We start from the raw sequence: 55573 nt of genomic DNA on the forward strand, positions 1-55573 counted from the left end.
CTTGTTGAAGAAGGTCATCTGGTGGCGGTACATCACGTCCTCGCCTCCGACCTTCAGCTGCTGGTCGCCAACTCCGACGTATACCAGGGCGACCTCGGGGGCGATGACGGCCTTCAGCTGGTCGAGCTTCTTGCCGTACTTCTTCTGGTTCTTCTCGTCTACGAGGGGCTTGCACTCCTCGATCTTCCTGGTCCTCGAGATGATTCCTGCTGCAAAGGCCATGCAGGTCTGCTCACCGCACTCGCCGCAGTTGGTCTGAGGCAGGAACTTGTAAAGGTTGAGCGGGCTACTTTCCTTCAAGGCTATCACACCTCCATTGAGATCCACTTGGTGGTGTCAGGAGTCTCCGCCTTGACGAGGCCCATCAGAGACTGGGTGATCTCCTGCAGGTAGGCTACAGCGATCGGGTTCATCATCATGAAGATGTCCACCCCGGCCATGGCCAGGGAGAACCCGGTGAGGATCTCCCAGATGGGACCCCTCAGCATCCTGTCGCCCCACGGAGAGTCGTTCTTGTTGGGGGAGTTGACCATCCAGGCCTCTCGGACGCCCCAGGCGTTGGTGGTACCGGAGGACATCGGGAAGTTCAGCTCCTCGTCGCCCTTCAGGCCGCCGAGCCTGATCCTCTCCATGTTGGTGTAGGCGAAGTCCATGCCGTAGGCGAGGGCCGCGGTCGTCGGGTCCATGACGATGGAATCCCTGGGGACGCCTGCGACCTTCATCAGCTTCCTGTTCAGTTCCTTCTGGGAGTTGATCTCGAGCTGGGTCCAGGCGAGGCAGACGTTGTTGTTGGCGACGCAGGCCTTTCCGATCGCCTCCCAGTCCAGGTTCAGGCTGGCGCTGGCGATGAGGGCGCGCTCGCCCTGGGCCACCTCGCTCGCCTTGGATAGGACCTCCACGTCCTTCTCGGGGTTGCCGCTTCCGCCGATGACGATCGGCACGTCGACGGCCTGGAGGACGTCCTCTACCACCTTCACCGCCTCCTTGGCCGGCGTGTCCTTTACCAGGGGGTCGGTGCTGATCAGGTGAGTTGTTACCAAATCAGCCTTGAACTCCTTGACCGCCTTCTTCGCCCAGTCGGCGGGGTCGTTCATGACGTCCTCGTAGTGCATCTTGACGGCCTTGGCCATCCCGATGGGCATGTCGAAGACGTCGATGGTGACGACGGGTCTGTTCGGCATCGCGGCATCGAAGAAGAAGGGCATCGCCTTCTCGCCGCCGATCTTGATGACGTGACCTCGGGATCCTCCCTCGGCCTTGGTGGCTCCGAGCTGGACCTCCTGGATCTGGGTCTTCCAGGTCTTGTCGGTGCCGACCGCGAACTTGGTGCTCTTCAGAGCGTCGGGTATCTTGAAGGCCGGAACTGCGGCCGCTGCCTTGGCCAGCTCAGCGGGGGCGGGCGATATCGCCTGAGCCACCGCCACCGGCTGAAGCAGGCTCTCTACAGGATAGCCGAAGGCCTTGGCCATATTGACCAGCTGGACCGCCACCTTTGCGACCTCTTCGCCGAAGTAGTATGCGAAGAGAGGTCCGACGCCGCCAGCACCAGCGTCGATCTCCAGTTCGATGTCTCCCTCGATGGTGATCCCCTCGAGGGACTTCACGTCCATTTCCGCCAATTTCTTATTTAAGTCGGATATGCTTAGTTTCTCTCCCATGTTGATCTCCCCTCATAGACCGATCTCTCGGATTATATGCTCCTCCACTTCCATCACGGCAGGAGAGTCGTCTGGCAGGCCGACCAGGGGGTCGCCTGCCAGATCGAGCCGGGCCACGTTCTCGTCGTAGGGAATCATGCCGATGACCTTGAGGCCTAGGCCCTCTGCAACCTTCAGGATCTGATCTTTTGACAGATCGCGAACCTTGTTCGCTATGACATAGAGGCTTTTGTACTTCAGGTCCAGCTCCTTGGCGAGCTGTCTTATCGTCTCAGCGGTCTTGAGGCCCCTCCTCGATTCGTCGGTGACCACGATCAGAGAATCCACCTCCGAGATGGTCTTCCGGCTCAGATGCTCAAGCCCCGCCGGAGAGTCGACGATGACCAGGTCGTAGTCATCGATGGTCTCGTCCATGATCCCCTTCAGCAGGGAGTTGAGATAACAGTAACACCCGGACCCTTCCGACCGGCCCATCACCAAAAGATCGTATCCGTCCTTCTCCAGAAGGGCCTCGAAGATCTTGGCCGCAAAGAGCTGCTTCTTGTCGATATCGGGCGGGAGCGAGATCCTTGAGTCCTGGATCTCCTCTCTTATGTCACCGACGGTCATCTCCACATCATCCCCCAGAACGTCTGCAAGGTTCGCATCTGGGTCGGCGTCTATCGCCAGAATGGTGGTCTTCTTCTCACGCTTGAGAAGAGACCTGATGATCATCGCGGTGACCGCGGTCTTGCCGGTGCCGCCCTTCCCGGTTATCGCTATGACTTTCCCCACGGTACTAGCCTTCTGCTTCTATTTTGAGCTCTTCGGCTTGATGATGACTTCCTTGATGGAGACGTTGGCGCCCCTCAGCTCCAGGACTATGCCGCCAGAGCCTCCCGCGGGCATTGCGAAGGCGGGGGCTGCTGCTGCCGCCGGGGCCGCCGCCGCTGCGGCGGGGGCTGCCGCTTCAGGCTCCTTCTTCTTCAGCTTGAGTGCTAACTTCTTTCCAGCCATAACAATCTCTCCCTCTCGATTTTTCCCACATCTCTCAGAATCGACCGTCGGGCTGGAAGCCTCGACGATCGAGACCATCCCTCTCCCTCAAGATATAGGAGGGAAAAGGTGGACGCTCACTTGGCGAGCGTCACCTTCTCGATGGTAACCTTGGCGTCCTTGAGGATCAGCTTGATCCCGCCCGCTCCGCCCGCCGACATGGCAAAGGCGGGGGCAGCTCCTGCCGCCGGGGCTGCTGCTGCGGCCGGAGCCGCCGCGGCAGGTGCTCCAGGTTCCTTCGACTTCAGCTTCAGTGACAGTTTCTTGGCCATTCCTATAACCTCCTACACCCTCAAATACAGAGATACTATAAATTCTTACTCCAGTATGCCCTCGTTCTGCAGGTACTCGATCACCTGCATGAACTGGCCCTCGCTCATGTTCAGCTTCGCCTTGATCGCATCGACGTCGATGTCGCCGCCCGTCTCCTCGATGAAGGCGATCACCTGCTCCTCGTACTCCGACGGGTCCTCCACCTTCCAGCCCTCGGTGACCTTCTTGCCGTCGACCTTCCGCTCGACGCCGTCGACGACGGGGTGGTCGACCTTCAGAAGGAAGGCCTTCAGAGCAGCAAGGTCTGGCGCGTCCTCTTCGGTCGCGATCTTCGGGTACATCTCGGGGTCGATACCGTCCTTCACCCGCTCCTTGAGCTGCTTCGGCATCCAGACGATACGTCTCCAGCCGCCGTCAGCCTGGAGGAACTTCGGCGAGAAGTAGTAGAGAATCCCCATGCCCAGGAACCCGACTACCTGCTTGCCGCCGCCAGCCTGGCCGGCCATCGTCGAGAACGGCAGACCGTTCGGGGTCGGGTTCCTGAAGTCACGGTCGACGACGCCGATCCCGTCCACCTCCGGCATGTAGAAGCCGATCGTCTCGAAGCAGCCGCAGGAAGTGTGGGGGGCGTCGAAGAACGTGTAAAGCGCCATCCTCGAATACTCGCCGCCGGATCTCGAACCTGCCATCTCGTTCACCGACTCGTACTCGCCGGCGATCTCGTCGATGACCCCCGTCTTGGGGATCGCGAACTGGGGTCCCTCGGGGTCGACCTTCGCTGCCGCACGGCCGTCGAACCAGGTGATGGCTCCGCAGAGCGATGGCCTGTCGGGAGTGACGCAGCAGGCGCTCGTCGGGGCGAAGGCCTGACAGAGAGTGCAGCCGTAGAAGACGTCAACCTCCTCGTCGTGGAGCCCCTTCGCCCGCTCGTCCCTCGCGTGGTAGGCGGTGTGAGCCTGCTCAAGACCCTTGGCGACCGCCGCGGGGTCCGTCAGGATCGTCACCTCCATCTTCTCGATGAAGGGCATCTCAGCCTTGTAGAGGGTCATGACGTTCTTGAAGATCTGCTCAAAGGAAGTTACTCCAGCCTTCTTCAGGTCGAGGCCGGCCCTCATCCAGATCGCGTCCCTCTGGTTTAGGTGCATCCAGCCGTGGATGTAAGAGAGGAGAGCGTGGTTACGCCGCTCGATGATCGACTCCAGATCCTTCTCGATGAGCTCGCCGGCCACCTTGAAGATCATCCCGAAGTCGATCGTCTTGCCAACTTCCAGCTCGGAGATGTCGGGGCCGATGACTGTGACCTTGCCGTCCTGGATCTCGTCCATCGTACCGGCGACGGAGAGCTCAAAGGCCTTCGCCTTCGGACCGCCCATCTCGACCCAGATCTCGTCTTTCCTGATCCGCTCCCCCTCGTACATGGGGGACATTTCCAGTTCGATTTCTTCTGCCATTTCTACAACTCCGTTTTTCTAAAAAGGAAAAAATAAAGGTTATGCCGCCAGCTTTGCGATAACCTCGTCTATCGCCTCGTGGTACTTCTCCGGGTCGAAGGCCAGGTTTCCGAAGGTCATGTCGGCGTTGACGTGGTAGTACCGGTCGATGGAGACCCGCTTGATATCCCGGTTGAAGTTCTTCAGCGTCGAGAACATGGCGCTGGCGAACTTGTAGAAGATCCCCGTGAAGATCACCACGTCGTACTGGCCCTTCCCGTCCAGCCCCTGCCAGTCCTTGAACCGGAGGTAGTTGGTCAGGGGGTGCAGGCCGATCATGGTGACGTTCTCGGTGTAGCCCCGCTCGACGAAGCCCTTGATGGAGTGGGCGGTGGCCGCAATCGGGACGCCCGTCTTCCCGATGGCGATCGCCTTATCGAACATCACGGGGTCCTCGAAGAGCTCGGCCCCCACCACGAGGAGGGGCCTCTTCGCCTTCTTGATGATGGCCCCAATCACCGCGGTGTTGTAGGCCTTCGCCATCTCAGGCCCCGGGATCTGGGCCATCTCAAAGGGTACAGCGTTCTTGGTGGTGTCGACTGCCATTTTTATCGCCTCCTCACTTCTTCACCCTGATCTTCCTCTCGATGTTCGTCGGGTCGAAGCTGACGTCGGACTTCCGGATCGGGCCGCTGACTATCGCCTTCCTCTTCCAGTCGATCTCCCAGCCGTACTTCGACTCCAGCTCCTTCAGCATATCCTCCTTCCACTTGAGGGGAAGGTCCGAGGCGTGGCGGACGTAGATCGGCCAGTCTGGAGGCATGCAGCCGAAGTACTTCATGCTGATGTCGCAGTAGTGGGTCAGCTTGATCATCCTGCCCGAGTTGTTGTCGCTCGGCCGGAAGCAGAGCTTGGCCATCATCAGCATGCACTCTTCGACGGACTCGGCGACGTAGAGCATGTGCTCCGGGGCGGGCTCGCAGTAGACCTTCGAGCCGTCACGGGCGTCGATGATCTCCCAGTCCTCCTTCTTGTCGGTCCTGCCGAGGAACGCTCTCCTGTACATGACGCTGTGGGACTGGACGACGGCCGGAACCCCGAGCCTGTTGAACCCGGTGGCGATGGAGGCCGCCTTCTGGGAATAAGCACCCCAGGCGACGCCGCAGGCTCCCACCTTGGAGAGGATGTAGTCGGCGATGTCGTCGTAGTTAGCCCGCTCGTTCCTCCCGGCGAAGATCGTCGCCACCTTAATCCCAGCGCCGTGGAGGTGGGCGTTGGCAACGCAGCTTCCGACGTTGCAGATGTTTCTGCCATCGAAGCCGCCGGGGAACTGCTCCCAGATCGTCTTCCCTTCCGCGTCGGTGTAGAGGGACATGTCCATCGCCATGCAGCCGGTGGCCGCCACGATGAAGCCTCTGTCCACGAACTCCCGGGCGATGTCGTAGCACTCCTTCGTCCCGTTCGGATAGTTGCCGCAGCCGATGATGGCGATGACCCCGGGGATCGTCCCGAGGACGAGGGGTGCGCCGACCCGGCGGATCTCCGTGTCCTTGATGGGACCCCTTCCGGCCCTCATCTTGAACTTCTGGTTTCGGATGTAATCCCGGTTGGCGTAGGCGTAGAGGCTGAGGATCGGTATCTCCTGAGGACATACCTGCTCGCACCTCCGGCAGCCGACGCAGATCTCGTAGGTGGAGCTCAGGGGCTCCAGGTTCCCCTCAGCCGCGGCCCGGACGACGTCCCCGATCTTGATGTGGGGGGGACAGACGAACTGGCAGGAGTGGCAGTAGGTACAGGACTCGGCGTACTTCTTGAACTCCTCTTCCGAGATGAAAGGATCGGCTTCGCGGATCTCGGCCCTCTTGGGCTTGACGGCGATCGCCGTCTTGATCCCCACCTCTCCGGCCTTGACCGGGTCGAGGACGACGACGCCGGGCATCCTGAAGTTCACCAGGTCGTCGACGATCTCGTCGACGGGATCGTTCGTCCTGTCGGGGAGGCCGAGCATGATCTTCTCGTTGGTGGCGATCAGGGGGATCTTGTACTTCTCGGCATCGACGATGGCGTCGGTCCAGACGCACTGCTCGTCGACCATGATGCAGTCCATGCAGTCGCCCCGGACCATCTTCCTCCACCAGCCGATGGCGCCGGCGATCTTCGCCTTAGTCCCCACCATCCTGTACTTGTCGTTGAACTCCTTGTCGGGGTGGCCGATACCCTCGCAGATCCTGGTGTTGTCGATGGCCGTGCAGCAGACGCCGCCTATGTCCACCTTGTCCCAGAGCTTGTTGTCCTCGGCGTAGAACATCGCCTCGGCGGAGCCCGCCAGGTTGTGGCCGTAGGTGATCAGGATCGCCTTATTCTTGTCGAGGGTTCCCATCCCGCACTCCACCAGGGGAGCGTCCTCGTCACCCCGGGGCATATCGTAGGCGACGATCTGGATCAGGTCAGAGACCTCTTTGCCGAGGGAGTCGAGCATCCCGGCGTGGAGGGCCTTCGACTCGAAGTCTACGTAGTTTCCTTCCTGGCCGGTGTGGGTGCAGGCGAGGAGCTGGGATACCTGCTCTTCGACGTAGCTGAGGACCGGCCCGAAGTCCTTCAGGGTCTTGGGCTTGATCCCGGCGATGGTTCTGGTCAGGGGGGCGTCCACCAGGATCTCGTCCCCCATCTTGAAGGGGAGGTCTCCGAACTTGTCCAGGCACCAGTGGTAGAGGTGTCGGCCGTGGGCGGCGTGGGCGGTGCAGCCCATGAGGACCGCGATGAGGACGATCCTCCCCTGCTGGGCCGCCTGGTCGATGCCGCAGGCGCCCCTCTTGTTTCCGGTCAGGTCGCAGGGGCCGTAGGTACAGAGGGTGCACCTATCGCAGATCGGCGAGTAGAAGACCTTGTACCTGTTCATAATCTTGAAGTCCCAGTTCCTCAGCGTGGCGATGCTCGGGTACGGGAACGGTCCCATGGGCTGGTCCCACTCCTCCACCTCCTTGACTACCGCGCCGATGTTAATCTGGACATTCTGCATGTCCTCAACGGCAAAACTGCCTTCCATCTTATCCATGCTTGACCTCCTTCTGTACTCTGGTTTGCTCGGTAGTCGCATGTAGAAGATAAAACCCTTTCGGATTGGCAACTAGTATAATGAGAATATTATTGTTTAGTTTATTGATTAGAACACATATACATTTAAGTTTGTGAAATCGTGACGGTGATTTAATGCTAAAAATTACCGATTATGTTTTGATGGGAGGATATCCAATTAAATTGATAAAAATCCATTTAGATTGAACTCAATCCGCCAGGTTGAAATGGTGAGAGGCTGGAGAGGAGGGCGGTTTATGATGAAGATCAGAGAAAGCTTCGCGGAGGCCGAGGCCTGCCACCACGGCGGGAGGATCCGGGCTAAGGCCTCCGGAAGAGACCTCGGCCAGGAGGAGCTCCTGGACTACAGCGCCAACATAAATCCCCTCGGCCACCCGCCCCTCGACGACCTGATCCTGAAGGAGATGGAGTGGATAGGCCATTATCCCGAGAACGATTACCTCGAGTTCAGGGCGGCTTCTGCGAGGTTTGTGGGGGTCGGCCCGGAGAACGTCGTTCCTGGAAACGGCTCCTCGGAGCTGATGAGGCTCTTCGCCGAGGCGCTGATCGAGGAGGGGGATAGGGTCTTGATAACGACCCCCACCTTCGGGGAGTATGAGGCCCAGTCCCGCCTCTTCGGGGCCGAGATCGTCCACGTCCCCCGGGGGGTCCGGGAGGCTAAAAGTCCGAAGGATTTTCTGGACGACGCCCTCCTCGGGGGAGCGAAGGCGGCCTTCATCTGCAACCCCAACAACCCCACGGGGATCCTCCTCCCCAGGTCCGAGATCGCAGAGCTGGCGGAGAGGTGCGAGAGGGCTGAGACCTTCCTCTTCGTTGACGAGGCGTTCATCGAGCTCTCGGACCCCGACCAGACCGTGGCGGCGATGGCACCGGAGATGGAGCACCTCTTCGTCGCCAGGTCCCTCACCAAGTCCTTCGGGTTCCGGGGATAAGGCTCGGCTTCGGGGTCGCCGGAGATCGCCTGGCAGAGGTGATGAACAAAACCCGCCTCCCCTGGAGCATCAGCTCCCTCGCCTCGGCGGCCGGGACCTACCTCCTAGCCCAGGAGGAGCACCTCGTCGAGAGCAGGCGGGTGATAAGAGAGGAGCTGGGCTGGCTCTCGGGGGAGCTGAAGCGGCTCGGCCTCGACCCGATCGAGAGCTCCGTCAACTTCATCCTGGTGGGAGTGGCAGCCGCAGGCCTGCGATCCCCGGAGCTCGTTGAGCGGATGGAAGAGGAGGAGGGGGTCCTCATCCGGGACTGCAGCTCCTTCGGCCTCGGGGAGGATTACGTCCGGGTGGCGGTGAGGAGGAGGGAGGAGAACGCGAGGCTGATCGGAGCCCTGGAGAAGGTGCTGGGATGGAGAGGGTGAGCTGTGATCGCTACCCCTGCCACTATCCCGGCCAGGACTGCACCTTCTGCTTCTGCCCCTTCTACCCCTGCGGCGACGGCAGAACGGGTGGAGGGTTAGCCGACGGCGAGTGGTCCTGCGGAGACTGCCACCTCCTCCACGACCCCGAGGTGGCGGCGATGGTGATGAAGGGGCTGATCCGGGGCGAAGCCCTGGAAGATATATGGAGAGATCTGGAGAAGAGGCTATGACCCCCCCGGAGGCGGAGATTCCCTCGAAGTCGAGACGGGGGGCGAGGCGGAGATGATCCCCCATATCTTCTCCTTCCCCCCTCCGATCCCCGAGGCCCTCGCCGTCCTCCTCCTGGCGGTCGGCATCGACCTGATCCTGGGAGAGCCGCCGGCAAGGGTCCATCCCGTGGTCCTGATGGGGAGGATGATCGGAGGCCTGAGGCGTTGGGCCCGGCCGACGAGGTGGTGGGGGGTCGCCATCGCCCTCATCGTCATCATCTCGTCGGCGGCAGCGGGGCACCTTCTGATGGGAGCCGCAGACCACATCCGCCTCTTCGGCCTCAGCCTCGGGACCCTCGTCTCGGCGTACCTCCTAAAGTCGACGATCGCGATCGACTGCCTCCTCGAGACCTCCAGGGAGATCGGAAGGCTCTTGGAGGAGGACTTCGATGAGGCAAAAAAGCTCCTTCCCGCCCTGGTCAGCCGCAACCCCCAGGACCTCACCCGGACTCAGGCGACCTCGGCGGTGATCGAGTCCCTCTCGGAGAACTACGTCGACGCCATCGTATCCCCCCTCTTCTACTACCTCCTCTTCTCTCCCCTCGGCCTGGGAGTGGAGGCGGCCCTCGCCTTCAAGGCGACGAACACCCTGGACAGCATGCTCGGGTACAGGACCGAGGAGCTGAAGGACCTGGGCTGGGCCTCGGCGAGGCTCGACGACATCGCCAACTGGGGGCCGGCGAGGCTGAGCCTCCCGATCATCGCCCTGGCCAGCCCCTCCCGGGCGGGGGAGGCGGTGAGGGTCGCCCTCCGGGACCACGGGGCGACCCCGAGCCCCAACTCCGGTTGGCCGATGGCGGCGGCGGCGGGGGCCCTGGGGACGAGGCTCGAGAAGCCGGGGGTCTACGTCGTCGGCGATGGGGGTCGGGACCCCTCCACGGAAGATGTAAAGCCCGCCCTGAGGCTTTTGGGGACGGCTATCGGGCTGACGGTGGCCGGGGCGGCGGTCATGCTGATGCTCCTCCTATGAGGATCCCGGGCCGGCCTCCAGTCCGGCCGCCTCAGCGCCTCACTCGTTGCAGGAGTCCTGGCCGCACTCCTCGCAGCTCATCAGGCCGCAGGCCTCGTTCTGGCCCTTGATGACGACGAAGCCTCGACCCCGGGAGTCGTCGACGTAGTCGATGACGGCGACCCGGAGCTCCTCGAACTCGCTGGGGTTGATGTAGACCTGGACGTCGTTAGTCTCGAAGACCAGGTCCTTATCGTCGAAGGGGCCGAGCCCCAGGGCAAACCGAGGGACCTCGCCGGGGCTGCTAGTCTTGAAGAGCTTGACGACCTTCCCCTCCACCTGGCTTTCCAGAAGCTTCTCCGCGGCAGCGTCGGTAATCTCGATCATTATTTAGCACCGAGGAGATCTAGGCGGTGGAGATATTAAAGATATGCCATTGAAGATCGGCTCGCCCTTCCGATCTGATGACCCCGTCGGCGGCTGAGGCCATGCCGGTCCGACAAAATCTTTATCAGGGCCGCCGACCACCAAAAGGTCGATGGCGAAGATGGGCGACCTTTTGGAGATGCTCCGACGCTTCAACAGCCTGGGCTCGACGAGGGAGGCGGCGACGGAGGTCTTCGGCTGGGGGGTGGAGGAGGTTCTGATCCGGGAGGAGCGGCCGGGCGTTGACCAGGTGATCATCAGGTTCTACAACGGCCTGATCATCGACGCAAGACACATCCTCAGCCAGGAGGGGGTCGTGGACTTCGGAGAGGAGTGGGAGTTCCGGCTGAAGATGAGGACGGACCTCACCTCGACCCTGCGGTACAACGCCTTCTACTCCCGGTACATCCACGGGAAGGGGTACCTCAGAATCGACATCGGATACCTCGAGAACAAGCTCCTCCGGAAGATGCTGGAGGACTTCTACATCCCCCGGATGCGGTCGATCTACAAGCCGATCATCCTCGAGTACAAGGGGCTCTTCGACTACGACTTCTTCGGGATAGAGGTGAGCTGCGACCACGCCGAGGCGTACTACTCCACCGTCCGGCAGGGGCGGGAGGAGGCGGAGTCCGGGATCGACGACGTCATCGGCCGGCTCAACTACCTCTGCGATATGATGAAGTCCGAGAAGATCCGGAAGGACCTGAAGGCTCTTGATGAGGATCTGTGCAAGGTTCTCTCGATCCTGTGTCCGACGGGATGAGCCCGACATTCTGGCTTAAGTTAATGCATCTAATTTGTGCAAACCAATCGATAGCAGGCAAATATTCTTATATGAACGTATGATTATACTAGATCATGAAAATACCACCGATCCTCATAGGAATTATCATCGTATCGTTTGCGTTGGGCACCATTACTTCAGCAAAATCCAGCGACATATTTATTGACTATCTTACTGATATGATCTATGAAGATTGTCAAGGTAACGATATTCAAATCAACCAACCGTACATCATCAACATAAAAACAAACGAGTCAGTTGACATAATAACGTGGCCTTACGGCTATCAAGATCTACGAAGAATTATTGAATTATTTGGTGAGATAGAACCGTTTGCATTTTTTCAAGGATATTGCGAAAATAAAGGTGTAAGTATTAGCGGAGCCGATGGTTGTGGAATACTCACCTGCCAGAACAATAGACTAGACATAAATCAATACACCTACTTTTGGAATGGCATCCGAGTTGCTGTTCCTAAAGAGGAGTTCAAGACTACTTTTGGCCCAAATAGCCCAATAGTTGAAACACACGGAGACAAAAGTCCTGTGACAACCGGGGATAATAGCCCAATTACTCAGAAAGAAAATAATATTTTGAATGAACTGTTTTGGTCAAAAGGAACAATCGGAGGATTAATTGTAGCAGGAGCATTAAATATAATTTATATCTTCGTTAAGAAACATCGATTTAAAAGTCCTTGAATTGCAGGCTACCTTTTAAAGACCTGCATCCTGCGCGACCTAGCCACAGCCCACTCTGCAACGATGCAGCTCCCCATCGCTGCCACTCGCCTGTTTTCGCCGCCCGTCCACCCCATCCAGCGGAAGTCCCGCGCCACCCCCCTCGCAGCGGCCGCCTCGCATCCCCGCGCCGCCGGGGGCGATCGGCGCCAGCACCTCTATCCAGCCCAGACCACCTCCCGTTCCACAAAGGGAGCGATGTAAGGGCTCAAACCCCTGGTGGTGACGAGGTCCACATCCCTTCCGAAGAGGTCTTCGAGGAAGAAGGCGAGGTCCATGAAGTTGTCGAAGGAGGGCTCCACGAACTCCACGAGGACGTCGACGTCGCTCGTCTCCTTTCCCTCGCCCCGAGCATGAGAGCCGAAGATCCCGATCCGTTTTACGCCGAACCGCCTCTTAATCTCATTCTCGTGCTCTTTCAGGAGCTTCAACGCCTCCATCCGACTGTCGCCTCCAAAAAGCTCTTTTCGGCTTATTTTTAGGGTTTGGGGTTATCTAACTTTTGACGCTCCTCGGCGCGTTCAGCCATCCCGCCTGTTCTTCGCCGCCCGCCATCTCCGCCCCGGCGGGGGTTCCGCCCCCCCCTCGGCGCGGCCGCCCCGCACCCCAGCGCCGCCGGAGGCGATCGCGTTTGGACCAAAAGCTCAGCATCTCTCAAGAGCATGAATCTGCCCCTCTTCAATAAGATCACGCGGCATCAGAATTACCCTTCTCTGAGCTGTGCCACCTCCACCCGGCGGCCGTCATTCGAAAAGGGCTTTCAGCTCATCGATTTGAAGCTCTCTTATCAAGATTGAATTGGCGCCGTACTCTCTGGCATGATGGCTCATACCATTGTCATTCTGTGAACAAGAGGGCATCCTTCATCCTGGCCAGAGCAAGGAAGTACGTATCGAACCCGGTGCTTCCCCGATCCAAAGCCACCCTCCAGGCAGATTCGAAGATGTCTGGTTCACCGACCAAATCGTAGGCCCTCATTAGGCCCCTCGAAAGCTTAGCGGCCAGGTCTCTATTGGCCAACCGCTTCAAAACGGCAGCCGTTTCGATCACACATACTTTGGGGATGAAAACCTCAACGGAGCTTTCATCCAGAATATTGAGAAGGAGGCGACACTTTTGGTGTGTCCCGAGCTCGCGAGAATAGATCTCTTCTGGAAGAGATTTGTAAGGGGTCAACGCCCCTTTCACTATTACGGTGGTATCGAGGACAGCCTTATTCATAGTAATTCCGAGCCCTCATCTCCTTGAGGACGAGGTCGACGTCTTCTTTTGCTTCCTCCTCCCCCACCTCATCCAAAAGCTTGCTGAAGCTCTCCCTTATGATTATTTTGACCTCAGCCTTATCGGGCAGGTCCAGCTTTTTTAGAGGTTTCAGAACTTCGTCCTCGTAGATGGCCCTTACTTGCATCTTGACCTCCGTATGTGGATTTGTTTTCAAAGATTTAAGAATATGCTTTGGGTCCGAATCCGGGTACCGGGGAGCTATCAACGGCATCGAACCGTTATCGTCCCCAGCTCAGAGCTCAGTCTCCCTCCGCCCCCAATTTTCGCCGCCCGTCCACCCCATCCAGCTGCCGCCCCGCACCCCAGCGCCGCCGGGGGCGAATGGCCCCACGATCCCGGCATGAGACCTGTTCGGCATCGATCTTCCTAGGCCGAAAGGTGGACATACCAAAAGAAATGGTGTATAGTTATAGATCAGGTGGTTTGGTCATGGACAAAAGCGACCTCCTCAGGAAGAAGAGGACCAAGATCCTCCAGGCGGCGGCCGAACACGGGGCTTACAACGTCAGGATCTTCGGATCGGTGGCTCGGGGCGAGGCGGACGAATCAAGCGACTTCGACTTCCTTGTCGACATGGAACCTGGTCGGAGCCTCCTCGACCTTGGCGGCCTTCTGATGGACCTTCAGGACCTCTTGGGCTGCCCCGTGGACGTCGTGACCGAGAGAGGGCTTCGAAAGCGGATCCGAGACCAAGTTTTAAAAGAAGCCGTGGCGCTATGAGGGAAGATAGGAGACGGCTTTTGGACATCGCCGAGGCGATAGAGCGGATCGAGAAGTACGCCTCGAAAGGGCGCGAGGCCTTTGAAGACGATGAGCTGATCCAGAACTGGATTCTTCATCACCTCCAGGTCATCGGAGAGGCTGCTCGTGCCATCTCGGAGGAACTCAAAGACGAGCACGACGAGATGCCATGGCAGCAGATCGTGGGGATGCGCCACATTTTGGTCCACCGCTACTTCGAGGTGGATATTGATCTTATCTGGTCCGTCGTCGAGGACGACGTGCCTGTGCTGAAGCAACAGATCGATCTGATTTTGAAAGAGCCCGAAGAGGAAATTCCCTGAAATTATCCAATATTTTTAGCCGCCTATGCCTGTTTTTCGCCCCCCCGCATCCCCGCGCCGCCCGGGCGGGCTTTGCGGGGCCTCGGCCCCGATCCCTCAAAAGACGTGAACCGCCGTGGCCTTGAAGGTCAGATAGACGGGATCGCCCACCTTCAGGTCCATCTCCTCGTAGCCGAGCCGGGTCAGCATCGTCATGAAAGGTATCCCCACGTCCACCCAGACCTTCACCATCATCCCGCCGTTGGCGATCTCCTCGACCCTGCCGGAGAAGGAATTTCTGGCGCTGGATTTGAGCGGAACCTTGGAGATCAGGATCTCCTCGGGCCGGACCGATGCGAAGAGCTCTCGGCCCTCCCAGCCGTTTATCTCATCACTTCTATCGCCATCGTTTCCTTCAGCGCCACCGCCCCCTTCTGCCGCCGCGACTATCTTCAGGCCGTCCACCACTATCTCCGTCATCCCCCGACTTTTTGATGCGAAGCCCCTGAAGATATTCTCGACCCCGACGAAGTTTGCGATCATCTCGCACTTGGGCCTTCTGAAGATCTCCTCCGGGGTTCCCACCTGAACTATCTCTCCCCTGTTCATCACCGCCACCCTGTCGGCGAGGGAGAAGACCTCCTCGAAGCTGTGGGTGACATGTATTATCGTCGTCCTGTAGACCTGGTGAATCCTCTTCAGCTCTCGCCGAAGCCTCTCCCTCGTCAGACCGTCGAGGGAGCTGAGAGGCTCGTCGAGGAGCATCACTGAGGGCTCCATGACGATCGCTCTCGCGATCGCAACCCTCTGCTTTTCACCTCCGCTCAGCGTCCCTGGCCGCCGTGGACGAAGGTGCGATATCCCCAAAAGCTCCGAGACCTCGGCCACCTTCACCTCGATCTCGCCGGCGGATACCTTCCTCGATTTCAGGCCGAAGGCGATGTTCTCCTCCACCGAAAGGTGAGGGAAGAGCATGTAATCCTGATAGACCATGCAGACCCTTCGGTTCCGAGGCGCCTCCCTTGTGATATCCCGTCCGTCGAGGAAGATCCTCCCCTCCTCGGGGGCGTAGATCCCCGCCACCGTCTCCATGAGGATCGTCTTTCCAGAGCCGGTGGGGCCGATTATGACGAGATACTCACCGTCCCCCACCTCCAGGGAGACGTCCTTCAAGACGAAGTCGCCGAGATTCTTGGAGACCTTTTCCATCCTCAGCATCCTTTGCCCCCTTCTAAAGGCGAAGACCTCCAACCCGCCGTTCGAAGACGTAAAGGCAGACCACCGAGATCAGTATCAGGATGGTCGCCACCGAGATCGCCTCGTCGAGCTTTCCACAGGACATGTTCAGAAAGAGAGAGGTGGGTAGGGTCTCGGTCCTCATCCTCGTAGCTCCTGCCATCATCAGGACGGCTCCAAACTCGCCTATCCCCTTCGACCAGGTGATCACAGACCCCGCAACCAGGCCGTTTGAGGCCATCGGCAGGGTCACCCTCCAAAGGGCCTGGCCGTCGGTGCACCCCAGGGTCTTGGCTACGTGCTCGTAGCGCGGGCTGATCCCCTCGAAGGTCGACCTCATCACCCTCAGCATGAAGGGCACGTTGACGAAGAACTGGGCGATCACGATCCCGAGGGGTGTAAATACGAAGACTAGCCCCGCATCGGCGAGCTGCCTTCCGGGAAGGCTGGTCCCGAAGAAGAGGAGAAGGCCGACCCCCGCCACCAGCGGTGGCAGGGCGAGGGGCATGTCGATAAGGGTGTTCGCAACGTTCTTTCCCGGAAAGTCGTAGCGAGCAAGGGAATACGCCGCCGGGACCGCGACCAAGAGGCAGAGGATCGTCGAGGCGACCGACGTCTTGAGGCTGAGGCCGATGGCGAACCGGATCTCCTTGGAGCTGAGAGATGCGAGGAGGGTCTCGGGAGGCGAGCGGGTCAGCACCATGAGGAGGACTATGCATATGAAGGCCGCCAGGAAGAGGCCCGTTCCGATGGTGGCGGCCTTCAGCCAGAACCGTTCAAGGATGGTCAGCCTCCTCTCCCCCCTTCAATACAAGTATCATCCCTCATACTTCGGATCTGGATAGGCGACGAACCCGTGATCAACAAAGACCGCCTTCCCCTCTTCCGAGACGACGAAGTTCATGAACCTCTCGGCGACCTCCTCATCCTCGGAGAAGATCAGAGTTCCGATCGAAACGACCTTGATCTCGTTCTTCTCCCGGGGAATCTCGATCTTCTCCATCCCATCGGGGTAGAAGAGGTCTTCCCATACTATGGCGGCGTCGGCCTGCCCCAGAGAAACGTAGATGAGAAGCTCGTTTACAGTTCCAGAGAAGACGACTACGTTCTCTTCGACCTCATCCCAGATGCCGAGACTCTCCAGGATCTTCTTCGAGACCTTTCCTATGGCGGGACCCGTCGGATCGCCGAGGGCGACCCTCACCCCCGGCTCGGCCAGGTCCTCGAGGGAATCGATCCCGGCGGGGTTACCTTTCGGGGTGACGATGCAGGGGACGTGGTATACGACGTCTCTGGTCTCGTCGACGAAGCCCTTCTCTATCGCCGACTCGATGTCAGATCGGGCGCCCGGCATGTAGAGGTCGCCGGTCTTGTATAGCTCGATCTGAGAGAGGAGCTGGGCCGACCCGCCGAAGGTGTACTGGACCTCGACCCCCTCCCTCTCCTCGAAGAGGTCCGCAATCTCCTCCATCGGCTCACTCATTCCCGCGCCACAATAAACGAGGAGCGACCCATCGGCGGCGGACCCCGAGACGACCAGGCTCGCCACCAAGATCGATCCGACTAAAAGGGATAAAGCTCTGCGGTTCATGGTGCGGCATAAATGCAAGCGTGATCATAAACATGTCGGGTGAAAGGTCAATGGTAGCGTTTAACATCTCGGCAGAAGGGCGGAAAAGAGGGGGGATCTGGAGGTCACCGCTGCCTTTGAGAGGGGGAATCGAGGGCGAGGGTTGTAGCCTCGAACCCCCCGGCCTCGAAGGACTGAGATCTACTTCAGGATCAGCCTCAGCGCCCTCTGGGGACAGGCGGTGACGCAGGTTCCGCACTGGACGCACTTTCCGGCGTCGGCGACCACCTCGGTCCCCTTGAAATGGAAGGTCCCGGTGGGGCAGATCGATATGCAGGCGCCGCAGTGGACGCACTCCTCGTCGTCCTTTATGATGGGGTTCTCCAGGAGGACGACCCTGACCCCCCGGGCTTCGAAGGCGGCCTTCACCTCACTGCACCTCTCGGGCTCGACGTCGACGACGATCTCCCCGGAGACGGCGTCCACCTTCGCCCGCTCTATGTTGATCAGCGCCTTAGTCTCCAGGATCACCGAGGAGACGATCGGCCTTCGGACGATCCCGGGGGCGACGTGGAGCATCAGCTTCAAAGCGACCCCCTCCTGCCGTAGAGCCTGCTTAAGTGGTCGCTGGTGACCATCCCCACCACCCGGTGGTCCTTGTCCACCACCGGGAGGGCCGAGATCTTGTGGTGGTGGAGCTTCCGCGCCGCAAGCTCCATCGGCTCGTCGGGGCTGGCGATGAAGACCTTCCTCGTCATCATCTCGGAGATGTGAGAGGTCTTGCCGCTGGCCACCGCCTTGGATACGTCCCAGGCGGTGACCATCCCGATCAGCCTCCCCTCCTCCGAGACTACCGGGAGGTGGTCGAAGGGCCCACCGACGATCATCGCCGACGCCTCCTGGATGCTGATCTCCTCGCGAGCCGTCGCCACCTCGGTGCTCATGACGTCCCTCACCAGGAGGAACTCCTTCGTCTGCTTCATGGGGCTGTTTCTGCCCTTCGCAGGGAGGGGCTCCACCGGAGCCGATAGGAGGAACTCGCCCCTCCGGATGGAATCTCCGAGGGCAGAAGCCACCTTCCTCGCCACGTGGCGGCTGGAGAGGGCGGAGGCCCTCACCTCAGCCCCGTCGATCTCGACGGCCCCGGAGTAGAGCTGCTCGTAGTTCACCCGCCTCACCGTCGGCCGGTCCCTCCTCGGGACGCCGTAGTCGATGATCTCGGTGACGATATCCCTGTCCCTGACGGCGGTCTTCTCGGCGATCCCTTCATTGAGGACTGGTATCGGGACCCCCAGGCCGACGTAGAGGCTGGGACCGTAGTCCTGGAAGGTGGCGGCCCTGAGAAACTCGGCGCTCATCTCCTTCAGATCCCCCTTCACCATCAGGGTGGCAAACCCGCTCTGGGGGAGGTGCTGGGTCCCCGACCCTATGATATGCCCCTGGGCCCCGCCGAGGAAGATCCTCGCCCCGACCCCTATGTACTCGAAGTCGGGGTCGTTTGGTATCGGCGAAAGGCTGCCAGCCCCGCTGTAGCTGACGTTCCCGCAGCGGGGGAGGAGGGTCCCCATGTAGGTGTGGAGCGTCCTCTCGGTGGAGTTGGTGGCTGCCGCGTACCTCTCGTAAGAGTTTCTGGGGTTTACCATGATCGCCTGGTTGAAGTCCTCGAGGCGGAGGGTCGTCTCCAGGTCGGAGCGGGGGTAGCAGTCGGTGACCGCGCCCTGGGCCCGGAGCTCCACCTCCCGTCCGGAGACGAGGTCCTCCATGACGTGGGCTCCGCCGTACTCATCTCCCCGGTCCTCGGACGGCTGGGTGGCTCCCAAAAAGAGGTCGACGGCCGCAACCCCGCCGTACGCCTCCACGTTGTTCAGCCAGGCTCTGGAGATCTTTATCGGCGGATCGCTGTGGCCGGTGTTGAGAAAGAGACCGGAGGAGCACATGGCCCCGAAGGTGCCGGTGGTGACGACGTCCACCTCGCGGACTGCACCGTCGGTGCCGAGCTCGTCCACCAGGTCCGGCATCTCCTCCGCAGTGACCACCCGAACGCTGCCGTCCCGGATGCGTTCGTTGATCTCCGACAACGATTTCTCCTGCACAAGCCCACCCTCTGAAGGCGGGAGGTATTAAAGGCTTGTGGGGTCTCCGGGCTCAACATCGTTATCTGGGATTACGGGAATGGGACACGAAGATGTTAGGCAAAAGGATAGTCCTCACCAGCGACGCCACCATGATGAGCAACTACAACGGGGGAGTAATGCTCGGTTTTGCGGCGATCCTCCCTGCGGCGATGATCCAGGAGAGGATATTTCGTTGGCTCTTCTGCCCGCCCGTCGAGGCGGCGCCCGACGGCTCCGCCCTCCTCGCCCCCTGCGGGATGAGGAAGGTGGAGGCAGCCCTCCTGGAGGCGGGCTTCTCCAGGGACGAGGTGATGGTGGCCCACCCCGACCACCTCGATAAGGCCATCGGCCCCGATACCGAGATCGTCGGGATCGGCCACGACGACCCCCTGGGGAAGATCGCCACCCGGGAGATCGAGGAGATGATAAACCGGGGCCCCCCCTTAAACAGGACGAAGTTTCTGGAGCTTCTGGACCATCCCCTCATAAGAGAGCACAGGCCGAAGGTCGTCATCGGAGGGAACGGCTCCTGGGAGCTCCGGGGCGAGGATGAACGGGTCGATCACATCTACCTAGGCGAGGGGGAGAGGACCTTCCCATCGATCTGCAGAAAGATCATCTCCGGCGAGGAGGTCCCGGAGGAGGTCGAGGGGGAGGTCGTCCCCGGCGAAGAGATCCCCGTCAACCGGGGCGCCACCGTCGGGGGGATCGTCGAGATCGGGCGGGGCTGCTGGCGGGGCTGCTCCTTCTGCTCGCCCACCATGCGCAGGCCCCGCCACCGCCCCGTCTCCAGGATAATCGAGGACGCCTCGGTCAACCTCGGGGCGGGGCAGAGGGACCTGATCCTCCACTCCGAGGACGCCTTCACCTACGGCTCCGTCGGCACGGAGCCCAACCCCGAGAAGCTCCTCGACCTCTTCCGGCAGGTGAAGGCGCTCGGCCCCCGGACCGTCGACGTCTCCCACGTCAGCCTCGCCTCGGCCTATCACAGCCAGAGCCTGCTGGCGGAGATCTCCGAGATCGTGGGGATCGGGGCCGGTCAGAGGTACATGTCTGCCTGGATCGGGATCGAGACCGGCAGCCCCCGGCTCCTCGCAAAGCACATGAAGAAGAAGACGCATCCTGCCCCCCTGGAGGCCTGGCCCGAGATGGTGAGGGATTGCTACGCCCTCTTTCAGGACCACTCCTGGCTCCCGGTGGCGAGCCTCGTCCTGGGGCTCCCCGGGGAGACGGCGTCGGATGTGGTCCTTACGACGGAGCTGGTGGAGTCGCTGAAGGACCACGTCGGCCTCATCCTCCCCCTCTTCTTCACCCCCATCGGGGAGACCCACCTCGGGAAGGCCCGGGGCTTCGGGAGGGACCGGGCCACCCCAGAGCACTGGGAGCTGGTGGGGACATGCCTGGAGTACAACCTCCGCCACCTGAAGTCGCTTCACAGCTATTACAGCGAGAGGATGACGGCGGGGTTGGGCCAGCACCTGGCCCTCCGGGGGATGAACATCCTCGCGGACTTCGCCCTCAAGAAATATCTCGGAAGGATGAAGCGGGGGGAGCCTCCCAACTGAAGAATCGATATGGATCAATAAGTTTCGAGGACCGAGCTGACGATCACCTTGTGGTCGGGCTTGAGGGAGTAGACGTTGTGGTCTCCCGAGACGTCGATGCTGAGGATCCCGAGCCTGGTGTTCATGAGGCCGACCATCGCCGATACGCCCCGATAGCTCACCTCGAACCCCTCCTGGTCGAGATAAGTGTAGACCTCCTCGGTGGTGAAAGACCTGTCATGCAAGAACAGCTTCAGGACAGCCTTCCGGATGCCCATCCCGTCGCGCTTGAGGTAGTTTTTCAGGCGCTCACGGATCTGATCTTCATGTTTTCGAACGCTAGCCTCCATCCTGTAAGCTCACCGCCTCTACGTTTACAGCTTTGGACTTATAAAGGTATTCTCTCCACCACCGGCCCGCCCTCGATCGGGTACCTCTCCTCCAGGGCGAGCTCCCACCCCATCGGCTCGAGCTCCTGGACTATATCCTCCAGGATCCATCCGGCGATCTCGATCCTCCCCTCGGAGATGGAGTACAACTCCTCCGGGACCCCCAATCCCTTCAGCCTCTCGACGGCGGAGGCGAGGCCGAGCCCAGCGATTCCGGCCCCTGCTCCGTCAGCCCCACCGGCCTCGTCGCAGGGCAGGATCACGCCGTAGATGAGAGTCCCGTCCTCGGTTGCGAGGTCGAAGGGGCGGGCCGTCCTCTCCGCCCGCCGCTTCAGCCTTTCTCGGAGCTGGACGGCGTCCTTGAAGGCTGAGGAGCAGTAGTGGACCCGAAGCCCCTCGACTCGAAAGTGCTCTGCTGCAAGCTCGCTCCCAACGGCACCGCAGCCGTAGTCCTGGGATCTGAAGCCCAGCCGTCTCAGAGCCTCTTGGTTCGTCTCGGAGAACTCCAGCTCGTTGAGGTTGAGGAAGGCATCGGCCCTCCGGACGGCCTCGACGATCGCCGGAGCCGGCCCCAAAGCCGGGATCTCGACCCCGGCGAGGAGCCCCAGGGCTTTGGCGTCGAGGAGGGTTTTGTAGAGCCATCCCGGCTCCGACCACTCGGACATTGGGGGATGGAACCTGATCTCGTCGAGGCCGGCCTCGGCCAGATCCCGAAGAGAAGAGGGGCCGGGCTTCGATCCCGTATAGAGGTGGATGTGGTGTTCCTCCCCGAACTCCCCCTTCAGGGCCCGGATCGACTTCAATACAAACTCCATCTTCAGGAGCGGCTCGCCGCCGGTGATCCCCGTCCCCAGGGCGCCGATGGCGTGGGCCTCCTCGATTATCTCGGAGTCGGACTCTGCCCGCCGCTCGTTGGCGTAGGCGATGTCAATCCCTCGCCGCTCCTCTGAAAGGGGGCAGTAGAAGCAGCCCCTATCGCAGACGCCGGTGACGAACAAGACCAGGGATGCGCCCTGGCGGCAGATCCGGCAGCCTGGGGAGAGGTAGCTACTGAAAGAGCCCGTAAACTCCGAGACCCACTCCCGATCGGTCATATCGGGGGCAGAAGCCCCCTCCTCGGTTAAATAGGTTTGGAGCCGCCGTCCCGGAGCCATTTGAAGATCAGCCGCCCCCCGAGGAAGGCGGGGCCGAGAAGCTCCGGCAGAGAGGGAGAAGAGAGGCCGGAGAGAGGGAAAAAGATGAAAGAAAGGAGAGGAGCCGCTACATCCCGCCGCCCATCATGGGGCCGAACTTCTTCATCATCCGCTTCATCCCCATCTTGTTCATCCCCCGCATCCCCTTGAGGGCCTTCTGCATCGCCTTGTGGGACTTTAAGAGCTCCCGGACCAGCTCCGGCGGAGTACCACTGCCCCGGGAGATCCGCTTGATCCGGGAGGCGGTGATGATCTTGGGGTCCTCCAATTCCGCCTCCGTCATGGAGGACATGATCACCCGGTACTTCTCGAGCCGGTCCTTGGTGACCTGGTACTCCTGGTCGGAGAGGTCGAGCCCCATCCCGCCGAGGGGGAGCATCTGCATGATCTGCTTCAGGGGGCCCATCTTGTTGATCGCCTCCATCTGCTTGCACATGTCCTTCAGGGTGAACTTGCCCCGCATCAGGGCCTCGACGTCCACCTCCTCCTCGACCTTCGTCTCCTGGGCCCGCTCGATGAGGGTCTTGATGTCCCCCATCCCCAGGAGGCGGGATATGAACCGGTCGGCCTCGAACCTTTCGAGGTCATTGGGGGTCTCGCCGACCCCGATGAAGGCGACCGAGGAGTTGGTCTCGGCGACGGCGGACATGGCGCCGCCCCCCTTGGCGGTCCCGTCGAGCTTGGTGATGATGACCCCTGTAATTCCAACGGCCTTGTTGAAGGCCTTCGCCTGCTCGCTCGCCTGCTGGCCGAGGGCTGCGTCCATGACCAGGAGCTTGTGGTCGGCGGCGACGACGGCGTCGATATCCATCATCTCCTGGATGAGATCCTTCTCCAGGGCGTGTCTTCCGGCGGTGTCGACGATCACGATGTCGTACTTCCTCGACGCCTCCAGGCCGCGCCTGGCGACGGCGGGGGCGTCGGGGTTCCCCTTCTCGCCGTAGAAGAAGACCCCCTGCTTCTCGCATAACGCCTTCAGCTGGTCGAAGGCGCCGGCCCTGAAGGTGTCAGCGCAGACGACCGCCGAGCGGAGCCCCTTCCTCTGGAAGAAGGTGGCGAGCTTCGCCGCGGTGGTGGTTTTACCACTGCCCTGAAGGCCGACGAGCATGATCGTCTGCTTCTCCAGGGTGACCGGAGAGCTTTTGCCGACGAGGTTGATCAGCTCCTGGTAGACGATGTTGATGACGTGCTCCCTCGGGTTCATCCCCGGGGCGGGCTTCTCGGAGAGGGCCCGGTCCCGGATCCGGTTGGAGAGGTTCATCACCAGCTTGACGTTGACGTCCGCCTGGAGGAGGGCCCGCTGGATCTCCCTCACCGCCTCGTCGACGACCTGCTTATCTATCCTGCTGGCGGAGGCGATCTTCTTCAGCGCCCCCCTCAGCGACCCGCCAAGGCTGTCCAGAACCATTTAGATCAAGCCATCCGGAGATTTGTCCAGAAATAACGTCCCGACCGGGATTCGAACCCGGGTCTGAGGCTCTCTGCGCTGCCCTCGGCTCCGCAGGCCTCTAGGATGTCCACTACCCTATCGGGACCCGATGCCGGGTAGGACGGTTATGGTAATTAAGCCTGTTGATTTGAGGACCCCCGCCCGCGGCAGGCCTGGAAGGTCCTCACCGCCCTCAGAAACTCGATCCTCCCGAACTCGGGCCAGTAGGGGGAGCAGAAGTGGACGGGGGACCGGGAGCCGTTCGCCTGCCAGGGGAGGAAGTTGGAGGTCCTCATCTCTCCGCCGGTCCTGATTATCAGGTCCACCCGGGGCAGGGGAGCCTCCCCCGGGGGGTAGAGGTGGGACGCCACGACGTTCTCGTCGACGTCCCGGGGGTCGAGCCCCCCCTCCCTCACCGCCCCGGCGAGGGAGCGGGCGGCGTCGGCGATCTCGCTCTTTCCGCCGTAGGCGAGGGCGAGGTTGAAGTACATACCGTCGTAGCCCCGGGTCGCCTCCTCCACCTTCCGGATCGCCTCCTGGAGGCGGCCGGGGAGGAGGGCGGTCCTCCCGATGGCCCTCACCCGGATCCGGTTCTTGTGGACCTTCTCCGATCCGGCCAGCTCCAGAAGCTTCCGCTCCACCAGGCGGAAGAGGTAATCCTTCTCCGCCTCGTCCCGGTCGAAGTTCTCGGTGGAGAAGGTGTATACGGAGAGGTGCTTTATCCCCAGCTCCAGACACCAGTCCGCCACCATCTCCGTCGTCTCGGCGCCCCTGCTATGTCCTTCGAAGTTGGGGACGCCCCGCATCCTGGCGTAGCGGCGGTTACCGTCCTGGATTATGGCCACGTGCCCGGGGACTTCGCCCCTCAGAGCCCGCCTCAAGAGGACGTCCCTGTAGAGGGGCCGGAGGAGGCGGGAGGCGAGGGGCCATCGGCAGAGATCCATCTCCATCACCTCATCGAGTTACTATTTAAAAGGTCCTCCTGAAGATAAAGGAACCTCTCCAGAACCCTTTCGCCCCGCCCTCCGGGGGATTTCGAGGAAAAATACTAATAGGCATGGAGTCGTGGGGGAGATTGAGGGCCCGTGGTCTAGGTGGTTATGACATCGCCTTCACACGGCGGGGATCACGCGTTCGAATCGCGTCGGGCCCATCAACTCTTCTGGTCACAAGCTTTAACTATCATATCCTGCCATTAGCACTGCTGAATGAACTTCAGGTTATCCGCCCCCAGATGTCGGATTTGAAGCTTGATTCGTTCCCCAGAGGTGGTATACTGGCAAATTATGCGAGCACAAAACGGAAACGGGATGCCCAAGGTCCGGAGATAGTGACCCGGGTCCGCCTCCCGCGAGCCCACGATCGAGAGGTCTTCGGCTACGTCGAGACCCTCCTAGGCTCCAACAGGCTGAGGGTGAGGTGCCTCGACGGCAAGGAGAGGATGGCGAGGATTCCCGGCAAGATGAAGAAGAGGATATGGATCCGGGAAGGCGACGTGGTCATCGTCGTCCCCTGGGACTTTCAGGACGAGAAGGCCGACGTAGTATGGAGATATACCGGACCTCAGGTTGATTACCTGGAGCGGAAGGGCTTCCTCAAAAGGTAGGCATGACCGAGGAGTCCAAGAAAATCCGCCAGTTCGAGGCGAAGATCGACCTGTTGCGGGAGCGGATCAAAGATTCTGACGACTTTAAGGTCCAGGACGAGGTCTTCGACCGCCGCGCCCTGATGGACCTCTACGCCCTCGCTAGCAGGGGGGTGATCGGCTCCCTCGGGGGGGCGGTCAGCACCGGGAAGGAGGCGAACATCTTCCGCGCCAAGGGCGAAGACGGGTCCGACCTCGCCATAAAAATTTACAGGATCAATACCAGCAACTTCAAGGCGATGCAGAACTACCTCCTGGGAGACCCCCGGTTCGGGTCGATCAAGGGGACGAAGAGGGCGGTCGTCGTCGCCTGGACGAAGAAGGAGTTTCGAAACCTGAAGCGGGCTGAGGAGGTGGGGGTGAGGGTGCCCCATCCCATCGCCATGAGGGAGAACATCCTCGTCATGGAGATGGTGGGCGACGGCGACGCCCCGGCTCCCCAGATCAAGGACGTGGCCCTGGAGCCGGAGGAGGCGAAGCTCGCCCTCGATGAGATATCCGAGTACGTCTCAGTCCTCTACAACAGGGCGAACCTCGTCCACGCCGACCTGAGCGAGTTCAACATCCTCTACCGCCGGGGAGAGCCGGTGATCATCGACATGGGCCAGTCGGTGACCCTGGATCATCCCATGGCCAGGAGCTTTCTGGATAGGGACATATCAAACCTGGCTCGCTTCTTCAAAAAGAGGTACGGGATCGGCTCGGAGGAGGAGATCCGGGAGCGGATACGGGCCGGCCGGGGCGGTTGACTCTTATATCATAAGGACGATGACGGAACGCCTTCGCGGAGGCTGATATTCTTGCACATCAAGATTCCAGCAGATAGAATAGGGGCTCTGGTGGGCCCTTCAGGATCGGTGAAGAGCATGTTCGAGGAGAAGACCGGGGCCACCATCGATATCGATAGCGAGAACGGCGCCGTGGAGATCACCCCCGGGGAGGACCCGATCATGGCGATGCGCCTCGCCGAGGTCGTCCGCGCCATCGGCCGGGGCTTCTCTCCCGAGAGGGCCCTTCCCATCCTGGAGGACGAGCTGTTGATGCTCGACGTCATCGACCTCTCCCGGGCCTTCAACACCAAAAGCGACATGGCCCGGGTAAAGGGGAGGATCATCGGCAAGGACGGGAGGACCCGGGAGATCGCCGAGAAGCTGACCGGCGCCGGGATCTCGGTCTACGGCAAGACGATCGGGATCATAGGAAACCCCGACCAGATCCGGGTGGCCCGGACCGCCATCGAGATGCTGATCGACGGCGCCCCCCACGGCGCTGTCTATGGATACCTGGAGAAGAAGAGCCAGGAGCTCGCCAGGTCCGGGATCGACGACCTCTGATCAGTCCGGGGTGACCCTATCCCGGCCGGTGTAGACGTTCATCCTACCCTGGCGGGCGAAGCCCACCAGGGTCATCCCCCAATCTTCCGCCATCTCGACGGCGAGGGTGGTGACCGCCCCCTTGGAGGCGACGATCGGGACGCCGAAGCGGGAGGCCTTCTCGACGGTCTTTCCCGTGATCCTCCCGGAGGTGACGGCGTAGCACCGCCCCAGATCGACGCCTGCGAGGATGGCCCATCCGAAGATCTTTTCGAGGGTGTTGAGCCTTCCGAAGTCCTCGGCGGTCGCCAGGATCTCCTCTCCGGAGCAGAGGGAGGAGGTGTGGGTCCCGCCCGTCTTCTCATAGAGTTGCGACGCCAGGGTGGACTCGAGGTTAGCGAGGATCCATCCGGCCCTGACGGCCCCCACCGGCCCGGCCGCCGCTCCCGGCCCCCCGGGGAGGAACCTTCGCGAAGGACGGGCGGCCGCAGCCCCCGTCGACGCCTCCGCCCTACCCCCCTCCACCGAGAGGCGCAAGATCTCAGAGCCGTCCTCTATCAGGCCCCGGTATCGGAGGTGGCCCGCCACAAACTCCTTCTCCTGGGAAGGGGTGATGGTGGCCCGGCCGATGAGGACGCCGTTCGCGAAGATCTCGAGCTCGACCTCTTTGGGCATCCGTTCCTCGACCTCGAAGGCCTCGCCTCCATCGAACCTCAGGGCCCTGAAGGGCTGGTACTTCACGGCCGAGAATCTGCCATGAGGTTATATATCTCTTGCCGGGATGAAAGGGACCACACGAAAACCGGATCTCGGAGGACGAACCCTTGGACCTGAACCTGGAGCTGAACCTTTACGACTGGCTTTTTTTGGGGATCCTCGCCCTCAACCTCCACTGGATCCTCGCCCTCAGGCTGAGCAAGCGAGAGAAGGTCTCAGGGCTGAAGATCGGCAACTGGGGCCCTGTAATCATGATCAGGACGACGAGGTGGCTCTCCCTCATCGACCGGCTGAGCAGGCCAGAGAGGCTCTGGAAGCTCTCCATAACCGCCGGGATACCCCTCGTCGTCCTGGGGATGCTCTTCTTCCTGGTCCTCTTCCTCCGGACGACCCTGACGGTGATGATGACCCCGCCGGAGCCCTCCGTCTACACCGCCCCGAGGAACGTCCTTCTGATACCGGGGATAAACCAGTTCATCCCCTGGTTTGCCTGGATCGCCCTCTTCGTCACGATGGCGGTCCACGAGTTCGCCCACGGTATCCTCTGCAGGGCGGAGGGGATCCGGGTGAAGTCGATGGGGATCGCCCTCCTCGGAGCTCCCGTCGCCGCCTTCGTCGAGCCCGACGAGGAGGAGCTCTTCGGCTCCGACGGTCGGAGGGCGAAGGCCTCCCGGGCGGCCCGGGTCAGGATCCTCTCCGCCGGGGTCGTGGCGAACTTCGTCGTGGCAGCCGTGGCTCTGGCCCTCTTCTTCGGGCCGGTGATCGGGGCGATCGCCCCCCTGGAGAGGGTGGTGGTGGTGGACGTCGTCCCCGGCTCCGACGCCGACCTCGCCGGCTTTGAGAGGCAGATGATCCTCCAGGAGGTGGAAGGGGTCCGGATCGACGACATCGGGGGGCTCGTGGCGATGGGGACCGATAAAAAGAGGATGAGCCTCCTCCGGGGGGAGGATCTGGTGGAGATGGACCTGGAGGGGCCCTTCCGGGGGGGTGTCGTCGTCTCTTACGTCTTCGAAGGCTCGGCGGCCGACGAGGCGGGGATCGCTCCGGGTTTCGCCATCTCGGAGATCGATGGCGTCTCGACCCCGGACTGGGAGGCCTTCAGGGCCGTCATGAACTCCACCCGGGAGGGGCAGACCGTCACCCTGGGGACGAACCGGGGGGAGCATTCCGTCAACCTCACGGCGAACCCCGACGGCTCGGGGACGGGGTTCATCGGGATCATCTTCTCCCCGACGAGGGCGGTCTACATCGACGGCGCCACCCTCCAGGAGTTCCCGGCGGGACCCTTCCTCGCGGAGCTGAAGAATATGCCCCGATCCGGCATCGGTGGGATGATCTCCCTCCTCGGCCTCCCCTTCTCGGGGATCCGGGGCTTCACGGAGATGGGCTTTCCCGGCTTTGTCGGATGGATCACCCACCTCTTTGAGCCGACCGGCTGGGCGGAGCCCCTCGGCGGGAAGATCTTCTGGATCGCGAACCTCCTCTTCTGGGTGGGGCTGATCAACCTCTACGCCGGCCTCTTCAACTGCCTCCCGGCGGTCCCCCTGGACGGGGGGCACATCTTTCGGGATTTGCTGCACATGGGGTTTGCGGCGGTCTTCAAGAGCGAGGCCAGGGCGGAGAGGATGACCAGAGCGGTGGTGGCGTTTATGGCCTGGCTGATCTTCTCGTCCCTCCTCTTCATCATCCTCGCCCCCTACATCGCCCACGGATTTGGGGGATGAAACGCCCCACCCCCCTCCTTGGGGTGGTGGAACGCTATCGTCCCCCTAGCTCAACCTCCAGGAGACGGGCGACGGCATAGGCGGGGAAGACCTCCGAGACCGCCGAGCCGTACCTCTCCGAGAGGCGGATCACCTCGAGGCCGAGGGACCGGGCCGCCTCCCTGATCAGCCCCTCGCCGATCCCGGCGGCGGCGACGAGATTGAGGCTGTGCTCCTCCGCCAACCGGCGGATCCCCCCCTTCAGAAGCTCGAGCTGACGGGCCCTAGCCTGGCGGGCTATCGCCTCGACCCCTTCGGGGCCGATCTCCCCGGGATCGGCGCAGACGGTCCGGGCGAGCCTCCGTTCGGCTGATTCTCGATCCTTTCCGCCGCCGTCGGGGGTCTCGACGGCGTACTCCCCCTCGGCGATATCGCCCAGGAGGAGGTGGGCGTCGGCGGCTATCGCAAAGAGCTCGGCAGAGAGGGGGACCCTCTCTCCGTCGACCTCCACCGCCCCGAGGAGGGCGGCGAGGTTCGTCCTGAGGAGCCCCATATAGATCAGCTCCCCCCGGGCGAGCCTCAAAAAGTCGGTCTTCGCCGCCCTCGGTCCCCCCTTTATGGGTATCAGGTCGGTGGTGGTCGATCCCATGTCGACGAAGAGGCAGTCTCCGACCTCCTCGGCTACGAGGGCGGCCGAGGCGGACCAGTTGGCGGCGGCTAGATCGGCCAGATCGCGCCAATTGAAGCCCGATACTCCCCAGAAGCGGACGGGGCAGGAGAAGGACCTCTCGACGGCCCCCTTTATGAAGAGGATCCCGGACCTCTTCTCCGGGAAGGAGTCGGCGAGCTCCCCCGTCATGACGACCCCGACCGCCTCCGGCCTCGCCTCCGCCGATAAGCGGCGGAGGAGGGGCTCGAGGGGTGCCCCCTTCCAGAGGGGGAGGTACTCGATTATCGTGAACGAACCGTCGGAGCTGGCGGCTTTGGTGTTCGCTCCGCCGACGTCGAGGCCGAGGATCATGACCATCGAGGGCCCGAGATACCATAAAAGCTTTAGGCTAATCGGCCGTCACCTAGCCACTGGCTTTTGGAGAGATGATCATGGCTGCCAAGGAGAAGTATCCCGAGCCCACCTATCTGGAGTACGGATTTGGGGAGCTGGAACACGACGTCATCAAGAAGGAGCTCTGCTGCTACTGCGGAAACTGCATCGCCTTCTGCCCCAAGATCGATAGAGAGGGGAACAGACCGGAGCTCGTCGATTACGACCCGCTCTGCGGCCTCTGCTACGCCTACTGTCCCCGGACGATGCTGGACATGCCGGGGATGGCGAAGAGGGTCTTCGGGAGGGAGAGGCGGGAGGACGAGCCTCTCGGTATCTACCGGAAGGCGGCCTCCGCCCGGGCGGTAAAGGCCGGGGCGAGGGCCCAGGACGGCGGGGTCGCGACCGCCCTCCTGATTGGGGCCCTGGAGGCCGGGATCATCGACTGCGCCGTCGTCACCGAGAGGGACGATAAGTGGAGGGGCCTTCCGAAGGTGGCGACGACGGCCGAGGAGATCGCCGCCGCCGCCGGGACGAAGTACACCATCACCCCCAGCGTCACCGGGGTCCAGATGGCCATGGACCAGGGCTTCAAGAAGATCGGCTTTGTCGGAACGCCGTGCCAGATCCAGGCCCTGAGGAAGGTCCAGCTCCTGGAGGAGCCCTACCAGTTCGGCCAGGAGAAGATAGCCCTCCTGGTGGGGCTCTTCTGCATGGAGAACTTCGAGCACGAGCTCCTCTTCCCCCACCTCGTCGAGGGGAAGTTCGGGTTCAAGGCCGAAGAGGTCGATAAGTTCGAGGTCCAGAAGGGGATGTTCCGGGTCCTCTCCGGCGATATGGTCAAAGAGGTCCCCCTGGAGGAGACCGACGACTACGTCTGGAAGGGGTGCGGCCCCTGCTTCGACTTCGCCGCGGAGCTCGCCGACGTCTCCGTCGGGTCCGTCGGGTCGAAGGCGGGCTGGTCGACGGTCCTCACCAGGACCGACCTAGGCGCCAAGGTCTACGAATCCGCCCTGGCGGCGGGATCAATCGAGGAGGCGGCCGCCTCCGAGAAGGGGCTCGCCCTCGCCGGAAGGCTCGCCAAGTCGAAGGAGGAGCGGTTCACCTCCAAGACGGCGGAGCTCCTCGGCCGGGGCGTTCCCGTCAACATCCGGAGATGAAGAGAGCCCGAATGACGGCGGCCGATAGATAAGCAGCAGAGAGCAGATTCGATAGCAGCAGATAACCAGGTCCGATATAACAGGAGGCGATCCGATGTTGTCAGTGGGGCTCGCGGGAAAGCCCAACGCCGGGAAGTCCACCTTCTTCAAGGCGGCGACCCTCGCCGAGGTGGAGATAGCAAACTACCCCTTCACCACCATAGATGCGAACCACGGGGTCTCGTACGTCCGGGTCCCCTGCCCCTGCCGCGAGCTCGCGACGGAGTGCGGCAGGTGCCGGGACGGGGTGAGGTACGTCCCCGTGGAGCTGATCGACGTGGCGGGGCTCGTCCCCGACGCCCATCTCGGCAAGGGCCTCGGTAACGAGTTCCTCGACAGCCTCCGGGTCGCCGAGGCGGTCATCCACGTCCTGGACGCCTCCGGCTCCGCCGACGCGGAGGGTAATCCCGTCGGCGTAGGAAACCACGACCCCCTGACGGATGTCGAGTTTCTCAAGCGCGAGATCGGGATGTGGCTCTTCGGCATCTTAAACCGCAACTGGGAAAGGCTGATGAGGCGGGTCCGGGCCGAGAACATCAAGATCGAGCCCCTGATCACCGAGCAGCTCGCCGGCGCCGGGGTCGCCGATCACCACGTCCGCTGGGCCCTCGCGACGATGAAGAGCGACCCGACGAAGTGGGGAGACGACGAGATGAAGAAGTTCGCGGGGCTGCTGCGGGACGCCTCCAAGCCCATGATCATCGCCGCGAACAAGGTGGACGTCGCCCCCCCCGAGTTCGTCGCCCGCCTGAAGGCGTTGGACGAGATCGTCGTCCCGACGAGCGCCGCCGCCGAGGTCGCCCTGCGGATGGCGGACAAAAGCGGCGCGATCCGGTACCGACCGGGGGACCCGGACTTTGAGATGGTAAAAGACCTCTCCGGACCCCAGAAGGCGGGCCTGGAGAAGATCCGGGGGATCCTCAAGGCGGCCGGCGGGACCGGGGTCCAGGAGTGCCTCGACCGGGCGGTCTTCGAGCTTCTCGAATACATACCCGTCTTCCCGGTGGAGGACGAGGGGAAGTGGACGGATCGAAACGGGGTCGTCCTCCCGGACGCCTACCTGATGAAGAAGGGCTCGACGACGAAGGACCTCGCCTACCGGATCCACACCGACATCGGGGAGAGCTTCCTCTTCGCCCTGGACGGGCGGTCAAAGAGGAGGCTCGGGGAGAAGCACGAGCTGAAGGCGGGGGACGTGATAAAGATCGTGTCGACGAAATGAAGTGTGGGGAGTGGAGGGGCCGGACCGACAGAGCTTTTCTTAAGAGATCCTGCCCATTTTCTATCTATTGGGCAGTTAAAGACTGAAGAGGTTCAGAACCTAATTTCATAATACGTTCTTTTCTCGTTAGCGGATTCTGATGGCCAAACAGCCCAACCATCCCAGGCACCGCCTTTCCGTTGCCTGCAGCGTGTATGAATCCTGATCACCCTGTGATCCCTTGATATTTCTAACAGACTGTAAAGACGGGGTGTTGATTCGGGTCGCTCACATACCGGAGCGCCAAAAGAGCCAGTACCAGAGACGTAGACTCTTTTTGGATGAAGATAATTAATTATCTCGGTTTCATCTTCGTGGACATGGCCATGAAGACAAACTCTAATTCCGTTTTCACGCAGTTGCTCCAAAAATGCATCATCCTTGATTTTGTCATTCCCTGTAACGGGATGATGCCATACAGCGATTTTCAAGACTGATTTATTGCTTGAAAAGGATCTTATCATTCTGTCGGCATTCTCCAGACCGCGAGCTAGAGTACCTTGATTAATGCTAGATCTCTTAGGGAAGTACTCATCTATTTCCCAGCATGAATTCAACGCAATGAATTGAATACCGTCGTCAAAAAAGGGGATAGAAATACACTGATCTTTGAATTCCAGTGGATACTCCTTCTGAACTAGTGGATGATAGAAGTTTTCAGAGAAGCTTCTGAAACGGGATGGGTATCTTTCTTCGTTCCTTATGAGGTAGCCATCTCCTTGTCGAATCCATCGGCCATTTGCCAATTTTTCTGTATCAATTAAACGCCTATTGATCCAATTATATACATCTTCATCCCAGTCAAGATCGTGGTTTCCAGGAACTATTATGCAACGCTCAGCTGTTAGACCGAAGCGCATAATAAGACTAGAGATGAATTGTCTAGCATTTTCAAATTCTTCTGGCTTTCCATGATTTGTTAAGTCACCTGACACGACCAGATAATCCAATTTTTCAAATCCAAGAGATTCTTTCAAGTTATTCAGATCGGTGGCTATCGGTTGAAATTGAGACATTGGATCTGTCTTGAAGTCAAAATGTAAATCGCTTAGATGCAAAAGCCACAACGATTCAAGAGAGGTTTGGGACGCATCCGTTTTTTTGAAAGTTACTTTGACTTCTTCGATAATTTTATCCTTCTTTTCTCGAATTTCAGTTTTCAACGCCCATGTCTTTCTCTCTAAGTCGGGATCAATTTCTCTCGCTTTGATCGCGCCTTCACTAATGGTAGTGCGAACATCACACTCAGGGCAACCGATATCTGTATTACCATTTGAAATTCGCCTTCTTATAGATTCTTCTGAAAAGTGATAACTGCATTTACAAGTAATCTCAATCCGTTCTTGAATTTCTATGCCGTATTGCCTTAGATGACTTTCAACAAAACTTATAAAAAGGTCTCGCATCTCTTGTGGGGTTCGATCTTCGAAATATACATCCAAATGAGCAAAGCCGCTACCGCGATCGATTTTGCGCAAACCACAAGCGCCCTTTCCAGCAATTTCAAATTCTGCACGATCTTCCCAAAAACGAGAGCGTCCAAAACGTTCGCTAATAGCCAACCATGCAACTAAAGACGAGTAGATATTATCGATCGCTCCAGAGAAATCATAATAAAGAGATATGGAGTGGGAAACAGACCCCACCCTGTCAGTTACTGTTGGTTTAAATAATGTGGGAAATATGAGAAGACCTTCATGTTGTAAACAAATTCCATGCTCAATAAGGAGCTGTACTACGCACTCTAAAATAACGCGCTCTTCAAGCCTAGGTAATCTATCCTCCTCTTTGATGCCGGGGAACGACATTCTTGGTGATACTAAAATCTGCTCTTCTATAGCTGGCACTCCGCGCGGATTATTCCTAGCTGCAATGATCAAAGATCCGGCATAACGCTCTATTTCCCCGATATGGAGAATAATCATTCGTTCTCCAATAGCAGTTTCAGTATCAGAAACAACTCCTTGCAGCGACAAATGTCTTAAAACAGTATCTAGCGCTTCGATTTCGAATTTAAGCGGGTATTTTTTGCGGATGCTTTTTGAGAGATCCGGAAATGAAATTACAGCCTTGCCCCGACCTTTCAAATTCTCTACCTCATCACGGATGATTTGGAAGAATTCAGGACGACTGCTTTCTGACGACGCGTCCCAGTTTATATTCTTAGATATTGCTGCTCGTAGCTCAGATATCCCTCGTCCAGTTCTCGAGCTTATTGGATAATATCCTTCAAAATCGCAACTCTTAATTAGTCTCTCCAATTCGACTTCATCAATGATTGTGCTCTCGTCATCTAGTTTGGTACCAACAAGGATCTTGGTGGCTTTATTACCACTTAATTGCTTATCAAGTCTCTTATTCCATTCTTCGACTTCTTTAAATGCATTTTGTCCTCTTGTTGGATCGAATAAGATTAGCGCTAATGTAACATCATGTAGAAATATTTGGTGAACAAGTCGGTATTCATTTTGTCCGCCCATATCCCAGATAACTACATCTCTCTTCTTTCCAGGCGGCGTTACGGCAACTGGATCTAATTGTTCTGGCAGTAAAGTCCAAAATCGAGTTCCATGAGTTGTTTCTAACTCTTCATAACGATCTTCTGATAACCGCAACGATAAGCACGATTTTCCAGCGTTGCTTTCACCTACAAATACGATCTTTGCACTTGAATAATGTATCGTTTTAATAGCAGAAGGTATTCTGCTAAGTTCGTCAAAATCCAAATCCCATATATTTATTACTTTGCCACCATCTACAACGGCTGCTAACATGGGAAATTTCGGGTTAAATGCGATAAGTGATCGGAACTTACCCGAAGACAACTCCCTAATAATTGCAACAGTTTCCCATTTATCGCAGCTCCACAGCCTTATCGTGTTATCGAGAGACATCGAAGCAAGAAACTTGCTATCAAAAGAAAAAGATATGCTGACGATAGCATCTGTGTGTCCTTCTAATGTACGAAAATATTTGCCAATGTATACTTCCTCAGCTTCGCGCTCATAGATAGGGCTTAAATTGTGGCGTTTGATTAGATTTGTTTTTATTTGAGTTTCGAATAGGTCTATGGTATTAGAATCAAACAGATTGGATGCGAATATACTACTATTTGAGGAATAAGCATAATTAATTATCATCGATTTTCCATGATGTCTAACAAAATTATAAAATCTTTTTAGATCTGGAATATACTTATAATTAAATTCGTATTCGTTGATTGCTTTAACTGACACCCGACCTAGGATGCCAGAAAAATCTGAATTTGAATTAACTTCACAACTAATGAAAGGCGAATCCAATAAGAATAGCGCTTCATCCACTTTACATTCGGTGTTCCAAGGAGTCCATTCATGGATCTGATCAGGAAGAGCATCCTTTGCAGAGTCAGCTACCTCGTTATCCACGTCCCAAATCTTAATTTTTCCGATATCTAATTCTGCTGCAAGTTGTGTTCCATGCGGGGACCACGAGATTCGGTCGATTTTTTTCCCGGCGGATAATTTTCTTCGTAATTTGATTCCGGCAGGGATTTTATATGTCATTATCTTAAAGTCCTCATTTGTACTTCTCTTGAGCACCGTAGTATATGATTAGGTCCGCTATAAAATTGTCGATCCTTTGCCGCCAAAAGCCAAATAAGAAATTCAGAAAAATTTTCCTTCCCTTGATCTAGAGATCACTCCTTGACCGTTGCATCCCCTCATCAGCAGAAATCTGCTGATCGGATCGACGAAGGTTACTGCCTCGATTAGCCTCAGGTCGTCCTCCCCCTAGGAGAAATTTCGATAGATCCGCCTCACTGGTCCTCTTCCTTCGCCAACGTGACAACCCCTCCGCCCTTCGCCGCCTTCACCGATCCGCCCCTTCACACCCGCCCGCACCCCCCGCGCCTCCTCCCTCGGCCACCCCTAGCGATCCCTGCCCCCCGCGATCGCGGAGGCGCACTATTTTGCCGGCCGACGCATTATTCGCTATTTTTGAGCAACAGTTATTATTAAATATCATACCGTCAAAAACTTCAGAACCGACTCTGAGCGCGATTAGATCATGGGAGGGATTAAGCCACGAAAGCTATAGGAATCGTAGGAAGTCCCCGGAAGGGCGGCAACGTCGATCGCCTCGTCCAGGAGGTCCTGGACGGGGCCGAGGAGGCGGGCTTCCAGACCGAGAAGTACATCCTCAACGAGCTGAACTACTCCGGCTGCCAGGGGTGCAACCACTGCAAGACCGCCGATGAGTGCAGGATCGATGACGACATCTCGGGGCTTCTGGAGGATATAAGGGAGGCCGACGCCGTCGTCTTCGGCTCGCCGATATACTTCTACCTATTTTCCGGGCAGTTCAAGCTGATGCAGGACCGGTTTTACTCCTTCATCGACTCGGGTTTCCGCTCTCGCCTTGCGCCGGGAAAGAAGGCGGTCATCGTCACCAGCCAGGGGCATCCGGACATCTCCGCCTTCGAGAAGGCCGCCGACGACTTCGCCGGGATCCTGAAGCTTCTGGGCTTTGAGGTCGTCGAGATCATCCGGATGGGTGGAGGCGGCGCCCCGGACGCGGTCCTTGCGAGAAGAGACCTCCTGGATAAGGCGAGGGCCGCAGGAAGGGCCCTCTGAAGGGACTGAAGAGACTGATTGGGCTGAAAAAGAAGAGGATGGATTTGCGGCCTTGAGGGCGGCGGTATGGAGGAAGCGGAGGCAGCAGGGCGCGGTCGTCGGGGTACGGCGGGCCGGGGTGGGGGGAGCGCCCCCGAAGCCATCGGACGGCGCCGCCCGCCGCAGGCCGAGATCGCGGCGGAGCTCGATTGGCCCCGGTCCTGGTCTCTGTCCTGGTTTCTGTTCAGCCGCTCCAGACCTGGGGGAGGGGGGCTGCGGCCCCCTCGCCGATCCCAGAGATCATCCCTTCACCATCTCAAAAAATACGATCATCTTTATGATTATGCAGATCCGACGGATTCAATATGTCAATTTTGAAGATAATCGGCCGCGAGGGTCGCCTGATATGGGACGATCTTCCCGTATCCCTGAAATACTGGATGATAGAGCGGGAGAGACCGGACGGCGGAGAAGAGAGCTGGCACGGCAGAGCGATCATCTCTCAGACGGACCTGCGTGCCATGATGGAGGTGCAGGCGAAGTCAAGGCCGATCCCGATAAACGAGCCGATCTTCGCAGAGTTTCGTAAGGGAAAAGAGGTCTACAGGGGAGAGATCCTGACATCCTCATCTCCCGATCCCGTCGACTCCAATCCTCTGATCGATTTTCGAGGCGTCGGCAGGCTTGAGCAGAAAGACCGGTGATCCTCAATCCTCGATCCTCGGCCTCTGTCCCGAGCCGATCTTGTCGCGGATGAGGAGAAGATGAGATGAGGAGACGATGAGAAGAGGAGGCTAACCCTCAAGATCTCTGAACTTCATCCGCATCTCATAGACCCCGTCTTCGCTCCTCTTCTCGGTATCGAACCCCATCTTTTTAAAGAGGTTCAGCATCGGCTCGTTCTCGACCAGGACCTCGGCGGTAAATCCCAGTAGCCCCCGCCCCCGGGCCAGACGGGTGAGATAAGTGAGGAGGTCGTGGCCTACGCCCATATTCTGGTACTCGTCCTTCACCACAAGGGCGACCTCGCCGTTATGCATCTTATCATTTATCTCATACTGTCCGATCGCGGCGATGGTCTCTCTGCTATCACCCTCGACCACCGCCAGGATCATCATGCGGTTGGCATAATCGACTATCCCGAACTCCTGCAGCCGCTCATGAGGCATGTCCATCCTGACGGACATGAACCTGCGGTACATGCTGTCATTGGAAAGATCATAGAAAAAATCTTTCATCAAAGGCTCATCCCCCATCTTGACGGGCCGGAGGAGGACCTTGAGCCCGGTCCTCGTCGTCCTGAACGTCTCCAGAGCCGCTGGGTATACCCCATTCACCCCGGGCACGAAGGCCTGATCTTTGTAGATGAGGAGGCGCTTCTTCGCCTCTTCGACGAGCCACGATCTGAACTTGGGATGGGCGATGGCGATCAGATCCATGGCCCGTTCCCTGATATTCTTGCCGTGAAGATATGCTATCCCGTACTCGGTCACTACATAGTGGACATCCCCGCGCGTAAGCGTCACGCCCGTCCCCTCCCGGAGAGACGGCACTATCCTGGAGATGGTGTCGTTGACGGCCGTCGATGGGAGGGCCAGGATGCTCTTGCCTCCCGGCGCAAGGGCGGCGCCCCTCATGAAATCCGCCTGCCCCCCGACGCCGAAGTAGAAGGTCCCGGCGAGGGATTCAGCGGTGACCTGGCCGGTCAGATCTATCTCTATGGCGCTGTTGATGGCGGTCATCAACTTGTTCTTCGCGATGATCAACGGGCTGTTCACATAATCGATCGTCTTGAACTCGATGGCAGGATTCTCATCCAGAAACTCGTAGCTCTCCTTCTTGCCCATGCAATAGGAGGCCACAGTCTTGCCGGTGTCGATGGACTTCAAAGTGTTATCAACGACGCCCTTCTTCATCAGATCGATGATCCCGTCGCTCAAGAGCTCGGTGTGCACACCAAGATGCTTCTTCTCATCCAGGTATGAGACGACGGCGTTGGGTATGATGCCGTATCCGACCTGTAATGTGGAACCATCTTCAACTATCCGGGCGACATACTTTCCAATCAATTTGATGATCTCCCCCGGATCTTCTACCTCGTACTCCAGCAACGGTTCATCCCGATGAATGATGAAATGCACATCTTTTATATTTATGAATCCGTCGCCCTGAGTCCGGGGCATATGAGAGTTGATCTGGGCGACGATCAATGACGCCTTCTGGGTCGCGGCCTTTACGATATCCACGCTTATACCCAGGCTCATATAGCCGTGCTTATCGGGAGGAGACGTCTGTATTAACGCTACGTCTATCGGTATAATCTCCCTTCGGATCAGGCCAGGAACGGCAGAAAGAGATACCGGCGTGTAGTCTGCAGCTCCCCGGTTGATCGCGTTTCGCGTCCCTTCGCTGATGAAGAACGAGTCGATCCGGAAGTTATCACGGAACTTTTCGTCTATGTAGGGGGCGGTTCCCAGGGTCCAGACGTGAATGAGCTCGATGCCGAAAAAGGCTTTGGGGCTCCGGCTCACAAAGTCCACCAGCGCCTGAACCAGGTGCTGGGGTTCGCCGCAGCCCGTGCCTATGAAGATCTTATCGCCAGCGTGTATATGGCTGAATATCTCTTCTTCGGGTGCGAACTTCTCCGGCCAGCTCTCCTTTAAGAACTCCAACAGATCGCTTCTATCCATTTCCCTGCTTTCCTTCTTTGTTGCGGAAGATGGATGGGGGGTGGGACTTATTCGAAGTCCTCTCCACCCATACCGCCCATGCCACCGGGCATTTCCCCCATCCCTCCTGGCCCAGACTTGGATGCGATGACGTCATCGATCCGGAGGATCATGACAGCGGCCTCAGTCGCTGAGTTGATCGCCTGGGTCTTGACTCTGATCGGCTCAAGGACGCCCTGTTTCAGCATGTCGACGGGCTCGCCGGTCTCCATATTCAGGCCTGAGTTCTTCATCCCCGTCTCGTGGGCGCTGCGGAGCGCCATGAGAGAATCGATCTGGTCCAAACCTGCGTTCTCGGCCAGGGTCTTGGGAATGATCTCCATCGCATCGGCGAAGGACTCGATCGCCAGCTGCTCGCGCCCTCCTACGGTGGATGCGAACGCCCGAAGCCGGAGAGCCAGATCCACCTCGGGAGCACCGCCCCCGGGAACCAGCAATTTATCCTCCAAAGCGACGCCCACAACCCGCAGCGCGTCCTCCATCGCCCGGTCCAGCTCATCGACGACGTGCTCAGTTCCACCGCGCAAGATGATGGATACGGACTTGGGGTTCTCGCAACCTTCAACGAAGGTCATCTTCTCGTCGCTGACCTTCCTCTCCTCAACCAGGCCCGCCCTCCCGAGGTCGTCTTTGTCGATATCGTGGATGCTGGTGATGACCTTTCCGCCTGTAGCGCGTGCGAGCTTCTCCATGTCGCTCTTCTTGACGCGGCGGACGGTGTAGATCCCGGCCCTGGCCAGGAAATGCTGGGCGAGATCATCTATCCCCTTCTGGACGAAGAGGACGTTGGCTCCAGAGGCGACGATATTATCGACCATGCCCTTGAGCGTCGTCTCTTCCTGGTCCAGGAACGCCTGGAGCTGGTTTGGAGAAGTTATCTGAATCTTGGCATCGATCTCTGTCTTCTCGATCTCCACGGCTGCGTTGATGAGGGCAATCCTGGCGTCGGTGACCGACTTCGGCATGCTCGGCTGGAGCCTCTCTTTATCGATGACCACCCCCCTCACGAGCACCGAGTCTGTAATGCCGCCGCCGACCTTCTTCTCCACGGTGATATTGTCGGTATCGACGGTCCCGTCTTCGTCTACAACCGACCTGACCGCTTCGACGGCCATAACTGCTAACTCATCCCGGGCCGATTGAGAGCCCTTACCGGTCATGGCCGTGACGGCTATCTTCCTCAGAAGATCCTCATCTTCTGCAGAGGCGATTACAGCTAGACCCTTGAGAATTTCCATGGACTTTTCGGCCGCCGCTCTGTAGCCTGCCGCGATCACCGTTGGATGAATCTCCTCCTCCAGCAAACCCTCCGCTTGCTTGAGCAGCTCTCCTGCCAGCACAACGGCGGTGGTGGTGCCGTCCCCCACTTCCTGATCCTGGGTTTTGGCGATCTCCACCATCATCTTGGCTGCAGGATGCTCAATGTCCATCTCTTTGAGGATGGTGACGCCGTCGTTGGTGATAACAACGTCTCCAAGGGTGTCCACCAGCATTTTGTCCATGCCCTTGGGACCTAGAGTGGTCCTTACAGCGCCAGAAACCGCCTTGGCCGCCATGATATTCGATCTCTGTGCGTCTCTACCAGCAGTCCGTCGACTGCCTTCTCTGAGAATGTATATGGGTGTGCCACCGAATTGTCCAGCCATGATTTGCCTCAATTACGATACCAATTTAAGAACTACTGATTGTTTGAACTTCTATATAAAACAAATCCTTGAATTGAGCGAATCCCGTTAAAATGATGGCAAAAGTCCTGAGGACGCCTCCCAAGATCTATCAGGGGTTGAAGAACTCGAACAGGATCGCGACTATGGTGGTCCTCTAATTTGGCTCGGGTGATGCGACTGACCATCGGAATGGACGCTTCCATCATGGTTCCAAAGCTTGCCTGATCGCCGATTTCCATCATCGAAATCCCGCGACAACTCTCATTATAGCAGACTATATAGAATTGCGGCAACTCACCTGGCAACAGGTGCCGCTGGGTATCCGATGAAAATAAGGATGATATCAAAAAGAATGATATCTAATATATTAAAATTTTTAATATAGGGAGTGGGGGAGCCTCCCGACCTACCCGCTTCAATAAATCGCGTTCTGGTAGAGGAGGACAGCCCAGAGGGCGCCGAGGGCTCCAATCGCCGCCGCCGACCGCCGGAGGCCCAGGTCGTAGTAGGTGATCCCCACCGCCACCATGATCCCGACGTTCATCAAGGCGGTGGCGGGCTCGATCGCCCCGGTCCTGTTTACATAGCCGCTCCAAACCTGGGGAAGGAGGGCGAAGACCCCCATCACCGATCCCAGGGTCAATATCAGGTCATGCCGCTTCAACGCCGTAATCTTCCTTTCGACTCCAAAGCTGCTTTCTTTTCAGCCTGTATGCCTTCATATGGGGTGGGATGATAGTATTATCATATTATCGTGGATTTGTCCCCATCCCCCCGCCTATATGAATTTATATATCTTTTTCCACCTCTATTCTGAGGCGAATATTGTCGTTTCCTGAAATGAAGCATATATCGCCTCTGGCCAATCCAATAACACTTTGAATCTGGATTGAGAGTCTATCGTGGGTATATGCTGTAATTCTACCGAGATAAATCTTTTGATCGACGATGATATCGAATATATAAGATTATATGTGTTTAATTTTCTTAAATAGGCTTATTATCTAATTCTAGCCGGATAATCATGGATTAATAAATTATCTAGCTTCATATGCGGATATTATTTCCCATCAGACCAGTTTCATCAAGTAAAATAGAAAAAAAAGCGGATATATCCAGTAACAAGACTTCCTGACTGGGGATATTGGAGGATAATCTCCTCCTCCCCTTCATCGATCGATCACCCCTTCACCCTCGACCCTCCGGGCGGCAGAAAGCTCACGATCTGGTCGACGGAGGCGATGGCCTTGAGCCACCTCCTGTCGTCCTCCCTCTCGGCGAAGGACCGGTAGATCCTCTTCGCCAGGTCCTCAGCGCTGAGCTCGCCGGGCTCCACCTCGACGACGGGATCGGCCCTCGGCTTCACCGCGGAGACGGGGCCGCCGATCAGCTGGTCGCCCGCGATCCCGAGGGCAAGGCCGAGGGGGACGTCTCGATAGTAGCGCCGCTCGCCCCGGACGACGAAGGCCCCCTTCTTAAGAAACTCGCCCGGCTCGGGGGTCTTGGTCACCTGATCGGCCGCCACCAGGTAGCAGTCTCCCTCGAAAAGACCCGCCTTCCAGAGGCTGGAGTAGCTGACGGCAAACGAGGCCGCCTCCTCCAGGGTCGATTCGGGGACGGCCTCCCCCAGGGTCTTGATGACCGTTAAGGGGGCACCGGGCGCATCGGTATGGAGGGCGAGGTCCCGCTTCTCCAGGTATTTGGCGTAGATCTCCTCGTTGGAGGTGGCGTCCCTACCGCCGATGACGAGAAAGCCGTCCGAGGAGGTGAACCAGCGGAACCTCTCGTACCACTTCGGCTTCCTCCGCCGATAGACCGCCCTCGTCTTCGCCTTCTCCGGCCCCGCCTTCCGCGCTATCAGCCGGATCGTCTCCTCCAGGGCCTTCTCCGCCCCCTCTCGCTTCTTCGCCTGCTCCTTGGCCAGGTCGTAGTACCTCTGGGCGTTCTGGGGGACGGTGAGGTTTGAGTTCAGCTCCAGAACGGCTCCTCTCGCCTCGCCCTTCCCTCCGGTATCGCCGACGGTTCCGCCTTTGCCTTCGCCACCGTCCCCGTCGCCGGGGTCGTCGAGGCGGAGGCGAAGCTCCCCCTGGTAGTCGAGGGCGAGGATCTTCTCCGCTATGGGGAGGCCGGAGGTCTTTATCTTCGCCAGGATCTCGGAGTAGGTGAACCCCCTCTCGAAACCCTTCGATATCGCGGCGAGGACCGCCTCCACCTCGCCGTACCTCTCGTAGACCTTCTCGCCGAGACGGGCCAGCTCCCGCTCCCGCTCCCGGAACTCCTGGATCGACCGCTCCTGCATCTCACGTCTCCGCTCCAGGGCCGTCTTCGGCTTAGCCTCCTCTGCTTCCGCCTCCTTGGAGGAGAAGAACTCGTCGAGGGCCTCGCTGAAGGACCCGAACTCCCGCCTTTCGAGGCCGTCGTAGACGGCGAGGGGGGCGGGGACGACGTCGACGATCCTCTCCCCTTCGGCCACCAGATGGGGGTACGCCTCGGCGAGGCCGAAGACCTCCCCCAGGGCCCAGTGGAGCCGGTCGATCTCCTCGCCGGCGAGGGCGAAAGCCGGCACCGTCTTGTTGATCCCGGCCCGGAGGCAGATCTCCTCGGCATAGGTCCCCCCCATGTTCAGCCCCCGGACGAGGGTCCTCACCAGCTCCGAGTCGGAGGAGGCGAGGATGAAGGCGAGGTCGTTTCGGGAGACGGTCCGGGGGTCGACCTGGTCCTCCCGGTACTGGTAGGTCTCGCCGGCGAGGAGCTTTCGGTCCCTGAAGGCCAGGGGCCGCAGCGGCAGGACGATCCGGCCGCCGGAGTCCAGGAGGAGGACGTTCCCCTTGGGAAAGATCTCGGCGATGAGGGTGTACCGGTCGTCCCCCCGCTCGATCTCGATCTCCGCCACCCGGTCGAAGCCGTGCTGGCGGACGGCCGCCACCCGGCCGCCGGAGAGGCGGCTTCGGAGCATCGTCGGAAACTGGGGCGGCATCTTGGGGGCCTCCCGGGGCTTCTCGGTGAGGTGGATCCGCCTCCCCGCCTCCAGGAGGAGGTCGAGCTTCCCGGAGGCGGGGGACTGAAAGGAGATCACCACCCTATCGGGGGAGAGCTGGTAGGACTTGCCCACAAAGCCGCCCACCAGCTTCTCCTGCAGCTCCTCCACGACCGCCGCCACGTCCACGTTGCTCATCGCCTTCTTCATAGTGGCCGAAAAAGGGCTATCGACAGATAAATAGTTGCGGCCGTCCCAACCGGAGGATGGTGAAAGACCGATATCTTGCAGACCTGATGCTACTCCGGCTCGCCCGCTGGCTGAGGATGGCCGGCCACGACGTCTCAAACCCCCCGGAGGGGTCCGACGACTCCGGCCTCCTAGAGGTCGCCCTGAAGGAGGGGAGGACCCTCCTCACCAGGGACAGGCTCCTCGCCAGGAGGTGTGGGAAGGCCGGGGCCAGCTGCATCCTCATAAGGTCGTCGGACCTCGATGAGCAGCTCCGGGAGCTTCTGGCCGCGGGGGTCACCCTGGAGATGAATCCTGAGAGGTGCACCCTCTGTAACGGCATCCTCCGAAAGGTGGAGGCATCGGGGGCCTACGGCTCCCCCGGCCCTGAGGATGCTGACTCTCTCTGGAGGTGCGAGGTATGCGGGAAGATCTACTGGAGGGGGACCCACTGGCAGGGGATTCGAGAGCGTCTGGCGGGAGGGGGCGCCTGAGCCCTCCTCCGGGTGGGGTCGGGGCGGCCGGTGACCTCCGGCAGTCCCCAGGATCGGGGGATGAGCGACATACATTTGATCCGGGAGCGGCTTCGACGGATCCGAAATGAATCTCAAAGGGCCGGGTCCCCCGCCCGGAGGTCTGGGAGATGCGACGCGGGGAGGGAGAGATCAGTGAGGCGGATATGACGGAGTCGAAGATGGGAGATAAGGAGACGGTGGGGATCACGTCCATCGGCTGTTACGTGCCGCCGGGGATCATCACCAGCGAAGAGATCGCAAGGCGTTCCGGCATTCCGGTGGAGGTCTTCCTCGAGAAGATCGGGATGGAGAGAAAGCACGTCGCCGCTGAGGACGAGCATCCCTCCGAGATGGGCATCCGGGCCGCAGAGGTGGCGGTAGAGAGGGCGGGGATCGATCCGAGAGAGATCGACGTCCTCGTCTACTGCAGCGCCGGGTTTTACGACTACCGGATCTGGTCTCCCGCCGCCAAGGTCCAGGCCGCCCTCGGCGCCGACGGCTGCTACGCCTTTGAGGTGAAGAACGGCTGCAACGGCGGAAACCTCGGGATCAGCATCTGTAAAAGCCTCCTCCTCGACGATCCGGATAAGAGGTGCGCCCTGGTCGTCTGCAGCGAGAAGCTCTCCATATCCGTAGACTACGAGGACAGAAACGCCCTCTCCCTCTTCATGGTCGGGGACGGAGCGGCCGCCGCCATCCTGAAGAAGGGGGAGGAGACCAATCGGCTCCTCTCTTACGCCGCCCGGACGGAGGGCTCCGCCGTCGACTCGATCAAGGTCCCCTTCGGAGGGACGCGGCGGCCGCGGCCGCTGGGGATCCCTGATGGCGGCCTCGGCTACATCCGGATAGACGACCCCGCCGGCCTCGACCAGATCCTCTCCCAGACCTACCTCGATAACTACCTCCGGGTGATCAATAGATCCCTGGAGAAGAGCGGCCGCTCCCTCCAGGACGTCGACCTCCTCCTGACAAACCAGGTGAAGAGGAGCCTCCTGGAGGAGATCCTCCGGGGGCTGGACCTCGGCCTGGATCATACCATCACCTCGATAAGGGATCATGGCCACATGGGGACCGTCGACGCCCTCTTCAACCTCTCGCGGGCGATCGAATCCGGGAGGCTCGGGCCGGGGAGCCTGGCGGTTCTCGCGAGCAGCGGGGCGGGGTTCACCTGGGCGGCGATGCCGGTGGAGTTCTTGTGAGGGCGGCCTTACCTGAAGATCCGAGGGGTTCCGGCCCCGTCTCCGGATATGGTGAGTCGATGGCGCCCCCAAGCTCCGGATTCTGCCCTATAGGGGGTTTGCCCCTCGATGGACTGCTATTTATCCGGGAATTTCCATAAGGGAGATCATGTTCGGAGAGATCGGGACGGTCCGAAATTTCGTCGAAGCCGGCGACCTGCAGCACCTCGCCCTCTTCAAGGACAGCATCAGCGAGATCCAGCTCAAAGAAGGGGAGGATCCATCGGCGTATTTCAGCCCCGAATTCTCTCATTACATCGTCGCCCACGACCCCCTGGACGGGTTGCTTAAGGAATACGGAGAGGAGTGGTCCAGGAGGTTCTCCGGCCGCCTGGGCGTCTCCATAGTCGAGCGGATTGGGGCTGGGGAGGGCGCGATCTACGTCAGGGGGCTGATGGCCCAAAACGGGTCGAAGGTCTACCTAGTCCTGCCTTACACCTCCATCGACGCCGCCGCCTCGATGGGTGCGACCTTCACCGATCCCCGCCCCATCTCGGCGCGGAGACGGGTCTGGCCGGAGGTCCTCCCCGAGCTGAAGGGGGAGAGGATCCTGGATGTAGGATGCGGCTTTGGGAGGCTGACCCTCGACGTCGCAAGCCAGAGCCCGGCTTCGGAGGTCTTCGGGATCGACCTCTTCGACCCCCTGACGGCCCAGGCGAGGATGAACGCCGAGGCCCTCGGGATAAAGAACGCCGAGTTCAGGACCGCCAGCGTCTACGACCTTCCCTTCGAAGGCGGCTCCTTTGAGACGGTCTACTCCTTCTTCATGCTCCACCACCTCGAGGATATCCCGAAGGGGCTCTTCGAGATCCGGCGGGTCCTGGCGAGGGGGGGCCGATATCTGGCGGTGGAGCCCCTCGGCCATCACCACGGTCCGAACCACTCCGGGGCCGACTGGCTTCGGATCTTCGAGGATGCGGGGCTCCCGGCCGGGGCGGAGGAGAAGGAGGGGGCGGTGATCCTCAGGGCCCGGAAGGGAGACCAGAAGATCGAGAGATGATCCCTCGTCGAAGGCGGGATATTCGGTGCAAGAGGGCGGCTCACTCCTCAAGCCGCTTGTAGAGCTTGTGCGCCTTGTCGATGGTCGTTATCTCCAGGATCTTGACCAGCCCGTCCTTCTCGCAAATTTGATAAAAGACGGTGAAAGATCTGCCGATATGCAATCGATAGAGCTTAAAATCCAGATGCAGAAGCTCCTTATCGGCTCCCAGGCCCGGGTAGGGGTCCTCCGAGAGGGCGTGGCACTTCTCCTTGATGAGCCGCTGGCTCTTCTCCGGAAGCTCCGATAGGTATTTCAGAGCTTTCCGATCGATCATCACCTGGCGGCTCAAGGGGGGAGCTCCACAAAGTCGCCCTCATCGGCGATCGTCTTCAGATGCGCTATCAGACGGGCCTTCTTCTCGCGCTCTATCATCTCTTCGAGGAGCTGGCTGAAGGTCTCTCCCGGCCTCTTGAGATCGGATAGCTCAGCCCATACGGACTCGGTGACGGCCACCCGCTTTGTTGCAATCATGATGATATTGTAAAGGTTGTAAAGCTGATATAATTTGTGGCAGGGAGAGCGAACGACGGGGTGCGAAAGCCGATAGCGGGTCCATTTTTGCGCTTTGGAGAAGGGGTATGGAGAGTTAGAGCCCCTCGGCCAGGTGGTGATCAGCGGCGGTCTTGGGTGCGGTAGGGCGGGCGGCGCCTAAAGCTTAGATCATACCGCCACCAGGATGGCGTCGAGCCGATCTTCTGGAACTGGGATGCCGTCTTCCGCGAGAGCGGCGGTGTATACCTCGATCGCTTCCTTGATCTTCTCGATCGCCTCCTCCTTGCTCCTCCCCTGGCTGATGCAGCCGGGGAGGCTGGGGCATTCCGCCACCCAGAAGCCGTCCTCGCCTGGGTATATTATGACCTGCCGCATGGTATCAGTCCCGATTATCGCCTGTTATTATATCCGCGTCTGCTTATTAACCTGCTGGGGATCGAGGCGACGGCATGGAAAGTAAATTGAGGAAAGCTGCTTCGGGATGCCTAAGCGATGGGATTGTACCGATTCCCGGCGGCCCCAGGGCGCGGGTGGAAGGGCGGAGCCCACGAGTTTGTAGACGTCTGACCAGCTCGTTCCAGGAGACTGGTGAGAGCCGGGACATGAACCTAAGCCTCGACTGGCGCCTCGGGAGCTTCTATCTCGTGGCCTTCGATCGGCGGTATCGGCAGATCGAACCGCAGGCTCAGAGCTATCCAGTCCTCTATGGCCATCTTAAGGTTTTTGCGGCACTCTTCGGAGGTTTTGCCGGTCGCCCAGACGCCTTTCAGCTCCGGCACTTCGCCGTAATAGGGCTGCTCGTCATCGATGACCTCATAGACCGCCTTTGACATTGCTGCCTGGATGTACTCGCAGAACATATCAAGGCCTAACTGGGTCGCCTGAGATATAAATCCTCGTCAGCGGGAGCCTCGATGGCGAGGCTCAACTGGGGCCTGGAAGGCTGGGTCGATCCCTCCCCGGCCCGGCGGCCCTCATGCGCGGGAGGGCGGGCGGCGCCGGAGGCGGGACGCTGCCCCGCTCGGCTGGGCCCCTGCTGGGCGGTGGCGAGATTCGGGCGCCTTGTCCACCTCCTGGCGCTGGATCGCTATGGTGGATGCAGATCTGGTATTCGGGAACCCGCGCCAAAAAGACGATGGCGGTTCCTGGCAGAAAAAGAATGACGTAGGAATCCCTTTCCCATCTACGCGGGCTCACTCCTCGAAACGCTTGTAGAGCTTGTGCGCCTTGTCGATGGTCGTTATCTCCAGGATCTTGACCAGCTTGTCCTTCTCGCAAATTTGATAAAAAACTGTGAACGATCTGCCGATATGTAACCGATAGAGCTTGTAATCCAGATGCAGCAGCTCCTTATCAGCTCCCTGGCCAGGGTATGGGTCCTCTGAAAGGGCGTGGCACTTCTCCTTAATGAGTCGCTGGCTCTTCTCCGGAAGCTCCGATAGATATTTCAGAGCCTTTCTATCGATCACCACCTTGCGGCTCAAGGGGGCAGCTCCACGAAATCACCTTCATCGGCGATACTCTTCAGATGCACGACAAGACGAGCCTTCTTCTCGCGTTCTATCATTTCTGCGAGGAGCTGGCTGAAGGTCTCTCCCGGCCTCTTGAGATCTGAGAGCTCAGCCCATACGGGCTCGGTTACAGCTAGGCGCTTTGTTGCAATCATGATGATATTGTAAAGGTTGTAAAGCAGATATAATTTGTGGCAGGTGCAAACGATCCTCTCAATCCTTCGAGGCGATGGCATAAGGGATGGGGCGAAGCAGGTGCAGATACCAGGCTGCCCTGGGCGCCGGAGGTCGGGCGTCGCCGAAGGCGGGCGAGGCGATCCGCATCCTACAAACGGCGGATCTCTGTTTGTGTCCCATGGCGAATGATGGCGGGTGGGTGGCGAAAGTTCGTTGGTATCGCACTCCCTAAGAGACAAATAGGCTCCTTCGCAGACGGTAGTGGCTTTATCTCAAGGTCTGTGAAATGTGAAATCCGGCGATCCGGGAGGCAATCGATGCGGAATTATGGAATCCCTTGGTCGATCACGTCTAAATCGCTAGAACGAACCAAGATATCTAGTTCGTTCATCTCAGTGAAATAATACAACTAAATATTTTGGGCATAATTCACCAAAATTCTCCTTTATCCACCGACGCTTTGATTTTATCATCAATAAATACCATATAACGTAGAAATTCTTCAGATGAACCATCAAAAAGACCTGTCTTTAGAAGCGGCCAATTATCACCTTCACGTGATACCTCTGATTCTATCTCTTCTATGATACTTATTTTTCCTGATTCTGGATTCCAATGTTTAATGAAGTGAGCAGTTTTTAATAAATAGTCGATTTTATAGTCGATTTTATGGTCCAATATTTTTGCACGTACAAGAAGGAGTAAATACTCAAAACGATCAAAATAGTTCTTAAAATCATCATAAAAATATATATAATCTATAAAATAATTGCGAAGGTGATCAAAAAGGTAATCACAAAAGCATATATTGTTGTCTTGATCCGACAGAAATCTTTGAACATCAGATTTCATAACTCCTAACCTATTCAAATCTACAATTAAGGGGCGAAGTTCATCTTTATCAATAAATCTTGTGTCATTAACCAAAGCGGAGAAAATATTATATTTTCCAGCTGCAATCGACGCAATTCCCCCTCCATAAAGAAGGAGAAGTGCGGGATATAGTCTCAGATTTACCAGAGTACTTATAATATCAATATTCTTACCACTTTCATGAATTACGATGGATCTGCTTGTTCTCGTGTGTATTTTGGGGTAATTAGCTATTCGCTCAAGACAGTTTATCCATAGAGCATTATGGGCTATTTCTCCCCAGTAACACCCTGTGATCATCATGGCCAGAACCGGCTCCGTAAGTGATTCGTAAAGCTGCACTCGTCTTCTGAACTCATCTTTGATCTCATCTTCAGAGATGCCACTAACAGGGAACGTTTGATCGTCGATTAATCTCGCATAAAGCGTCTCAACGTTCTGATTCATAAGATCGTGAAGACGAATATCACAACGATCATCACGTAAATATGTCTTAATTCGTTGCACTAGAACCGGCGCCGAAAGCGGGTGGGGGTTGGAATACTTTTCCAAGGCAAAGACGTTCTCTGCCAGTTCGCCGAAAAAGTTGTCAGCGTCTCGAATGCGTATGACTTCTGCTCGCCTGTGACGTATCAATTTGTGTGCTCTTTCACCGGGTTCGTCTCTTGCTGCCCAGTAAGTTGTAAATCTGTGATTTTTACGTCGCTCTATAGCCTTGCGCAACGCTGTATCCCACTCTGCAGACCATCCACAAACGATTAGCCCGAATTCATCAAATACGCGATCCAGAAGTTTATTCATCTCAGTGCCATATTTCTCGAGCTCGTCACGAGTATTTCTGATTCGGGTGTCTAGATAGTCACCATTTACCTTAATTATGGTGCATCTCTCATACGGAATTGGCAAAGCTCCTTTTACATCGCTTGAATTACTGACTACAGCGGGTTCAATGCCGACATCGTCCAGAGCTTTTTCAATTAAATGATCGAAGTTGGTTGTGACTATGACTCGAATGTATCCATTGGCAACTAGCTTTGCTATCGCTTTATGGGCTGTAGTCGGTACTTTCAACCCTTGTTCGCGCTCTTCTTCGTTCGGCTCAAAATAGCTTTTTAGTAATTGCCTACGTCCTGTGGGAGACTTTCGAACTTCGGCAAGCAAATCACCGTAATCGGGCTTTTTGTCAAATTTATTTATGTACCAAGTCTCAGGATCTGGGTCGCATTCTTCCCCCATTACATGTGCCAATTTTTGTATAAGATCTTCGGTAATTCCCCAAGCAGTTCGTATTCCAGACTCTTGGGATATCCCCGAACCGAGAAGTAGCGCATAGAGCCCTTCATTAGAGTGGACCGAGATCGCTAGTGATAACATGGGATCTATCATGTATGTAACTTTGCATACACATCTCATAAATTAATCGGTATCTCTGCCAAATCAATCTTTAACTCGATCGCAACACATAGTTCGTTGCTACTCGCTGAAATGTTCGAGGACACATATATTTTTACCACATGAAGACCCAGTAAGTCGATACGAATTCTTCGAGACGATCCCATGACCCACCCCTGGCACACCCTCACCGCTGACGAGACCCTGGAACGGCTCAGCTCCAGCAGAGATGGCCTCTCCTCCGAGGAGGCGGCCCGGAGGCTCTCCGAGCAAGGGCCAAACCAGCTCGAAGAGTTCTACAAGCCCTCCAAGCTCCGGGTATTTCTCCGCCAGTTCGAGAACTACCTGATCATCGTCCTCATCTTCGCCGCGGCCGTATCCTGGATCGCTGGCGAGACCACCAACGCCTACGCCATCCTCGGCATCATCTTCTTCATATCCCTCGTCGGCTTCTTCCAGGAGTACAGGGCGGAGCGGGCGATGGAGGCGCTCCGGGAGATGGTGGCCCCGGAGGCGAACGTCCTGCGGTCCGGGAAGATGACCCGGATAGCCGTCCGGGACCTCGTCCCCGGGGACGTCGTATACCTGGAGGCCGGAGACAAGGTCCCCGCCGACGGTCGGGTGATCGAGGAGACGTCGCTGCAGGTCGTCGAGTCGTCCCTCACCGGCGAGTCGGTCCCGGAAGATAAGTCCGCGGCGGTGGTGGCCGAAGAGACCCCCCTCGCCGACAGGACGGACATGGTCTACATGGGGACGATCGTCGTCTACGGCAACGGTAGGGCCGCCGTCACGGCGACGGGGACGAGGACGGAGCTCGGCCGGATCTCGGGGCTCGTCCAGAGGAGGCCCGAGGAGCCGCCGATAAAGATCAAGTTCCAGCATCTGGCAAAACAGCTCGCCGTCGTCGTCCTCGCCGCCTGCGCCATCATCTTCGCCGTGGAGGTGAACCGGGGCGCTCCGGTTCTGGACACCCTGATCATCGCCGCCGCCCTCGCCGTCGCCGCCATCCCCACCGCCCTCCCCTTCATCACGACGATCACCCTAGCCTACGGAACCCAGATCATGGCGGGGAAGAACGCCATCATCCGCCGCCTCCCCGCCGTCGAGACCCTCGGCTCGACGACGGTGATCTGCACCGACAAGACCGGGACCCTCACCCGGGGCGAGATGATGGTCCGGAAGATCTGGACGGGCCGAGAGGTGGAGGTGACCGGGACCGGCTACGACCCCGCCGGCACCTTCCGCCGGGAGGGCGACGATCTGAACCCATCGGAGGATGGACACCTATCAGCCCTCCTCGTCGCCGGGGCCCTCTGCAACAACTCCAGGCTCGAGGAGGGGTCCGACGGCTGGAACGTCATCGGCGACCCCACCGAGGGGGCCCTCATCGTCGCCGCCTCGAAGGGGGAGATCCTCGACTACGTCGAGGGGTGGTACCTCGAAGAGGTCGTCGAGTTCCCCTTCGACTCCGAGATGAGGAGGATGACCACCGTTCATCGATCCTCCGATGGGCTCACCGTCTCGATGAAGGGAGCGCCGGAGACGGTCCTCGCCTTCAGCACCCGGATCATGCGGGACGGCTCCGAGGAGCCGATCACCTCCGAGGACCTCCTCCGGGCCTCGAAGGCCGCCGACGAGATGGCGGGGAGCGGCCTTCGGATCCTAGCCCTGGCGGGAAAGGTGATGGCCCCCGGCGCGCCCCTCGGCCGGGATGCCGTGGAGGCGGATCTGACCTTCCTCGGCCTCGTCGGGATGATGGACCCGCCCCGGGAGGAGGCGAAGGAGGCGATCAAGGTCTGCGAGAAGGCCGGGATCAGGCCGGTGATGATCACCGGCGACCACAAGCTCACCGCCTCCGCCATCGGCCGGGAGCTCGGCATCCTGAATGAGGGCGGCCGGGTCCTGGAGGGGACGGAGCTGGACGAGATGACCGCCGAAGAGCTCGCTGAGATGATCGAGGAGGTCTCGATCTTCTCCAGGACGACGGCGGAGCAGAAGGTGAGGATCGTCGAGGCCCTGAGGCGGAAGGGGCACATAGTCGCCATGACCGGCGACGGGGTGAACGACGGACCCGCCCTGCGGTCGGCAGACATCGGCGTCGCCATGGGAAGGACCGGCACAGAGGTCTCCAAGGAGGCCTCGGATATGGTCATCGCCGACGACAACTTCGCCACCATCGTCGCCGCCGTCGAGGAGGGGAGGAGGATCTACTCCAACATCAGGAAGGCCTCATCTTACCTCTTATCCTGCAACTTCGCCGAGGTGATGACGATATTCATCGGCGTCATGCTGGGGCTGCCCGTCCCCCTCATCGCCCTCCAGATCCTCTGGATCAACATCGTCACCGACGAGTTTCCGGCCATCGGCCTTGCCGTCGAGCCGGCCCACTCGGACCTGATGAAGAATAAGCCCAGAGACCCGAAGGAGCCGATCCTGACCCGGGGGCTCTTCCTATACACCCTGGGGATATCGACGGTCATCTTCATCGGGACCCTCGGCCTTTACGCCAACGCCCTCCGGGGCGGGGCCCCCCTCGAGGAGGCGAGGACGACGGTCTTCGCATCCCTGGTGATCTTCGAGATCTACAACGCCTACAACAGCCGCTCCCTCCATACCTCCTTCTTCAAGATGGACCCGAGGACGAACGGAAAGCTGATCCTGGGGCTTATCGCCTCCCTAGGAGCCCTGCTGGTGGCGATATACCACCCCTGGATGCAGAGGCTCTTCGAGACCGCCCCCCTGGATGCCGGAAGCTGGGCCGCCATCGTCGTCGCGGCCTCGGCGGTGGTGGTGGTGGCGGAGATCTTCAAGCGGTGGGAGCTTCCAGAGAGGAGCGGACGCCCACGATGAGATCCCCCGGGCCCAGGTTGGGGGGCACGGAGGATGGAGAGGAAAAGAAGCCGCCGGGTTAGATAGAAACTTCAGGGAGGAGGAGAAGGCGCTGAGCCCCCGGGGGAGGGGGTGAAGAGGTAGAACCACGCCTCGCCGGAGTTGACCAGGGTCCGGCGAAATCCCGGGATCGAAGCGATCTCGTCTCCGAGGGGCCTTACCATCACCTCGGCCCCCACCTTTTTGGCCAGCCTCCCCATGGCGAGCTGGATCTCCAGGGGCGGCCTTATGGAGTAGATCAGGGACGCGCCCCGGTATAGATCCAAACTCGGGGAGAATATGTCGTCACCGACGATCGCCATGCCCCCCAGGGCCCGGCCCACCTTATCGGTGGCGACGACCTCCCGCTGAGGGACCAGGAGGAGGGCGACCTCGGGGGCGGCGCCGATCCCCACCTCGACGACTTTGCCCGAGTACCGGGCGAGGATGAACCGGGCGAGGTCCTCCCCGCCCCGGATCGGTGGCATCGGGGGGCCCTCAGAGCCCCAGCTTCTCCAGGGCGATGGCCGCCGCCTTCTCCCCGGAGAGGAGCATCCCGCCGAAGATCGGGCC

Annotated in this window: 56 protein-coding genes, 2 tRNA genes and 1 pseudogene (2 of these 59 running past the window's edge); 21 read left to right on the top strand and 38 right to left on the bottom strand. The window is 59.1% G+C overall.

Features of this window, described 5'->3' with window-relative positions:
• The 8 genes from acsC to cdhA all read right to left on the bottom strand — a co-directional run.
• Positions 1 to 300, bottom strand: the 5' end (the start) of a protein-coding gene (gene acsC, locus MHAR_RS11815; RefSeq protein WP_014587849.1) for an acetyl-CoA decarbonylase/synthase complex subunit gamma. Its footprint begins 1125 nt before the window's first position; 300 of the gene's 1425 nt are visible here — the first part of the coding sequence; its start codon is at positions 298 to 300; its stop codon lies beyond the left edge, outside the window.
• Between the two features lie 5 nt (positions 301 to 305).
• Positions 306 to 1658, bottom strand: a complete 1353-nt coding sequence (gene cdhD, locus MHAR_RS11820) for a CO dehydrogenase/acetyl-CoA synthase subunit delta (RefSeq protein WP_014587850.1) — start codon at positions 1656 to 1658, stop codon at positions 306 to 308.
• 12 nt (positions 1659 to 1670) lie between these two features.
• Positions 1671 to 2432 carry an ATP-binding protein gene (locus MHAR_RS11825; RefSeq protein ID WP_014587851.1) on the bottom strand — a complete coding sequence of 254 codons (762 nt, stop codon included), beginning with the start codon at positions 2430 to 2432 and terminating at the stop codon, positions 1671 to 1673.
• Positions 2433 to 2450: 18 nt separating this feature from the next.
• Positions 2451 to 2654, bottom strand: a complete 204-nt coding sequence (locus tag MHAR_RS11830; protein WP_143763418.1) for a hypothetical protein — start codon at positions 2652 to 2654, stop codon at positions 2451 to 2453.
• Positions 2655 to 2770: 116 nt separating this feature from the next.
• A complete protein-coding gene (locus MHAR_RS13820; RefSeq protein ID WP_048144340.1) occupies positions 2771 to 2965 on the bottom strand; it encodes a hypothetical protein in 195 nt (64 codons plus the stop codon).
• Between the two features lie 45 nt (positions 2966 to 3010).
• Positions 3011 to 4417 carry a CO dehydrogenase/CO-methylating acetyl-CoA synthase complex subunit beta gene (gene cdhC / locus MHAR_RS11840; protein ID WP_048144689.1) on the bottom strand — a complete coding sequence of 469 codons (1407 nt, stop codon included), beginning with the start codon at positions 4415 to 4417 and terminating at the stop codon, positions 3011 to 3013.
• A gap of 39 nt (positions 4418 to 4456) precedes the next feature.
• The gene (gene cdhB / locus MHAR_RS11845; RefSeq protein WP_014587854.1) at positions 4457 to 5002 is read right to left on the bottom strand and encodes a CO dehydrogenase/acetyl-CoA synthase complex subunit epsilon; all 546 of its coding nucleotides are present in this window, start codon (positions 5000 to 5002) and stop codon (positions 4457 to 4459) included.
• 13 nt (positions 5003 to 5015) lie between these two features.
• Positions 5016 to 7451 carry a CO dehydrogenase/acetyl-CoA synthase complex subunit alpha gene (gene cdhA, locus MHAR_RS11850; protein ID WP_014587855.1) on the bottom strand — a complete coding sequence of 812 codons (2436 nt, stop codon included), beginning with the start codon at positions 7449 to 7451 and terminating at the stop codon, positions 5016 to 5018.
• 445 nt (positions 7452 to 7896) lie between these two features.
• Here cdhA and MHAR_RS13995 point away from each other — a divergent pair.
• The 3 genes and pseudogenes from MHAR_RS13995 (at position 7897) to MHAR_RS11860 (ending at position 10082) form a co-directional block, all read left to right on the top strand.
• Positions 7897 to 8843, top strand: a pseudogene (locus MHAR_RS13995) (pyridoxal phosphate-dependent aminotransferase).
• Positions 8831 to 9073 (top strand): cysteine-rich small domain-containing protein, encoded by a 243-nt coding sequence (locus MHAR_RS12675; RefSeq protein ID WP_014587858.1) that lies wholly within the window; start codon positions 8831 to 8833, stop codon positions 9071 to 9073. Before MHAR_RS13995 ends, MHAR_RS12675 begins: the two are co-directional and overlap by 13 nt.
• Positions 9074 to 9125: 52 nt before the next feature.
• The gene (locus tag MHAR_RS11860; RefSeq protein ID WP_014587859.1) at positions 9126 to 10082 is read left to right on the top strand and encodes a cobalamin biosynthesis protein; all 957 of its coding nucleotides are present in this window, start codon (positions 9126 to 9128) and stop codon (positions 10080 to 10082) included.
• A gap of 39 nt (positions 10083 to 10121) precedes the next feature.
• On the opposite strand, the gene MHAR_RS11865 is transcribed toward MHAR_RS11860, so the two are convergent.
• A complete protein-coding gene (locus MHAR_RS11865; protein ID WP_014587860.1) occupies positions 10122 to 10448 on the bottom strand; it encodes a HesB/YadR/YfhF-family protein in 327 nt (108 codons plus the stop codon).
• A 151-nt stretch (positions 10449 to 10599) separates the two neighbouring features.
• On the opposite strand from MHAR_RS11865, the gene MHAR_RS11870 reads away from it, so the two are divergent.
• Complete coding sequence (locus MHAR_RS11870; protein WP_048144690.1) at positions 10600 to 11253, top strand: hypothetical protein; 654 nt, start codon at positions 10600 to 10602, stop codon at positions 11251 to 11253.
• A 95-nt stretch (positions 11254 to 11348) separates the two neighbouring features.
• Positions 11349 to 11975 carry a hypothetical protein gene (locus MHAR_RS13515; protein ID WP_014587862.1) on the top strand — a complete coding sequence of 209 codons (627 nt, stop codon included), beginning with the start codon at positions 11349 to 11351 and terminating at the stop codon, positions 11973 to 11975.
• 197 nt (positions 11976 to 12172) lie between these two features.
• On the opposite strand, the gene MHAR_RS11875 is transcribed toward MHAR_RS13515, so the two are convergent.
• The 3 genes from MHAR_RS11875 to MHAR_RS11885 all read right to left on the bottom strand — a co-directional run bounded on the left by MHAR_RS11875 (position 12173) and on the right by MHAR_RS11885 (position 13422).
• Positions 12173 to 12454 (bottom strand): nucleotidyltransferase family protein, encoded by a 282-nt coding sequence (locus MHAR_RS11875; protein ID WP_014587863.1) that lies wholly within the window; start codon positions 12452 to 12454, stop codon positions 12173 to 12175.
• A 397-nt stretch (positions 12455 to 12851) separates the two neighbouring features.
• Positions 12852 to 13235, bottom strand: coding sequence for a PIN domain-containing protein (locus MHAR_RS11880; RefSeq protein WP_014587864.1), 384 nt, complete (start codon positions 13233 to 13235; stop codon positions 12852 to 12854).
• Complete coding sequence (locus MHAR_RS11885; protein WP_014587865.1) at positions 13228 to 13422, bottom strand: antitoxin family protein; 195 nt, start codon at positions 13420 to 13422, stop codon at positions 13228 to 13230. Before MHAR_RS11885 ends, MHAR_RS11880 begins: the two co-directional genes overlap by 8 nt.
• Positions 13423 to 13727: 305 nt before the next feature.
• Between MHAR_RS11885 and MHAR_RS11890 the strand changes: the two genes are divergently transcribed.
• Complete coding sequence (locus MHAR_RS11890; RefSeq protein ID WP_014587866.1) at positions 13728 to 14018, top strand: nucleotidyltransferase family protein; 291 nt, start codon at positions 13728 to 13730, stop codon at positions 14016 to 14018.
• Positions 14015 to 14362, top strand: a complete 348-nt coding sequence (locus MHAR_RS11895) for a HepT-like ribonuclease domain-containing protein (RefSeq protein WP_014587867.1) — start codon at positions 14015 to 14017, stop codon at positions 14360 to 14362. Before MHAR_RS11890 ends, MHAR_RS11895 begins: the two co-directional genes overlap by 4 nt.
• Positions 14363 to 14458: 96 nt before the next feature.
• On the opposite strand, the gene wtpC is transcribed toward MHAR_RS11895, so the two are convergent.
• From wtpC to MHAR_RS11920, 5 genes are all read right to left on the bottom strand, one after another.
• Entirely contained in the window at positions 14459 to 15559 is a 1101-nt protein-coding gene (gene wtpC, locus MHAR_RS11900; protein ID WP_014587868.1) for a tungstate ABC transporter ATP-binding protein WtpC, read from the bottom strand.
• A gap of 13 nt (positions 15560 to 15572) precedes the next feature.
• Positions 15573 to 16280, bottom strand: a complete 708-nt coding sequence (locus MHAR_RS11905; protein WP_014587869.1) for an ABC transporter permease — start codon at positions 16278 to 16280, stop codon at positions 15573 to 15575.
• 114 nt (positions 16281 to 16394) lie between these two features.
• Entirely contained in the window at positions 16395 to 17168 is a 774-nt protein-coding gene (gene modA / locus MHAR_RS11910) for a molybdate ABC transporter substrate-binding protein (RefSeq protein WP_014587870.1), read from the bottom strand.
• Positions 17169 to 17348: 180 nt separating this feature from the next.
• Complete coding sequence (locus MHAR_RS11915) at positions 17349 to 17726, bottom strand: 4Fe-4S binding protein (RefSeq protein WP_228369660.1); 378 nt, start codon at positions 17724 to 17726, stop codon at positions 17349 to 17351.
• A 5-nt stretch (positions 17727 to 17731) separates the two neighbouring features.
• Positions 17732 to 19240 carry a homocysteine biosynthesis protein gene (locus tag MHAR_RS11920; protein ID WP_048144692.1) on the bottom strand — a complete coding sequence of 503 codons (1509 nt, stop codon included), beginning with the start codon at positions 19238 to 19240 and terminating at the stop codon, positions 17732 to 17734.
• A 92-nt stretch (positions 19241 to 19332) separates the two neighbouring features.
• On the opposite strand from MHAR_RS11920, the gene MHAR_RS11925 reads away from it, so the two are divergent.
• A complete protein-coding gene (locus MHAR_RS11925; RefSeq protein WP_014587873.1) occupies positions 19333 to 20826 on the top strand; it encodes a B12-binding domain-containing radical SAM protein in 1494 nt (497 codons plus the stop codon).
• A 14-nt stretch (positions 20827 to 20840) separates the two neighbouring features.
• On the opposite strand, the gene MHAR_RS11930 is transcribed toward MHAR_RS11925, so the two are convergent.
• From MHAR_RS11930 to uppS, 5 genes are all read right to left on the bottom strand, one after another.
• Entirely contained in the window at positions 20841 to 21155 is a 315-nt protein-coding gene (locus tag MHAR_RS11930) for a DUF2551 domain-containing protein (RefSeq protein WP_014587874.1), read from the bottom strand.
• Positions 21156 to 21193: 38 nt separating this feature from the next.
• Positions 21194 to 22288, bottom strand: coding sequence for a radical SAM protein (locus tag MHAR_RS11935; protein ID WP_048144693.1), 1095 nt, complete (start codon positions 22286 to 22288; stop codon positions 21194 to 21196).
• Between the two features lie 166 nt (positions 22289 to 22454).
• On the bottom strand, positions 22455 to 23795 hold the full coding sequence (locus tag MHAR_RS11940) for a signal recognition particle protein Srp54 (RefSeq protein ID WP_014587876.1): 1341 nt from the start codon (positions 23793 to 23795) through the stop codon (positions 22455 to 22457).
• Positions 23796 to 23831: 36 nt separating this feature from the next.
• Positions 23832 to 23922, bottom strand: a tRNA-Arg gene (locus MHAR_RS11945).
• Positions 23923 to 23950: 28 nt separating this feature from the next.
• Positions 23951 to 24760, bottom strand: coding sequence for a polyprenyl diphosphate synthase (gene uppS, locus MHAR_RS11950; protein WP_014587877.1), 810 nt, complete (start codon positions 24758 to 24760; stop codon positions 23951 to 23953).
• 135 nt (positions 24761 to 24895) lie between these two features.
• Between uppS and MHAR_RS11955 the strand changes: the two genes are divergently transcribed.
• The 4 genes from MHAR_RS11955 (at position 24896) to MHAR_RS11970 (ending at position 26795) form a co-directional block, all read left to right on the top strand.
• Positions 24896 to 24969 (top strand) — tRNA-Val (locus tag MHAR_RS11955).
• 123 nt (positions 24970 to 25092) lie between these two features.
• Positions 25093 to 25422, top strand: coding sequence for a translation initiation factor eIF-1A (gene eif1A / locus MHAR_RS11960; RefSeq protein WP_228369661.1), 330 nt, complete (start codon positions 25093 to 25095; stop codon positions 25420 to 25422).
• A gap of 2 nt (positions 25423 to 25424) precedes the next feature.
• The gene (locus tag MHAR_RS11965) at positions 25425 to 26210 is read left to right on the top strand and encodes a serine protein kinase RIO (protein WP_014587879.1); all 786 of its coding nucleotides are present in this window, start codon (positions 25425 to 25427) and stop codon (positions 26208 to 26210) included.
• Between the two features lie 51 nt (positions 26211 to 26261).
• Positions 26262 to 26795: a KH domain-containing protein gene (locus MHAR_RS11970; protein WP_014587880.1), complete on the top strand. Its 534-nt coding sequence runs from the start codon at positions 26262 to 26264 to the stop codon at positions 26793 to 26795.
• Here MHAR_RS11970 and MHAR_RS12680 read toward each other — a convergent pair whose 3' ends face one another.
• Positions 26796 to 27515 carry a formate dehydrogenase accessory sulfurtransferase FdhD gene (locus MHAR_RS12680; protein ID WP_014587881.1) on the bottom strand — a complete coding sequence of 240 codons (720 nt, stop codon included), beginning with the start codon at positions 27513 to 27515 and terminating at the stop codon, positions 26796 to 26798.
• An 83-nt stretch (positions 27516 to 27598) separates the two neighbouring features.
• Between MHAR_RS12680 and MHAR_RS11980 the strand changes: the two genes are divergently transcribed.
• Positions 27599 to 29215, top strand: a complete 1617-nt coding sequence (locus tag MHAR_RS11980) for a site-2 protease family protein (RefSeq protein WP_014587882.1) — start codon at positions 27599 to 27601, stop codon at positions 29213 to 29215.
• A 34-nt stretch (positions 29216 to 29249) separates the two neighbouring features.
• On the opposite strand, the gene MHAR_RS11985 is transcribed toward MHAR_RS11980, so the two are convergent.
• Positions 29250 to 30215 (bottom strand): hydantoinase/oxoprolinase family protein, encoded by a 966-nt coding sequence (locus MHAR_RS11985; RefSeq protein ID WP_048145125.1) that lies wholly within the window; start codon positions 30213 to 30215, stop codon positions 29250 to 29252.
• A gap of 80 nt (positions 30216 to 30295) precedes the next feature.
• Here MHAR_RS11985 and MHAR_RS11990 point away from each other — a divergent pair, with 80 nt between their 5' ends.
• Positions 30296 to 31396: a Coenzyme F420 hydrogenase/dehydrogenase, beta subunit C-terminal domain gene (locus MHAR_RS11990; protein ID WP_014587884.1), complete on the top strand. Its 1101-nt coding sequence runs from the start codon at positions 30296 to 30298 to the stop codon at positions 31394 to 31396.
• Positions 31397 to 31490: 94 nt separating this feature from the next.
• The gene (locus tag MHAR_RS11995; RefSeq protein WP_014587885.1) at positions 31491 to 32657 is read left to right on the top strand and encodes a redox-regulated ATPase YchF; all 1167 of its coding nucleotides are present in this window, start codon (positions 31491 to 31493) and stop codon (positions 32655 to 32657) included.
• Positions 32658 to 32749: 92 nt separating this feature from the next.
• Here MHAR_RS11995 and MHAR_RS13105 read toward each other — a convergent pair whose 3' ends face one another.
• The gene (locus MHAR_RS13105; protein WP_143763419.1) at positions 32750 to 36277 is read right to left on the bottom strand and encodes a metallophosphoesterase; all 3528 of its coding nucleotides are present in this window, start codon (positions 36275 to 36277) and stop codon (positions 32750 to 32752) included.
• A gap of 501 nt (positions 36278 to 36778) precedes the next feature.
• Here MHAR_RS13105 and MHAR_RS12005 point away from each other — a divergent pair.
• Together MHAR_RS12005 and MHAR_RS12010 are read left to right on the top strand one after the other, a co-directional pair.
• Entirely contained in the window at positions 36779 to 37312 is a 534-nt protein-coding gene (locus MHAR_RS12005) for a flavodoxin family protein (protein WP_228369662.1), read from the top strand.
• A 344-nt stretch (positions 37313 to 37656) separates the two neighbouring features.
• Complete coding sequence (locus tag MHAR_RS12010) at positions 37657 to 37995, top strand: hypothetical protein (protein WP_143763420.1); 339 nt, start codon at positions 37657 to 37659, stop codon at positions 37993 to 37995.
• Positions 37996 to 38085: 90 nt separating this feature from the next.
• Here MHAR_RS12010 and MHAR_RS12015 read toward each other — a convergent pair whose 3' ends face one another.
• The 4 genes from MHAR_RS12015 to rqcH form a co-directional block, all read right to left on the bottom strand.
• On the bottom strand, positions 38086 to 39981 hold the full coding sequence (locus MHAR_RS12015; RefSeq protein ID WP_014587888.1) for a bifunctional acetyl-CoA hydrolase/transferase family protein/GNAT family N-acetyltransferase: 1896 nt from the start codon (positions 39979 to 39981) through the stop codon (positions 38086 to 38088).
• Between the two features lie 47 nt (positions 39982 to 40028).
• On the bottom strand, positions 40029 to 41666 hold the full coding sequence (thsA, locus tag MHAR_RS12020; protein WP_048144698.1) for a thermosome subunit alpha: 1638 nt from the start codon (positions 41664 to 41666) through the stop codon (positions 40029 to 40031).
• Between the two features lie 436 nt (positions 41667 to 42102).
• Complete coding sequence (locus MHAR_RS12025; RefSeq protein WP_014587890.1) at positions 42103 to 42351, bottom strand: hypothetical protein; 249 nt, start codon at positions 42349 to 42351, stop codon at positions 42103 to 42105.
• Positions 42352 to 42867: 516 nt separating this feature from the next.
• Positions 42868 to 44874, bottom strand: a complete 2007-nt coding sequence (rqcH, locus tag MHAR_RS12030; protein ID WP_014587891.1) for a ribosome rescue protein RqcH — start codon at positions 44872 to 44874, stop codon at positions 42868 to 42870.
• Positions 44875 to 44930: 56 nt separating this feature from the next.
• Here rqcH and MHAR_RS12035 point away from each other — a divergent pair, with 56 nt between their 5' ends.
• The 3 genes from MHAR_RS12035 to MHAR_RS12045 all read left to right on the top strand — a co-directional run bounded on the left by MHAR_RS12035 (position 44931) and on the right by MHAR_RS12045 (position 47645).
• Entirely contained in the window at positions 44931 to 45386 is a 456-nt protein-coding gene (locus tag MHAR_RS12035) for a Mut7-C RNAse domain-containing protein (protein ID WP_048144699.1), read from the top strand.
• 149 nt (positions 45387 to 45535) lie between these two features.
• Positions 45536 to 46606 carry a 3-oxoacyl-ACP synthase gene (locus MHAR_RS12040; protein ID WP_014587893.1) on the top strand — a complete coding sequence of 357 codons (1071 nt, stop codon included), beginning with the start codon at positions 45536 to 45538 and terminating at the stop codon, positions 46604 to 46606.
• A 148-nt stretch (positions 46607 to 46754) separates the two neighbouring features.
• Complete coding sequence (locus MHAR_RS12045) at positions 46755 to 47645, top strand: class I SAM-dependent methyltransferase (RefSeq protein ID WP_014587894.1); 891 nt, start codon at positions 46755 to 46757, stop codon at positions 47643 to 47645.
• Between the two features lie 40 nt (positions 47646 to 47685).
• On the opposite strand, the gene MHAR_RS12050 is transcribed toward MHAR_RS12045, so the two are convergent.
• The 7 genes from MHAR_RS12050 to MHAR_RS12080 form a co-directional block, all read right to left on the bottom strand.
• On the bottom strand, positions 47686 to 47976 hold the full coding sequence (locus MHAR_RS12050) for a type II toxin-antitoxin system RelE family toxin (RefSeq protein WP_014587895.1): 291 nt from the start codon (positions 47974 to 47976) through the stop codon (positions 47686 to 47688).
• On the bottom strand, positions 47973 to 48158 hold the full coding sequence (locus MHAR_RS12055) for an antitoxin VapB family protein (protein ID WP_014587896.1): 186 nt from the start codon (positions 48156 to 48158) through the stop codon (positions 47973 to 47975). Before MHAR_RS12055 ends, MHAR_RS12050 begins: the two co-directional genes overlap by 4 nt.
• Before the next feature lie 189 nt (positions 48159 to 48347).
• Positions 48348 to 48554, bottom strand: a complete 207-nt coding sequence (locus MHAR_RS12060; RefSeq protein ID WP_014587897.1) for a type II toxin-antitoxin system HicB family antitoxin — start codon at positions 48552 to 48554, stop codon at positions 48348 to 48350.
• Between the two features lie 233 nt (positions 48555 to 48787).
• Entirely contained in the window at positions 48788 to 49039 is a 252-nt protein-coding gene (locus tag MHAR_RS12065) for a type II toxin-antitoxin system HicB family antitoxin (protein WP_014587898.1), read from the bottom strand.
• 333 nt (positions 49040 to 49372) lie between these two features.
• Complete coding sequence (locus MHAR_RS12070; protein WP_014587899.1) at positions 49373 to 49663, bottom strand: type II toxin-antitoxin system RelE family toxin; 291 nt, start codon at positions 49661 to 49663, stop codon at positions 49373 to 49375.
• Positions 49660 to 49845 carry a hypothetical protein gene (locus MHAR_RS12075; RefSeq protein WP_014587900.1) on the bottom strand — a complete coding sequence of 62 codons (186 nt, stop codon included), beginning with the start codon at positions 49843 to 49845 and terminating at the stop codon, positions 49660 to 49662. The genes MHAR_RS12070 and MHAR_RS12075 overlap by 4 nt, the downstream gene beginning before the upstream one ends.
• 451 nt (positions 49846 to 50296) lie before the next feature.
• On the bottom strand, positions 50297 to 52126 hold the full coding sequence (locus MHAR_RS12080) for an SIR2 family protein (RefSeq protein WP_187287828.1): 1830 nt from the start codon (positions 52124 to 52126) through the stop codon (positions 50297 to 50299).
• 171 nt (positions 52127 to 52297) lie between these two features.
• On the opposite strand from MHAR_RS12080, the gene MHAR_RS12085 reads away from it, so the two are divergent.
• Positions 52298 to 54982 carry a cation-translocating P-type ATPase gene (locus MHAR_RS12085; protein ID WP_014587902.1) on the top strand — a complete coding sequence of 895 codons (2685 nt, stop codon included), beginning with the start codon at positions 52298 to 52300 and terminating at the stop codon, positions 54980 to 54982.
• 71 nt (positions 54983 to 55053) lie between these two features.
• On the opposite strand, the gene MHAR_RS12090 is transcribed toward MHAR_RS12085, so the two are convergent.
• Both MHAR_RS12090 and MHAR_RS12095 read right to left on the bottom strand, forming a co-directional pair.
• Complete coding sequence (locus MHAR_RS12090) at positions 55054 to 55488, bottom strand: UPF0146 family protein (protein ID WP_014587903.1); 435 nt, start codon at positions 55486 to 55488, stop codon at positions 55054 to 55056.
• 10 nt (positions 55489 to 55498) lie between these two features.
• Positions 55499 to 55573: the final stretch of a sulfide-dependent adenosine diphosphate thiazole synthase gene (locus MHAR_RS12095; protein ID WP_014587904.1), read on the bottom strand. Its footprint extends 705 nt past the window's final position; the window shows 75 of its 780 coding nt (coding positions 706-780); its start codon lies beyond the right edge, outside the window; its stop codon occupies positions 55499 to 55501.

Source organism: Methanothrix harundinacea 6Ac (genome assembly GCF_000235565.1).
GTDB lineage: Archaea > Halobacteriota > Methanosarcinia > Methanotrichales > Methanotrichaceae > Methanocrinis > Methanocrinis harundinaceus.

Excerpts from the sequence above, each read along its gene's own strand:
- cdhD (WP_014587850.1), bottom strand. The coding sequence starts at position 1,658 with ATGGGAGAGAAACTAAGCATATCCGACTTAAATAAGAAATTGGCGGAA.
- MHAR_RS11830 (WP_143763418.1), bottom strand. The coding sequence starts at position 2,654 with ATGGCTGGAAAGAAGTTAGCACTCAAGCTGAAGAAGAAGGAGCCTGAA.
- MHAR_RS13820 (WP_048144340.1), bottom strand. The coding sequence starts at position 2,965 with ATGGCCAAGAAACTGTCACTGAAGCTGAAGTCGAAGGAACCTGGAGCA.
- cdhC (WP_048144689.1), bottom strand. The coding sequence starts at position 4,417 with ATGGCAGAAGAAATCGAACTGGAAATGTCCCCCATGTACGAGGGGGAG.
- cdhB (WP_014587854.1), bottom strand. The coding sequence starts at position 5,002 with ATGGCAGTCGACACCACCAAGAACGCTGTACCCTTTGAGATGGCCCAG.
- cdhA (WP_014587855.1), bottom strand. The coding sequence starts at position 7,451 with ATGGATAAGATGGAAGGCAGTTTTGCCGTTGAGGACATGCAGAATGTC.
- MHAR_RS12675 (WP_014587858.1), top strand. The coding sequence starts at position 8,831 with ATGGAGAGGGTGAGCTGTGATCGCTACCCCTGCCACTATCCCGGCCAG.
- MHAR_RS11860 (WP_014587859.1), top strand. The coding sequence starts at position 9,126 with ATGATCCCCCATATCTTCTCCTTCCCCCCTCCGATCCCCGAGGCCCTC.
- MHAR_RS11865 (WP_014587860.1), bottom strand. The coding sequence starts at position 10,448 with ATGATCGAGATTACCGACGCTGCCGCGGAGAAGCTTCTGGAAAGCCAG.
- MHAR_RS11870 (WP_048144690.1), top strand. The coding sequence starts at position 10,600 with ATGGCGAAGATGGGCGACCTTTTGGAGATGCTCCGACGCTTCAACAGC.
- MHAR_RS13515 (WP_014587862.1), top strand. The coding sequence starts at position 11,349 with ATGAAAATACCACCGATCCTCATAGGAATTATCATCGTATCGTTTGCG.
- MHAR_RS11875 (WP_014587863.1), bottom strand. The coding sequence starts at position 12,454 with ATGGAGGCGTTGAAGCTCCTGAAAGAGCACGAGAATGAGATTAAGAGG.
- MHAR_RS11880 (WP_014587864.1), bottom strand. The coding sequence starts at position 13,235 with ATGAATAAGGCTGTCCTCGATACCACCGTAATAGTGAAAGGGGCGTTG.
- MHAR_RS11885 (WP_014587865.1), bottom strand. The coding sequence starts at position 13,422 with ATGCAAGTAAGGGCCATCTACGAGGACGAAGTTCTGAAACCTCTAAAA.
- MHAR_RS11890 (WP_014587866.1), top strand. The coding sequence starts at position 13,728 with ATGGACAAAAGCGACCTCCTCAGGAAGAAGAGGACCAAGATCCTCCAG.
- MHAR_RS11895 (WP_014587867.1), top strand. The coding sequence starts at position 14,015 with ATGAGGGAAGATAGGAGACGGCTTTTGGACATCGCCGAGGCGATAGAG.
- wtpC (WP_014587868.1), bottom strand. The coding sequence starts at position 15,559 with ATGCTGAGGATGGAAAAGGTCTCCAAGAATCTCGGCGACTTCGTCTTG.
- MHAR_RS11905 (WP_014587869.1), bottom strand. The coding sequence starts at position 16,280 with ATGGTGCTGACCCGCTCGCCTCCCGAGACCCTCCTCGCATCTCTCAGC.
- modA (WP_014587870.1), bottom strand. The coding sequence starts at position 17,168 with ATGAACCGCAGAGCTTTATCCCTTTTAGTCGGATCGATCTTGGTGGCG.
- MHAR_RS11915 (WP_228369660.1), bottom strand. The coding sequence starts at position 17,726 with ATGCTCCACGTCGCCCCCGGGATCGTCCGAAGGCCGATCGTCTCCTCG.
- MHAR_RS11925 (WP_014587873.1), top strand. The coding sequence starts at position 19,333 with ATGTTAGGCAAAAGGATAGTCCTCACCAGCGACGCCACCATGATGAGC.
- MHAR_RS11930 (WP_014587874.1), bottom strand. The coding sequence starts at position 21,155 with ATGGAGGCTAGCGTTCGAAAACATGAAGATCAGATCCGTGAGCGCCTG.
- MHAR_RS11935 (WP_048144693.1), bottom strand. The coding sequence starts at position 22,288 with ATGACCGATCGGGAGTGGGTCTCGGAGTTTACGGGCTCTTTCAGTAGC.
- MHAR_RS11940 (WP_014587876.1), bottom strand. The coding sequence starts at position 23,795 with ATGGTTCTGGACAGCCTTGGCGGGTCGCTGAGGGGGGCGCTGAAGAAG.
- uppS (WP_014587877.1), bottom strand. The coding sequence starts at position 24,760 with ATGGATCTCTGCCGATGGCCCCTCGCCTCCCGCCTCCTCCGGCCCCTC.
- MHAR_RS11965 (WP_014587879.1), top strand. The coding sequence starts at position 25,425 with ATGACCGAGGAGTCCAAGAAAATCCGCCAGTTCGAGGCGAAGATCGAC.
- MHAR_RS11985 (WP_048145125.1), bottom strand. The coding sequence starts at position 30,215 with ATGATCCTCGGCCTCGACGTCGGCGGAGCGAACACCAAAGCCGCCAGC.
- MHAR_RS11990 (WP_014587884.1), top strand. The coding sequence starts at position 30,296 with ATGGCTGCCAAGGAGAAGTATCCCGAGCCCACCTATCTGGAGTACGGA.
- MHAR_RS11995 (WP_014587885.1), top strand. The coding sequence starts at position 31,491 with ATGTTGTCAGTGGGGCTCGCGGGAAAGCCCAACGCCGGGAAGTCCACC.
- MHAR_RS12010 (WP_143763420.1), top strand. The coding sequence starts at position 37,657 with ATGTCAATTTTGAAGATAATCGGCCGCGAGGGTCGCCTGATATGGGAC.
- MHAR_RS12015 (WP_014587888.1), bottom strand. The coding sequence starts at position 39,981 with ATGGATAGAAGCGATCTGTTGGAGTTCTTAAAGGAGAGCTGGCCGGAG.
- thsA (WP_048144698.1), bottom strand. The coding sequence starts at position 41,666 with ATGGCTGGACAATTCGGTGGCACACCCATATACATTCTCAGAGAAGGC.
- rqcH (WP_014587891.1), bottom strand. The coding sequence starts at position 44,874 with ATGAAGAAGGCGATGAGCAACGTGGACGTGGCGGCGGTCGTGGAGGAG.
- MHAR_RS12035 (WP_048144699.1), top strand. The coding sequence starts at position 44,931 with ATGGTGAAAGACCGATATCTTGCAGACCTGATGCTACTCCGGCTCGCC.
- MHAR_RS12040 (WP_014587893.1), top strand. The coding sequence starts at position 45,536 with ATGCGACGCGGGGAGGGAGAGATCAGTGAGGCGGATATGACGGAGTCG.
- MHAR_RS12045 (WP_014587894.1), top strand. The coding sequence starts at position 46,755 with ATGTTCGGAGAGATCGGGACGGTCCGAAATTTCGTCGAAGCCGGCGAC.
- MHAR_RS12055 (WP_014587896.1), bottom strand. The coding sequence starts at position 48,158 with ATGATTGCAACAAAGCGGGTGGCCGTCACCGAGTCCGTATGGGCTGAG.
- MHAR_RS12060 (WP_014587897.1), bottom strand. The coding sequence starts at position 48,554 with ATGCGGCAGGTCATAATATACCCAGGCGAGGACGGCTTCTGGGTGGCG.
- MHAR_RS12065 (WP_014587898.1), bottom strand. The coding sequence starts at position 49,039 with ATGTTCTGCGAGTACATCCAGGCAGCAATGTCAAAGGCGGTCTATGAG.
- MHAR_RS12075 (WP_014587900.1), bottom strand. The coding sequence starts at position 49,845 with ATGATTGCAACAAAGCGCCTAGCTGTAACCGAGCCCGTATGGGCTGAG.
- MHAR_RS12080 (WP_187287828.1), bottom strand. The coding sequence starts at position 52,126 with ATGATAGATCCCATGTTATCACTAGCGATCTCGGTCCACTCTAATGAA.
- MHAR_RS12085 (WP_014587902.1), top strand. The coding sequence starts at position 52,298 with ATGACCCACCCCTGGCACACCCTCACCGCTGACGAGACCCTGGAACGG.
- MHAR_RS12090 (WP_014587903.1), bottom strand. The coding sequence starts at position 55,488 with ATGCCACCGATCCGGGGCGGGGAGGACCTCGCCCGGTTCATCCTCGCC.